Here is a 57671-nt window from a genome sequence, read left to right as displayed (position 1 = left end):
TCTGGAAAAAGTGATTACGGCTGATCCTTATATCTACATTGCCAGCGGTGCTCAGGATCCCGGTGAGAAAGGTGAAGGTATCCAGATGGGTGCTCAGACTTCTCCAGAAACTGCCCTCGCTGGTTTGAAAGCGATGACAGAGCGCAGAGGTATCAATACCCTGACAGCGGTGAAAGAAGGCCGTACTCATGCTATTTGGCATCATTACTACAATTCACCTTATAACGTTGTAGTCACACAAGTTTTTGCTAAGTGGTTTTATCCTGAACAATTTGCTGATTTAGATCCACAGCAGACATTAAAAGACCTTCACACTAAGTTCCTGGCAATAGAACCAGCAGGCACATATTGGGTCAGTGAAAAATAAGCAGTAACAGGTAATAGAAATGAGTGTCACTACCGAGCCTATGCCAATGATGAAACAACAGAACGAGTGTGATATCAAAGCACACTATCGTCATATCCTGCATCGACGTATTGCATGGATGTTGTTGCTAATTTTGGTTATCGGCGTCTCTTTAGTATTAGATTTTACAATGGGGCCATCAGGGTTATCTTTATCAGCTCTCTGGCAGACTCTGGTTTCACCGGAGAGTGTGGATGCAGGAACCCGGGTAATTGTCTGGGATATCCGATTACCTTATGCCTTGATGGCGGTAGTGGTTGGTTTATCATTGGGCCTGGCGGGTGCAGAAATGCAAACTATTTTGAATAACCCGCTGGCCAGCCCGTTTACTCTGGGTGTTTCCAATGCCGCCTCTTTTGGTGCGGCATTGGCAATCGTACTGGGTATTGGTATTCCGGGCATACCTGATCAGTGGCTTATTTCTGCAAATGCTTTTATTTTTGCGTTGTTAGCTGCTTTGATGCTTGATGGCATTACGCGCTGGACAAAAGTTGCAACATCTGGCGTGGTGCTCTTTGGTATTGCTATGGTCTTTACCTTCAATGCGCTGGTTTCCATGATGCAGTTTATTGCAACGGAAGATACGTTGCAGGGTCTGGTTTTCTGGACGATGGGCAGCCTTTCAAAAGCAACGTGGTTAAAACTGGGTGTTATGTTGCTGGTGCTCTTGACCCTTATGCCAGTTTCTATGATGAACTCCTGGAAACTGACTGCATTACGTTTAGGAGAAGATAGGGCGACCAGCTTTGGTATCAATATCCGCCGTCTTCGTCTGGGAACGCTTTTGCGTATCAGTATCCTGACTGCATTGGCGGTGGCATTTGTCGGGCCGATTGCTTTTATTGGTCTGATTGCTCCTCATATTGCCAGATTGATGTTTGGTGAAGATCACCGCTTTTATTTACCTGCAAGTGCATTAATTGGTGCACTGGTATTATCGATGGCATCGATTGCATCCAAGAATTTAATCCCCGGGGTCATCATACCTGTGGGCATTGTGACATCTTTGGTGGGTGTGCCTTTCTTCCTGAGCATCGTTTTACGCCATAGGGGAAGTGTATGAGCCAAGGGTTAAAAATAAGCCGGTTTACGGCTGGTTATCCAAAACATCCAGTTATTGAAAATCTGGATGCTAACCCATTGCCTCGGGGTAAAATCACCGTATTACTCGGGCCGAATGGTAGCGGCAAGTCAACATTACTGCGTTCATTGGCTGGTTTAAATAAGGCTAATGGTGCTTTGTTGCTGGATGGGCAGGATTTGATGCAGATGAATTTTGCTCAACGTGCGCAGAATGTCGTTTATTTGCCTCAGTCGTTACCTGCGGGTGTCCATCTACATGTACTGGAATCTGTTATTGTTGCCCAGCGCGCATCAGGTGGGACAAGTGGTGACCAATGCGAACAGGAAGTTATGGCGCTGTTACGCCAGCTTGGTATTGAACATTTAGCTTTAAGCTATTTAGATCAATTATCAGGTGGACAAAAACAATTGGTCGGTTTGGCACAATCATTAATCAGAAAGCCGACATTATTATTATTAGATGAACCATTAAGTGCACTGGATTTAAATTACCAGTATCACGTTATGGATTTGGTCGCACGTGAAACACGTCGCCGGAATATTATTACCGTGGTTGTTGTACACGATATTAATATTGCGCTGCGTCATGGTGACCATATATTAATGTTAAAAAAGGGTGAATTAATTTCTGAGGGTTTACCAGAACAGGTCATTACACCTGATAGTCTGGCTCAGGTATATGGTGTCAAGGGGCGGATAGAGCATTGTTCTCAGGGAGTGCCTCAAGTATTAATTGATGGCCTTGTAACGGACTTGGCCAGCTAAAATAATAAAAAGCATAAACTGTTTTATTAAAACTGTAGAGTAAATAAAAATAACACTGGTGGGGATAAGAGTACTTATCCCTGCACTTTGAGTTTATGTCGATTATCCAGATTAATTAAATTGTTCTATTCTACCTTTTGGAGAATCGGGAATGGTCGTTTTTGCAAAGAAAAAAGTCGTCTTAGGTATTATTGCTGCTATTTCATCTAGTGCTGTTTTAGCTGCTAATGCAGCGAATAATGGTGAAGATAAAATTATTGTTACTACTGCTTCAGGCTTCCAACAAAAAATTGAAGATGCGCCAGCCTCTATTTCAGTGGTCAGCCGTGAACAATTGGAAACTAAAGCCTACCGTGATGTAACGGATGCACTGAAAGATGTGCCGGGAGTTATGGTTACTGGTGGTGGAAGTGGCAGTGATATCAGCATTCGTGGTATGTCATCAAAATATACTATGATTCTGGTGGATGGTAAGCGTGTTGATACTCGCCGTACTCGGCCAAACAGTGATGGTGCAGGTATTGAGCAGGGTTGGTTGCCGCCATTAGCATCCATTGAGCGCGTTGAAGTTGTCCGTGGGCCAATGTCTTCCCTTTATGGTTCTGATGCCATGGGTGGTGTTATCAATATCATTACCCGTAAAGTGCATAAAGAATGGAACGGTAGCTTACGTGCAGATACCACTCTGACCGAGCGCAAAAAATCAGGTAATAGCTATCAAACCAGTGCGTATGTAGCAGGGCCGTTGATTGATGGCTTACTGGGCGTTAAGGCGACGGGCTTATTCTCTCATCGTAATGAAGATAAGTTTATCAGCGGTTATAAAAAGCAAGAGATGCGTAATGGCACGGTAGCACTGTCTTTAACACCGGATGAACAAAATAGCTTTGAGTTTGAAGCCGGTCGTTATGAGCAGGATCGTGATTCTACGATTGGTAAGACTCGTACTTGTAGAAAAAATGGTTGTGAAGATGATATCAGCCGTTATAAACGCAATAATTATTCGATAACACATAATGGTGTTTATGACTTTGGTACAATGACGTCTTATATTCAGCGGGATGAGTCGAAAAACCCTGAACGTATGATGAAATTCGCGGATACAATGTTTAGCAATCAGACTACATTTAATTTAGGTGATAATACATTAAGTGTCGGTGGGCAATATCGTTACGAAAATCTGCACGATCGTGAAAATGATACGATGGCTGCAAAAGGGATAGATAATATCACTCGCTGGAGTTGGGCATTATTTGCTGAAGATGAATGGCAAATCACCAACGATTTTTCCCTGACAGCAGGAGCGCGTCTGGATAAAGATCAGCTTTTTGGTGCTCATGTCACTCCTCGTTTGTACGGTGTCTGGCATGCTGATGAACAATGGACTATTAAAGGTGGTGTTACAACGGGTTATCGTTCACCTGAATTGCGCCAGGTTGCACCTAATTGGCTGCATGGAACAGGAGGAGGATATTCGAATGGAGTGATTGAAAGCAATCCATCCCTGAAACCAGAGAAAAGCATTAATGAAGAAATTGGTGTTATCTGGAATAACCAAGATGGTCTCAATATCGGCGTTACCGTCTTTAATACAGACTTCAAAGATAAAATCACAGAGTTCCGCCTTTGTAACGATACAGCCACATGTAATTCAATTGGTAAGGACTATGATTTTGTCAGCCAGAACATAAACGTCGATAAAGCCAACATTCGTGGTGTAGAAACCACTTTGAACTGGGATATCGTAGAGAATTTATCATTGGCAGCAAACTACACCTACTCTCACTCTAAGCAGAAGACAGGGAATTTTAAGGGCCAGCCACTGAACAAGATACCTACACATATGGCTAATGCAACGTTAAGCTGGCAGACCTTACCAGAAATGGAAACGTGGACACGCCTCAATTTCCGTGGAAAAACGAAGAATTATCTGGCTCGAGCCTCAATGCGAAACGGTACACCTTCTTATGCCTTTGTTGATATGGGGGTGACTTATAGCATAATGAAGAACTTACGTGTATTGGGTGGCGTTTACAACGTATTTGATAAACAAGTGACTGATAAAGTACACGGTGCAACCCTTGATGGCCGCCGTTACCAAGTCGGCATTAATTATGACTTCTAATTAACATTTAATTTATTATTAATTAAAGTCATTATAATTAACGCTTAAATCAATATTAAATCTGCTCTTTATCAGAATTATGATTAAGAGCAGATTTTTCATTTCATACCATTCATAATTAAATAGCCAATAATTTACTTTTATGCTACAAGTTTATCAAATCTCTATCAGTGGGTAGGCTAGCATTACCTTCATGAATTCTTCCGGTAAGAAGCAGTTTATGTAGGCTCTTTAGTATTGTAAAAAATAATGAATTTTTAGTGTGATGGGTCTTGCTATTTCTGAACTTGAAGTGCAAAATGCCGCCCACTAAAAATAACTGATGTGTAATTATGCATCAGTTATTTTTTTTGCATTGAGTTATTTTTTACAACACCGAGAGGCCGGATATTTTCCGGATCGATACTGACCATAAGCAGCGACTATTAAAAAGGCTGCTGTACTGAGGAACGCAATTATGGAGCAATTATTCGCTTTTGCACTTGTGCCAATCGGCGCTAGCTGCTGCAACGATGACTATGGGGCATGGTCCTCAGTTAATTCGTTATCTCCCACCTTTTCTTTCTTTTCTGTTTATAGACAGATGCGAAGTCTACCCAGTAACTATCGATTAAGTAGTTGTAGTAATGCCCAGATCGAAGTTATGGGAGGTTTCGCTCATGTCGCATAATCCTACTGCTACTCTCGGTACTGTTCAGGCAAGTGCCAGCAATCGTGTTCAACTGAGAAGAACACTGACCTTATTTCAGGTAGTCATGATGGGCCTTGCTTATATGCAGCCGATGACTATTTTTGACACCTTCGGTATTGTTTCCAAATTGACGGATGGGCATGTTGCAACATCTTATGCTATTGCGTTGATTGCTATTTTATTTACAGCTTTGAGCTATGGGAAACTGGTAAAAAGATTCCCGTCAGCAGGTTCTGCCTACACTTACGTACAAAAATCAATGAATCCCCATCTTGGGTTTATGGTAGGTTGGTCATCTTTGTTGGATTATCTGCTTATGCCGATGATCAACATCCTGCTGGCAAAAATTTACCTTCAGGCTATTTTCCCCGGCATTGATCCGTGGGTTTTCGTAGTGGGTCTGGCGGTGTTAATGACCGTTTTCAACCTGAGTGGTATTAATGTTGTTGCCAATCTTAACGGTCTTATCGTTGTAGTACAGATTGCTGTTATGGTGGTGTTCGTCGGTTTGTTAATGCACGGCATACATAACGGTGAAGGTGCAGGCACATTATGGAGTGCCCGACCATTTACATCAGAAGAAGCACAATTAATTCCAATGATTACAGGAGCAACGATACTCTGCTTCTCATTCCTTGGTTTTGATGGCATTACGTCTTTGTCTGAAGAAACGCCTAACGCGGGCAAGGTGATCCCAAAAGCGATTTTCCTGACTGCATTAATCGGTGGTGTTATCTTTATTGCGGTATCTTATTTCCTACAGCTCTATTTCCCTGATGTATCCCGGTTTCAAAACCCGGATGAATCTCAGCCAGAAATTATGCTGTTTGTCGCTGGGGCATTATTCCAGGCTATTATCCTGGTATTCTCCTGCGTCACGGTAATGGCTTCCGGTATGGCTGCGCATGCAGGTGTGGCTCGGTTGCTCTATGTGATGGGACGTGATGGTGTACTGCCAGAGAAAGTTTTTGCTTATGTCCATCCCAAATGGCGTACACCTTCAATCAACGTTATTCTGGTCGGAATTGTTGCACTTTCAAGCGGATTTTTAGACTTAGTCACGGCAACAGCGCTGATCAATTTTGGAGCATTGGTGGCATTTACTTTCGTGAATTTGTCGGTAATTGCTCAATTCTATGTTCGTGAACGCCGTAACTCGACGTTGAAAGATACTATCAATTTCCTGCTTCTGCCTCTGTTTGGTGCAGGAACAGTGGGTGTACTGTGGATGAATCTGGAAGCCAGCTCTATGGAGTTAGGTTTGATTTGGGGGGGAGTCGGTCTGCTTTATATGTTCTTCCTGACCCGTAGTTTCCGTCAACCTATGCCACAATTCAGTGAGCCTGTATAAGATACACTGCTATATAACTCTTCCGAAACAGCACCCGTCAGGTGCTGTTTTTTTGTATATAGAAAACCCCCTGCTAGGCAGGGGGTTCCGTAGAGCTTTCAGCGATGAGGCAGCTATAAAAACCCCTTTTGATTTGTTAAAACACCTTGCGGTCTGGCAACTGCAAAAGTCAATCAAGAAATCGAAAGGGGGTCCCACCATGAGGGATGAGAAAAGCTTAGCGCATACCCGATGGAACTGTAAATATCACATTGTCTTTGCCCCAAAATACCGAAGGCAGGTGTTCTACGGAGAAAAACGTAGAGCGATAGGAAGTATATTAAGAAAACTCTGTGAATGGAAAAACGTGAACATACTGGAGGCAGAATGTTGTGCGGACCACATCCACATGCTTTTGGAAATTCCGCCCAAGATGAGCGTGTCGAGTTTTATGGGGTATCTGAAGGGTAAAAGTAGTCTGATGCTTTATGAACAATTTGGAGATCTAAAATTCAAATATCGGAACCGAGAGTTTTGGTGTAGAGGGTATTACGTTGATACAGTTGGGAAAAATACAGTAAGGATACAGGAATATATAAAGCACCAACTGGAAGTGGACAAATTGGGAGAGCAGTTATCGATTCCATACCCAGGTAGCCCGTTTACGGGCCGTAAGTAATCACTAGAATGCAAATGTCAGATTGCGATGCGCCTGTTAGGGCGCGGCAGGTAAGAGAGCCTTATAGGCGCATATGAAAAACCCCCGGCTATGCCGGGGGATACTTATTTATGGATAATAAATTAAAAAGTCACAATAATAGATTGAGCTTCATCCTTTGCTAATTTCGTCACCAATATATCCATCTGGCTCTGTATAAGGTAAGAAAACCATTATGAATGATGCTAATACCCCACAAAATCAGCAACTCATAGCAACTCTTACTCACATTGTGGGTAGTGCTCATATTCTCACCGAGCCACAGAAAACAGAGCGTTATCGCACAGGCTTTCGCTCTGGGCAGGGAAGTGCTCTTGCTGTTGTCTCTCCCGGCTCATTACTGGAGCAATGGAAAATTTTCAAGGCATGTGTAGATGCAGACAAAATTGTTTTAATGCAGGCGGCGAATACAGGGCTAACCGAAGGTTCTACTCCCAATGGTGATGATTATGATCGCGATATTATCATTATCAGCACACTGAGGATGGATAAGATACAGTTTCTTGAATCTGCCAATCAAGTTGTTGCTTTTCCGGGCAGTACATTATGGCATTTAGAAAAAGTGCTAAAACCTCTGGCGCGTGAACCGCATTCAGTCATTGGTTCCTCCTGCATTGGCGCATCGGTTATAGGGGGAATTTGTAATAATTCTGGTGGCTCTCTGGTGCAGCGTGGCCCTGCTTATACAGAAATGGCTTTATATGGGCGAGTGAATGAGAAAGGCGAAGCTGAACTTATTAATCACTTAGGCATAGCTCTGGGTGACTCACCGGAAGATATTCTGACCTGTCTGGAAGAGCGGCGCTATCGTGCGGAAGATATTCAACAAAATGGCAGAGTGGCTTCTGATCATGAATATGCTCATCGTGTACGTGATATTGAGGCGGATACTCCATCGCGCTTTAATGCTGATGAGCGCAGATTATTTGAGACTTCCGGGTGTGCCGGGAAACTCGTTGTTTTTGCCGTGCGATTAGATACCTTTCCGGCAGAGACTCTTAATCAGGTATTCTATATCGGTACTAATCAGCCAGAAGTTTTGACCGAATTACGCAGACATATTTTATCGAATTTTAAACACTTGCCGGTTGCTGGTGAGTATATACATCGGGATATTTTTGATATTGCTGAAGTTTATGGTAAAGACACTTTTGTGATGATTGATAAACTCGGTACAGATAAAATGCCGATGTTTTTCAGTATAAAAGGACGGCTGGATGCCATATTCGGAAAAATTCCTTTTTTGCCTCCCCATTTAATAGATCGCGTAATGCAGTGGTTAAGTGGTTTACTGCCTTCACATTTACCAACGCGACTTAAAACTTATCGTGATCGTTATGAACACCACTTGATGCTGAAAATGTCTGGTGAAGGAATAAAAGAAGCCAGTGAATGGTTGGGAAATTATTTCAAACAGGCTGACGGAGATTATTTTTCTTGTACGCCGGAAGAAGGAGCTAAAGCGTTTTTACATCGCTTTGCGGCAGCAGGAGCAGCAATCCGATATCAGGCAGTACACAGTGACGAAGTGGAGGATATCCTGGCGTTAGATATTGCTCTGCGGCGTAATGATCAGGAGTGGTTTGAGCATCTGCCACCAGAAATTAGTGAAGCACTGGTTCATCGTTTATATTATGGGCACTTTATGTGTCATGTATTTCATCAGGACTATATTGTCAAAAAAGGTAAGGATATTAAGGCACTAAAAGAGAAAATGCTGGAAATCCTAAATCAGAGAGGAGCCGAATATCCTGCTGAACATAATGTTGGTCATCTGTATAAAGCTAAACCCCAACTTAAGCAGTTTTATCAAATGAATGATCCTACTAACAGTTTGAATCCGGGTATTGGTAAAACATCTAAATTAAAAAATTGGGGGGAGATGCGGGGAGAAGAATGTCCTGATAAATGTTCTGTTCACCAACATGGTCAGAATAATGGATAATGGGCGGATAAAGACAGAAAAAGACAAAATTTTGTCTTTTTCTGTACTGATTTAAATTTACTCAGCCAGTTGAACTGCATAGTCTATTAATGCTTTTAACTGACGGCACTTTTCTTCATCAGATTGATGTTCAATAAAGAGCCGCTCAATAGTTGCAAAATATTGAGTGATATTTTCCTGAGTGAATATTTCCCGGCGATGCTGTAACCAACGCTGCTGTTCACCATAATCCAATGTTGCCGGATAATTTCTGGCACGATAACGGAACAGGAGATCTTTAACACGAGAGTCCTGAAATGTTAAATCCAGCGCAGGCAGATTTTGAGGTGTGGTTTCACGAATAATTTCCATTGCGGTTTTATCGGCATCGCTGAAGAAGCCACTATATAGTTTGGCATCAACATTATCGGATTCAGGAAATTCTTCTGGTTGGGAAAATAATTCGACTATTTTTTCACGGATTTGTGGGTTGTTACGTAAGATAGTCAGGTTTTGTGCGCACTGATTACGATCCAGCCCAACTCGCTCCGCATCCTGTGGGCGCAGAGTATTTTCAGGCGCAATGATCGGACATTTATTGATGTGCACTAGTTTGATGGGAACAGGAGACTGATCCGGCTGCAATTTATCCCGGCGGGTATACAGGCGCTCACGTAATTCATTGGCATCCAGCTCCAATAAAGGCGAAATATCTCCAGCCAAATCGCACATAATAACAGCATTTCTGTTTGTCGGGTGCCATGCTAAAGGTGCTATCAGGCTAATATTGCTGCGTAAAGATCCGAACATGCCTGATACATGCACCAGAGGCTTCATTTGTGGAATATCAATCTGGTTGCTGACTTTCTGCTTATTTCTTAGCTGGAAAAAATAATCAAACAATTTAGGTTGAGCTGTTTTAACCAGTTTTGCCATAGCAATAGTCGCGTAAACGTCTGACATAGCATCGTGCGCATGAACATGCTCGATTCCATTCGCTTTTGTCAGTTGTTCCAGTTTGAAACTGGGTAGCCCGTCATCATTTTCCGGCCAGATAATGCCTTCCGGACGCAGGGCATAGCAGGCGCGTAACACATCAAGTAGATCCCAGCGAGAATTACCTTTTTGCCAGCTGTAGGCGTAAGGGTCATAAAAATTGCGATAAAAAATATTGCGGCTGACTTCATCATCAAAACGGATATTATTATATCCGAGGATGCAGGTATTGGGTTTGCTGAATTCAGTATGGATCAGGCGTGTAAACTCTGCCTCATTCACACCTTTTTTCAGAGCCAGCTGGGGAGTAATTCCTGTGATCATGACAGCTTCAGGCTCAGGCAGATAATCATCAGCCGGAGCGCAGTACACCACTAGAGGTTCTTCAATGATATTAAAATCACTATCAGTCCGAACTCCCGCAAACTGTGCAGGGCGATCTAAGGCAGGATGTATGCCAAAGGTTTCATAATCATGAAAGTAAAAAGTGGGGTTTTTATCGTTACTCAAGGCAATTCTGCATCTGTTGTCTATTGGTTGGAAGATATGGTAAACCATATCTGAAACAATCTGAATACTCGAATCATATGGAGAATGAAAGTAATGATAGAAGTTACCGAAGTGCTTCCAATGGCGCAGGAATATATCATGCTGCGTGAACGGGCAGGGTTATCGGCGAAATCCATTGAAGCAGCAGAAAAAGGATTACCCAATTCATTGTTTTCTATTTGTTTACGTGATGAAGATAAATTGATCGGTATGGGAAGAGTTATTGGTGATGGGGCCTGCTTCTTTGAAATAGTAGATATTATGATTGACCCTGACTATCAGAGCAAAGGGTTAGGGAAGACAGTAATGAATCGGATTGATGCCTGGCTGGAAACTCAGGCTTTGCCGGACTCTTATGTTTCTTTGATTGCCGATAAACCCGAATTTTATGAAAGAATGGGGTATGAACTGACATCGCCGCAAGTACAAGGAATGTATCGTCGGTTAAAGTAGGTGAAATAAATTAAAAAATATTTAAATATCATCGAAACTAGCTTGTTTATATATTGCCTGAGATTGTATTGTGTAATCAGCATAAAAAATTATCATTCTGATTAAGTAAAGGTGTGAAAAATGGACAACGCGAATAAACCAACATTCCATAATGTCTTAGAGTTTGTACGTATCTTCCGTCGAAAAAATAAATTACAGCGTGAGATTGTAGACAACGAGAAAAAGGTCCGTGACAACCAAAAACGTGTATTGTTGCTGGATAATCTCAGTGATTACATTAAACCGGGAATGTCAGTTGAAGATATTCAGGGAATAATTGCCCATATGCGCAGTGACTATGAAGAACGGGTTGATGAATATATCATCAAAAATGCTGAATTATCCAAAGAACGCCGGGAATTATCTAAAAAGCTCAAAGCAATGGATGGCGGAGTAAAATAAGATATTTGCTAACCACGCCATCAGGCGTGGTTACTTTATCAGTTCCAGTTAGGCTTTAATTCAGGGTCAACCAGAGCATAAATCTGAGAGTAAGTCTCTTTATCTTCAGTCATTTGATTTAATTGCTGAGCAACATCTTTGCGGCTTACCATACCGTGAACTTCTCCTTGATAACGCTGACAATGACCTGTGCCAGCCTGATCAGTCAGCCCTCCCGGACGAATAATAGTGAAATCTAATCTACTGGTTTGCAGATAGCTTTCTGCCAGCGATTTAAGTCTGACAGACTGGCCGAATAATGATTTGGCACGTGGTGATAAAGTATGCCAGCTATCTCCACATCCGATGGATGTAACCAAAAGCATTCGTGAAATCTGAGCCTTTTCCAGTGCATCTATAATGGCCATATTACCAAGGTGGTCTGAATTACCGCCCCCAATAGTTGAAAAAACAATCGGGTTTTCTCCGGCATGCTCAATCACTTTTTCTATGCTTCTGCTGTCACAGGCATCACCCTGTATTACGTTTACGCCTATTGAACTCAGTATTGCTGCCTGCTCTTCATTACGGATTAGTGCGGTAACAGGACGATTTTGTTCTAGTGCGATATTAACCAAATGGCGTCCGATACCTTTACCGGCACCAAAAATTAACCAGGGCCTCACAGATGTGACTTCACTCATAATAATTCACCGTTTTAAATGATAATTATCTGAGTTTATTGGAATTAAGGAGCAAAGGAAATGAGACAGACTGGCTTTTGTGAAATGTTTGTGGAGTGAGAGAGAAAAATGGCTCCTGAGTGCAGGAGCCATTTGATTTTTATAAGAAATTACAATATGTAATTACTCAAATATTTGTGGTTTTGACATCCCGGATGTTGCGACACTTGTTGCAGAGTGACCACCCGCACCACCTTTCCCTTTAAATGGATGAGCAGGGCGCTCCCATTCACTAATAATGACTGGCTGTGCAGCCATATCCGGTGCCGGAGCCTTAGTCATTGGGGAGTAAGAGTGATGATTTTTTGCCACGATAACCTGAGACTCAGTAGCTTTTGTCTCTTTCGCTTTAACTTCTGCTGTCTGAGAGCATACTTCCGTTGCGACAGTCGGCTGTTCTTCATGATTTTCCTGTTCAGCGATAGAGTCCACAATGATAGGTTCTACTACGTGAGCAACTTTTTCCTCAGAATCATATTGCATTGTGTTAGGTGCAGTTTCAGCCTGATTTGAAACCTCATGGCTGACAACAGACTTGGTAGCTTCTTGAACAGGCTCATCAGTCTGCCCAGAAACTGACTCAACAACTGATTCTGTAGATTGGGTCACTGATTCAGGTGTCGCATCTTCATAAGCAACTGCGGTTTGTTCTGTAGCTTTAGCTTCTGCAAAAATAGGTGCTGGTTCAGCAGATTTTGCAGCAACAGGTACTGGCATAATTTCAACAGCTTGTTCCGATGCAGCTTCTTCAATTACAGAAAATTCTGGCTCAGAAGTCGTGGCCACTGGTGTGACCGGGTAACGAACCCAGACTTTACCGGATGCTAACTCAGGTGAGGCTACCGCAACTGCCAGAGGTACCGGTGACTGAGTCAGATTGCGCTCATCGCGATAACGACGACGGCGTTGCCCACTGACACGCAAATGACGTGGCGAACGGCGGGAACGACGTGGCATGATATTATCTTGCTGTTCGCTATTTTGCTGAGAACCGTTTTGTTGTGAGCCAGGCACAGCAGCGTTTTGTTCAGCAGTATCCTGAGCAATAGATTCATTTGCCGCGATAGGTTGAGTTGTTGCTTCAGTTTCTGTATTGATAACAGCTGGAACAGAAGCTTTTTTCTCTTTTTCCGCGATTACAGGTGCAGAATCAGATGTAACTACCGGCAGTGCCGTAATAGTTGTTTCTTCTTTCACGCTATCTGTAATACGAATCTTTTGCTCAAGCTGGCGACGCTGGCGCCGTGGCATAACAGGTTGACGTTCCTCAATTTCTTCTTCCGGAACTTCAGGTTTAATTGCCTGTTGAGCCTTACTTTCCAACTGTTGCTGGCGTTTCTCTTCCTGACGGCGACGTTGGCGCTCTGCACGTTGCTCGCGACGCTGTTGCTGCTGAGCCTCACGCGCTTCATTATCTACCGCAGTATTATCCTGAACGTTATTTTTCGCCTGAGTATTACGACCTTTACGCTGTTCATCACGCTCGCGATTGTTACGATTTTCATTCTCGTTACGCTCACGACGTTGGTTTTGGCGGCGTGGATTACGGCGATCTGATGAACGACGACCATCATTGCCAGAAGGTCTCTTGGCTTTTTCCTGAGGCTGCTTCTCTTCTTCACCACTGAATACTTTTTTCAGGGCATTTAAGAAGCGACTGAATAGGCCAGGTTTTTCTGCTTTTTGATGACTATTTGCTTTGGCTGCGATTTTTTTCTCTTTTGCTTTTGCTGCGGCAGGAGCTGGCGCTTCAGCAGGCAAATCAAAAGTGGAAATAGCGGGTTGTTCAGGACGTTTGCGTTCATGCTGTACATCTTCCTGAATATTTGCCATTTCTGTTTCATGAACCTGTGGCAACTGATAGCTTAGGGCCGAGATTTCTTCGCCTTTACGAACTCGTAAAACGGAGAAATGCGGTGTCTGCATTTGATCGTTTGGCACGATAACAATACCAACGCCACCCTGACGGTGTTCAATCGCACTGACAGCTTTACGTTTTTCATTCAACAGATAGGAAGCAATCTGTACAGGAACAATAGCATGAACCTGATGAGTATTTTCTTTCAGGGCTTCTTCTTCTATCAGGCGAAGAATGGACAGAGAAAGTGACTCATTATCACGAATGGTTCCTGTGCCGCTACAACGAGGGCAAACATGGTGGCTGGATTCACCCAGAGATGGGCTTAAACGCTGGCGTGACATTTCCAGTAAGCCAAAACGGGAAATGCGGCCAATCTGAATACGGGCGCGATCCTGACGTACTGCATCACGCAGGCGGTTTTCAACCTCGCGCTGATGACGTACTGGTGTCATATCGATAAAGTCGATAACAATCAGACCACCAAGGTCACGCAGGCGTAATTGACGGGCAATTTCATCTGCTGCTTCCAGATTCGTATTAAAGGCAGTTTCTTCAATATCGCCGCCACGGGTTGCACGGGATGAGTTGATATCAATTGCAGTCAGGGCTTCAGTAGTATCAATGACAACTGAGCCACCGGAAGGCAATCTTACTTCGCGCTGGAAAGCAGATTCAATCTGCGATTCTATCTGGTAGTGGCTGAACAGCGGGACTTCACCGCTATACAGTTTAATTTTGCTGGCAAAATCAGGACGACCGAGGGCAGTAATGTGCTGGCGTGCTAAATCAAGAATCTTCGGATTATCGATGAGAATCTCACCAATATCGGGACGCAGGTAATCACGAAAAGCGCGTACAATAACGTTACTTTCCTGATGAATTAAAAAAGGAGCCGGATGGCTGTTGGCCGCTTTTTTGATAGCTTCCCAGTGTTTCAGACGAAAATTCAGATCCCCCTGGAGGGCTTCTGCGGATTTGCCGACACCAGCGGTACGAACGATAAGCCCCATACCTTCGGGTACATCAAGGGATGAGAGAGCTTCTTTTAATTCGATACGATCATCACCTTCGATACGGCGTGAAATACCGCCAGCTCGTGGATTATTCGGCATCAGAACCAGATAACTACCTGCCAGACTGATAAAGGTCGTCAAAGCAGCACCTTTATTGCCTCGTTCTTCTTTATCTACCTGAACGATGACTTCCTGACCTTCTTTAAGGATATCCTTAATGTTAGGACGGCCATGGGCATGGTAATTATTTGGGAAATATTCACGTGCAATTTCTTTTATAGGCAGGAAGCCATGTCGCTCTGCACCATAATCAACAAATGCGGCTTCAAGGCTGGGTTCAATCCGTGTAATTTTACCTTTATAGATATTGGCCTTTTTTTGCTCGTGTCCAGGACTCTCAATATCCAGATCATAAAGACGTTGCCCGTCAACAAGGGCAACACGCAACTCTTCCTGCTGGGTTGCGTTGATTAACATTCTTTTCATTCTAACTTACTCATTATTTTTTACATTAGTATAGAGCTATGAGTAAAAAGAGGAGCATTTACTGGAAACCGATGGCCTCGTGTCTTTTACAAAACCGTCAGCCTCACGGCTATCGGTTGTATAGAGGCGCCTAAATGTCGGCGAGCCTGAATTTCATTTCTTTCATTGGAAGAAACGCAGCGCTCTTTGTTGGGAGATACTGTAATAAATTAGTACAGGTTTTACCCAATCCAGTAAGTAGCAACTCACAGCCCATAAATTGTTTGATTAAACATTACGTCTTACGCCATTGCTGCGTTTTTGTTCAAACAAACAGATAACAAACAATTTCAATCTGCCATTCATAGTTTAGTAAATCGTGGCCGGAAAGCATTATTCCATTGCTATTGGGGTGATAGCAAGGTGACTTTATCTCTTTAAGAGTTTTTTATCATGAAATAGTGATAAGTTGTTAATCTTTAGCCTTTATTCTAAGGCAATTTAATAATAAAGAATAAAAATATGGATATTATTTATACATGATTTAAAAATGAGTGGCACTCTGTTTGCGGGATAATTAAAATTGCGCCCATGAAAACAAATAATCAAGTTGTACAGTTTGTCACTATTGATGACGATGAGGCCGGCCAGAGAATTGATAATTTTTTGCTGGCTCGATTAAAAGGTGTACCTAAAAGCATGATCTACCGGATCTTGCGTAAAGGTGAAGTTAGAGTCAATAAAGGAAGAATCAAGCCTGAATATAAATTGACAGCAAACGATGTTGTCAGAATTCCGCCTGTCAGAGTGGCGGAAAAACAGGAGGTTCCTGTTTCTGCCAAGTTGGGTAAAGTTGCCGCGTTGGCAGAATGTATTCTTTATGAAGATGATTATATATTGGTCATTAATAAGCCTTCAGGAACAGCTGTGCATGGTGGGAGCGGGTTAAGTTTCGGTGTTATTGAAGGATTACGGGCATTACGTCCCGAAGCTCGCTTTCTTGAGCTGGTACACCGTCTTGACCGTGATACTTCCGGGGTTTTGCTGGTTGCGAAAAAACGTTCTGCTCTACGTTCATTGCATGAACAATTACGCCTTAAGCAAATGCAGAAAGATTATCTAGCTTTGGTGCGTGGGCAGTGGCAATCTCACTGCAAAGTCGTACAGGCACCTTTGTTAAAGAATCTTCTGCAAAGTGGTGAAAGAGTCGTGAAGGTCAGCAGCGAAGGTAAACCTTCTGAAACGCGTTTTAAGGTGGAAGAACGTTACGCGTTTGCTACATTAGTGCGGGCCAGTCCTGTAACCGGGCGTACCCATCAAATCCGTGTTCATACTCTGTATGCGGGGCACCCGATAGCATTTGATGATCGTTATGGTGACAAAGCGTTTGACGGGCAGCTTGCAGAAACAGGGATCAACCGGCTGTTTCTGCATGCCAGTTCACTGAAGTTTACGCATCCATCAACCGGTGAAACGATGCGTTTCGAAGCACCAATGGATGCGGCATTACGACAATGCTTAAAAAAATTGCGACAAATGTAATGCAATAATCATTTGTTTAATAATGTGCCGTCAGGGGGTTTACCCCTTGACGGGTAAGCATTTCAGTCAGTGTGATTAATGGCAGACCAACTAATGTATTGGGGTCTTTGCCATCTAGCTTTTCAAATAATGTGATCCCTAAGCCTTCACTTTTAAAACTGCCGGCACAATTAAACGGTTGTTCTTTTTCCAAGTAGCCGATGATTTCAGTATCAGTAAGCTCTCTAAAATGGACATGAAATAGTTCACAGCGAGTATCAGTACTTCCGGTTTTGCTATTGAATAATGTAATACCGGTATAAAAAGTGACACACTGACCACTGGATCTTTTTAACTGTGCGAAAGCATTCTCAAAATTATGCGGCTTTCCTGTTAATTCTCCATTTAAAATACAAACCTGATCTGAACCTATAATAAGATGGCTGGAATAATCCTGTTGTAATGCTGTAGCCTTTTCTTGTGAAAGCCGCATCACTAATTGTTCAGGATTTTCATTCTCCTGTGGGCTTTCATCAATATTTGGTGCTGCACAGGTAAAAGGCAGGCCAATTTTTTCCAGTAATAAGCGGCGATATATCGAAGTTGATGATAAAACAATCGGAAGCATCATTTTTCCATAAAATACGTAGAGAAATATTTGCAGGCATTTTAAACTATGCACCGCTTATTAAGCGAATATTTGGTGGAAAGGTGCAGATGTGTGGCCTTTTTCTTTGACTATATCCCGTTACAAAGATAATATGCGCGCCTTATGCAGAAGGTAAAATTACCCCTGACCATTGATGCACTTCGTGCAGCCCAGAAAAGATTAGACTACACTGGCAGTTATTCTGCTGAACAGGTGTCTCGTCTTATAGAATCAGTGGTCAGTGTGGATAGTGATGTAGATAACTCATTATCATTTCAGATTGATAATCAGCGTCTGGCAGTTGTAAAAGGGCATTCAGATGTGGATGTTACGCTTGCCTGTCAGCGTTGTGGTGGTAAATTCAGTCATCATGTTCACACAACGTATTGTTTTAGCCCGGTCGTCAATGATGAGCGGGCCGAAGCATTACCGGAAGAGTATGAGCCAATTGAGGTTAATGAATTTGGCGAAATAGATTTACTGGCAATGATAGAAGATGAAATAATTCTTTCTCTGCCGGTAGTTCCGGTACATGATTCTGAACACTGTGAAGTGTCCGACGCGGATATGGTGTTTGGTGTACTGCCTCCTGAAGCAGAAAAACCAAACCCATTTGCCGTATTAGCCAGTTTAAAGAAAAGTACTTAAGGAGTAAGGTCGATGGCCGTACAACAGAATAAACCAACTCGTTCTAAACGTGGTATGCGTCGCTCTCATGACGCACTGACTGCAACAAAAGTCTCTGTAGACAAAACTTCTGGTGAAACTCACCTGCGTCACCATGTGACTGCTGATGGCTACTACCGTGGCCGCAAGGTAATCAACAAGTAATTCAGCTAGTTATTAGCAAGTTGATATCTTGGCTAATCTAACCTTAGCGTTAGATGCTATGGGCGGGGATTTTGGTCCTCGCGTCACGGTGCCTGCTGCATTGCAGGCACTGGCATCTAATCCGCGATTAAAACTACTGTTGGTCGGTGACCCCGAAGCCATTTCTCCTTTGCTTGCAAACAAAAATGCCGAGCTGCTCAGCCGTTTGCAAATTATTCCTGCGGAACATGTTGTTGCCAATGATGTTAAACCGTCTCAGGCAATTCGTTCCAGTCACGGTACTTCGATGCGTATTACACTAAATCTGGTGAAATCAGGTGAAGCGCAGGCGTGTGTCAGTGCAGGAAATACAGGAGTATTGATGGGGCTGGCTAAACTGATGTTGAAATCGATAGAAGGAATTGAACGGCCAGCCTTGGTGACGGTCATACCAAATCTGAAACAACAAAAAACAGTAGTATTAGATTTGGGCGCTAATATTAATTGTAATAGTCGTATGTTAGTGCAATTTGCCATTATGGGCGCTGTAATGGCAGAAGATGTTGCGGGTGTAAAAAATCCACGTGTAGCATTACTTAATATCGGGGAAGAGGAATCCAAAGGGCTGGATAATATCCGCGAAGCCGCCATAACCTTGCGGAATAGTGAGTTAATCAACTATATAGGCTATGTGGAAGGAAATGAGCTGTTAACGGGGAAAACAGATGTCCTCGTGTGTGACGGCTTCGCAGGTAATGTTACGCTGAAAACAATGGAAGGCGCGATCAGAGTGATTCTGTCTCTGCTTAAGTCACCGGAAGGGCAAAAGAAAAAATCGTCATGGTTGATGAAAATATTTAGGAAGTTTTTGCTTAAACTAATAGCAAAACGCTTCGGTCATCTAAACCCTGATCAGCATAACGGCGCAACACTATTAGGATTGCGTGGTATTGTCATAAAAAGTCATGGTGCCGCGAATGAAAATGCTTTCAAAGCTGCAATTGAGCAAGCTGTTCAGGCAGTAGAAAAGCAGGTTCCTGAAAAGATTGCAGCCCGACTGAATGCAGTATTACCCAAGAGTGAATAAGCATAAATGTATACAAAGATCTTAGGCACAGGCAGTTACTTGCCGTCTCAGGTGCGTACTAACGCAGATTTAGAAAAAATGGTGGATACGACTGATGAGTGGATTGTCACTCGAACTGGTATCCGTGAACGTCGTATCGCCGATGAAGGTGAAACGGTGGCAACCATGGGATTCAGGGCTGCTGAACAAGCCATAGAAATGGCAGGCATCGATAAAACGCAAATTGATTTAATAGTTGTTGCAACAACAACGGGAACGCATGCTTTTCCCAGCAGTGCCTGCCAGATCCAAAAACTGCTAGGCATTAACGGTATTCCGGCTTTTGATGTTGCGGCGGCTTGTGCCGGGTTTACATATGCATTGAGCGTAGTTGATCAGTTTATAAAAACGGGTGCAGCTAAATGCGCACTGGTTATTGGTTCTGATACGCTTTCCAAAACGGTGAATCCAGAAGATCGTGGTACCGTTATCCTTTTTGGTGATGCAGCAGGAGCGATGGTGGTAGGAGCTTCGGAAGAGCCTGGTGTTCTATCGACCCATCTACATGCTGACGGTCATTATGGCGAATTATTATCAGTGCCACATCATGATCGCCAAAAAATGGATACACCAGCATACCTTACGATGGTTGGCAATGAAGTATTTAAGGTTGCTGTGCGAGAATTAGCGAATATTGTTGATGAGACATTGGAAGCTAATGGTTTGGCTCATTCCCAGCTTGATTGGCTGGTTCCCCATCAGGCGAACTTACGTATTATTTCAGCGACAGCTAAAAAACTGAATATGACGATGGATAAAGTTGTCGTGACACTGGATCGTCATGGTAATACCTCAGCTGCATCTGTCCCGACTGCATTTGACGAAGCGATCCGTGATGGAAGAATTCAGCGTGGCCAACTTGTTTTACTTGAAGCATTTGGCGGTGGCTTTACCTGGGGCTCAGCGCTAGTACGTTTTTAACTTAACAGGAAGATAAACATGTCTGATTTTGCAATGGTATTTCCCGGCCAAGGTTCTCAATCTCTTGGCATGCTAGCTGACTTAGCCTCGGAATTCCCGCTTGTAGAGCAAACTTTTGCAGAGGCTTCTGCGGTTTTGGGATACGATTTATGGGAGTTAGTCCAGCAGGGCCCAGCAGAAGAACTAAATAAAACGTGGAAAACACAACCTGCATTGCTGGCCGCTTCTGTTGCTATTTGGCGGGTTTGGCAGCAACAGGGAGGGAAAAACCCTTCCGTGATGGCAGGCCATAGTCTTGGCGAGTATTCAGCACTGGTTTGTGCTGGCGTCATTGAATTCCAACAGGCAATTAAACTGGTTGAATTACGTGGAAAGCTGATGCAGGAAGCCGTGCCTGAAGGGCTGGGTGCTATGTATGCCATTATTGGTCTGGATAACGAATCCATTGCAAAAGCATGTGAAGAATCAGCACAAGGGCAAATTGTTTCACCTGTGAACTTCAATTCCCCGGGGCAGGTTGTTATTGCGGGGGAAAAAGAAGCTGTAGAACGTGCGGGTGCTGCATGTAAAGCAGCGGGAGCTAAACGTGCTCTGCCGTTAGCAGTCAGTGTTCCTTCACACTGTGCATTAATGAAATCCGCCGCAGACCAGTTAGCTAATGCATTACAGTCTGTTGAGTTTAAGCAGCCGCAATTCCCTGTTATCAATAATGTTGATGTAAAAACAGAAGAATCTGCTGATACAATCCGAGCGGCGCTGGTGCGTCAGTTGTATAATCCGGTACGCTGGACAGAATCTGTTGAGTATATTGCCGCTCAGGGTATTGATAACCTGCTGGAAATAGGGCCGGGCAAGGTACTGACTGGCTTAACAAAACGAATTGTTGGTACTCTGAGTGCTGTAGCAGTGAATGATGTATCATCACTTACAATTGCTCTGAATAAATGACTGAGGAAAACATGGGCTTTGATGGAAAAATTGCACTAGTTACTGGTGCCAGCCGTGGCATAGGTCGAGCGATTGCAGAATTATTGGCTGAACGTGGCGCGCGCGTCATTGGTACCGCGACCAGCGAAAATGGAGCCGAGGCAATCAGCGCCTATCTGGGCGATAAAGGCAAAGGTTTTGTACTGAATGTCACAGATTCAGAATCCATTGAACAGGCACTATCGAATATTCGTGCTGAATTTGGTGAAATAGACATTCTGGTTAATAATGCGGGCATCACACGTGACAACTTGTTGATGCGCATGAAAGATGATGAGTGGCAAGGTATTGTTGACACTAATCTTTCTTCGATTTTTCGTCTGTCAAAAGCAGTAATGCGCTCTATGATGAAAAAGCGTTATGGGCGTATTATCTCCATTGGGTCTGTTGTTGGAACAATGGGAAATGCAGGGCAGGCGAATTACGCGGCAGCGAAAGCAGGAGTTATTGGTTTTAGTAAATCACTGGCTCGTGAAGTCGCTTCTCGTGGCATTACCGTCAATGTTATTGCTCCTGGTTTTATCGAAACCGATATGACCAGAGCGTTGACAGACGAACAACGAGCGGGCATTTTATCTGATGTTCCTGCTAATCGTCTCGGTAATGCAAAGGAAATTGCCAGTGCTGTAGCGTTTCTTGCTTCTGATGAGGCCGCTTACATTACGGGTGAAACATTACATGTCAATGGTGGCATGTACATGATCTAAAAAATGAGCGAACCTGCTGCTTTTTTATGTATTTATTATATAAAATAAGCAGTTAGTGGTTCGACCAGCCGGGATTTGGTTGCATCTTTTCCTGTATTTTATAAACTACGAAAACCATCGCGAAAGCGAGTTTTGATAGGAAATTTAATAGTATGAGCACTATCGAAGAACGCGTTAAGAAAATCATCGTTGAACAACTGGGTGTTAAAGAGGAAGAAGTTGTAACCACAGCTTCATTTGTTGATGACTTGGGCGCTGATTCTCTTGACACAGTTGAACTGGTAATGGCTCTGGAAGAAGAGTTCGATATTGAGATCCCAGACGAAGAAGCTGAAAAAATCACTACAGTTCAGGCTGCTATTGACTACGTTGAAAACGCAAGTAAATAAGCACATATACCTAGGCGGTCGTTCGACCGCCTATGTTTTTTGTCTTACATTTTTTCCCTCCCTGGAGGATAACCGTGTCTAAGCGTCGAGTAGTCGTGACCGGACTAGGCATGGTATCTCCTGTCGGCAATACAGTAGAGTCTTCTTGGAACGCTGTTTGTACCGGACAGAGTGGTATCGGCCTTATCGAACATTTCGACACCGCTAACCATGCAACTAAGTTTGCTGGTTTGGTGAAGAATTTTAATCATGAAGATTTCAATATTTCGCGCAAAGATGCACGAAAAATGGATTTGTTCATTCAGTATGGTATTGCTGCAGGTGTTCAAGCTTTTGAAGATGCAGGAATCGAAGTAACAGAAGCCAATGCTGGCCGCTTTGGTGCTGCTATTGGTTCTGGTATTGGTGGTTTGGGCCTGATTGAAGAGAACCACAGAACATTGCTTTCTGCTGGTCCTCGTAAAGTCAGTCCGTTCTTTGTACCTTCAACCATTATTAATATGGTGGCTGGCCATCTGAGCATACTATACGGCCTTCGTGGTCCTAGTATCTCTATTGCAACAGCCTGTACTTCTGGTGTGCACAACATTGGTCATGCAGCGCGTATAATTGCTTATAATGATGCTGATATCATGTTGGCAGGTGGTGCTGAAAAAGCAAGTACAGAATTTGGTGTTGCCGGGTTTGGTGCTGCCCGTGCACTGTCGACCCGTAATGATGATCCTAAAACCGCGAGCCGTCCTTGGGACAAAGATCGTGATGGATTTGTTCTGGGGGATGGTGCTGGTGTTGTTGTTCTTGAAGAATATGAACATGCCAAAAAACGCAGCGCAAAAATTTATGCTGAAGTCGTTGGCTTTGGTATGAGTAGTGATGCGTATCACATGACATCTCCGCCTGAAGATGGAGCAGGGGCTGCACTTGCTATGGAAAATGCTCTGAAAGATGCAGGCATTTCTTCAGAACAAGTGGGCTACATTAATGCTCATGGGACTTCAACACAGGCGGGAGATCTTGCTGAGGCTCTGGCTGTGGAATCTGTCTTTGGTAAAGACACTAAAGTATTAGTGAGTTCAACCAAGTCAATGACAGGTCACCTGCTGGGTGCAGCTGGTGCTGTGGAATCCATTTTCACAGTTCTTTCTTTGCAGGATCAGATTGTTCCTCCAACTATTAACCTGGTTAATCAGGACGAAAATTGCCGCCTGGATTTTGTGCCTGGCGAAGCACGTAAAGTTGAGGGAATGGAATATGCGTTGTGTAACTCTTTCGGCTTCGGTGGAACTAACGGTTCACTGATTTTCCGTAAGATCTAAAACACCCTATTTCTATAAAAAGCCTCAACTTACGTTGGGGCTTTTTTTATACTACGAATGTACATTTTTGCACTGCTACCGCTCATATACTATGATAGCGCCCCTTATAACCTGAGGTTTTCACACCTTTTTATTTAAGAATCAGAAAGTAAGATGAAGTATTGGATTAACGGCAAACCGCAAGATCAAATCTCGGTTAATGATCGCTCGGTACAATATGGTGATGGCTGCTTTACCACAATCAGAGTAGAGCAGGGTCAGGCAGCTTTTTTGCCTTTTCATGTGAAACGATTACAAAAAGGCGTTGAAAGGCTGTTTATGCCATTACCGGATTGGGCAAAACTGGAAAACCACATTAAACAAGTTGTTACAGGATGTGAGTCTGGTGTTTTGAAAGTACTCTTATCCAGAGGTTCGGGCGGACGCGGTTACAGCAGTGATGGTATTAATGGGCCAAACCAGATCCTTTTACTAAGCCCCTATCCAGAGCAATATTACAGGCAACGGAAAACGGGTGTTGTATTGGGGCTTAGTCCTGTTGCTATGGGAATTAACCCTCATTTGGCGGGAATTAAGCATCTGAACCGTTTGGAACAAGTTCTGATAAAGCGGTTTATTGATCAGGAAAAGATCGATGAAGCACTGGTGCTTGATAGTGATGGTTTATTAGTTGAATGTTGTAGCGCTAATATATTCTGGCGGAGAGGTAAAAATATCTATACGCCGGATTTGAGCCAGTGTGGTGTGGAAGGGGTTATGCGACAGAAAATTATCCAGCTATTGGAAGGTAGCGATTACCATTTGTCGTGTGTCATGCGTTATCCTGAAGCATTAGCGCACGCTGATGAGGTAATTATTTGTAATTCACTGATGCCTGTTATGGCAGTTAATCAGATTCAGGCACATAAAAATCAGCCTGCATGGAAATACCAATCCAGAGAGTTATATGAGTATTTATTACCTGAATGTTTAAGCCTGTAATTCTGCGGATTATTAAACGGTAGTGATTCAGCCAGCCCTTGAAAGGCAGATAAAAGTGGTAACCGAATGAAACTTAAAAAGCGCATTCTTATTCTACCTGGATTAATTATTTTTGTTGCAGCAATAGCATTTTTCTTTTTTATCAAAAAAGTAGAAAACTTTTCTGCTCAGAAGGTGAATCTGGCTCAGGATCTGATATTTACCTTACCGGCTGGGACGGGGCGTATCGGCTTAGAAATGTTGTTGATTCAGCATAATTTAATCAAAGATAACGGGTTATTACCGTGGCTTTTCCGGTTAGAACCGGAGCTAATCAAATTTAAGGCAGGAACTTACCGATTACAGAAAAATATGTCAGTAAGAGAAATTCTGCAATTGTTTGCCAATGGTAAAGAGGTCCAGTTTACTATTCGTTTTGTTGAAGGCAGCCGTCTTTCTGATTGGTCAAAAATATTACAGAATGCGCCATACTTAAAACATGTGGCTGAAAATAAGACGCCACAAGAACTGGCAGAATCGCTGGGTATGAAAATAGAGAGTCCATTGGAAGGATGGTTCTATCCTGATACTTACCTCTATACCGCAGGTACAAGCGATATAGACTTACTCAAGCGGGCCCACCAAAAAATGGTTATGGCTGTCGATCAGGAATGGAAAAACCGGGCTGAAAATCTACCGTATAAGAGTTCTTATGAGATGCTAATTATGGCCTCCATCATCGAAAAGGAAACTGCTGTAGATGCTGAACGCGCTAAAGTGGCTTCTGTATTTATCAATCGACTGCGTTTAAAGATGCGGTTGCAGACCGATCCGACAGTGATATACGGGCTAGGGGATAAATACACCGGAACTATTTTCCGTAGCAGCCTGAGCACCTTTACGCCATACAACACTTATATGATTGAAGGGCTACCACCGACGCCGATTGCTATGCCGGGTCTTGCATCAATTAAAGCAGCGGCTCATCCGGCGGTAACAAACTATTTATATTTTGTCGCAGATGGTAATGGCGGCCATACTTTTACCACAAATTTAATAGAGCATAATAGAGCGGTAAGCCTTTATCGCCAGAGATTGAAGCAGGATAAATGAACAGCAAATTTATTGTTATTGAAGGGCTTGAAGGAGCAGGAAAAACCACGGCTATCCAGACAGTGTCTGATACACTGAAACAATCCGGGATTTCTGATCTTGTTTTTACCCGTGAGCCGGGTGGAACACCATTAGCGGAAAAATTACGCCAGATGATCAAGCAAGGGATCGAAGGTGAAATATTAACGGATAAAGCAGAAGTTCTGATGCTTTATGCTGCCCGGGTTCAGTTGGTGGAGAATGTCATCAAGCCTGCACTGGCAAAAGGTTGCTGGGTTGTTGGGGATCGCCATGATATGTCATCTCAGGCATATCAGGGAGGCGGACGTAACATTGACCAACATTTATTGGCTTCACTACGTGAAGCAGCGTTCGGTGATTTTTCACCTGATCTGACTATTTATCTTGATTTACCGCCAGAGGTTGGCTTACAGCGTGCCCGCGAACGCGGTGAACTGGATCGTATTGAAAAAGAATCATTAGATTTTTTCCATCGTACCCGCAAAAGATACCTTGAATTGGTCGCACAGGATAAATCCATCATAAAAATAGATGCAACGCAGCCATTGGAAAAAGTACAGGATGACATTCGTCAGGCTCTGCAATATTGGCTGGAAAAACAGGAAATACATGCATGAATTGGTATCCGTGGCTTAACCATGCATATCGTCAGCTGATTGAATCCCACCAACAGGGGCGTGGTCACCACGCTCTTTTGCTCCATGCTCATGAAGGAATGGGTGCAGATGCACTGCTTTATGGATTAAGCCGTTGGCTAATGTGTCAGAATAAACAGGGAATAAAAAGTTGCGGTAAATGCCACGGCTGTCATTTGATGTTGGCAGAAACACATTCTGATTGGCATGTACTCGCCCCGGAAAAAGGGAAAAGCACAATTGGTGTAGATGCAGTCCGTCAGCTCAGCGAAAAGCTTTATGAGTATTCTCAACAGGGGGGTGCCAAGATTGCGTGGGTACCTTCAACAGAATCACTGACTGATGCAGCCTCAAATGCGTTGTTAAAAACTCTGGAAGAGCCGCCCGGTAATACCTATTTTCTATTGAGATGTCAGCGTCCTGCCAGTTTACTGGCAACACTGCGAAGCCGTTGTTTTTACTATCATCTTCCGGTTCCTGAAACTAAGGCCGGTTTGCATTGGCTGCAAAAAAAGCTCCCGACGATACCATCACAGGATATTCAGACAGCACTGAAACTGTCTCAGGGAGCACCTTTGGCGGCAAAACAGTTACTCCAGACTGAAAAATGGCAACAGAGAAATGTATTTTGTCAGGCTATCACGCAGGCACTACATAAATATGATACCTTGTCACTTTTGCCATTGTTGAATCGTGATGATGTACAACAGTCTTTGTACTGGCTAATCAGCCTGTTGTCTGATGCGGTAAAATGGCGTCAGAAGGCGCAAAATTACTGTATCAATCAGGATCAGCAGATGTTGATTCACCATCTGGCCTCCAGCCAAAGTGTGGAAAAATTGTTAAATACAGTTGATGATTGGATACGCTGCCGTCATCAATTAATATCCGTAGCGGGCATCAATCGGGAATTGTTATTAACTGAACAATTACTCAATTGGGAAGGGCAGCTTTGCTCCACTCGGTAATACATTTAAATATGGGCATATTATGTTTTTAGTTGATTCACATTGTCATCTCGATTGTTTAGATTATGAAACACTGCATAAAAGTGTAGATGATGTAGTGGCGAAAGCCGCAGAAAGGGATGTGAAGTATATGCTGGCAGTTGCGACCACATTACCCGGCTTCCTGCATATGAAAAACCTGATTGGTAAACGTGACAACGTTGCGTATTCCTGCGGTATTCATCCGTTAAATCTGGATGAAGGATATGATTTTGATGAGCTTGCCCGTTTAGCCGCAGATAATGATGTTATCGCAATGGGTGAAACAGGGCTGGATTATTATTATCAGAAAGATAACGCAGAATTACAGAGAACTTCATTTCGCCAGCATATCCGCATTGGTCGCGAATTAAATAAGCCGGTGATTGTTCATACCCGTGATGCAAAAGATGACACCCTGATGGTACTGCGGGAAGAGAAAGTGCAGGATTGTGGCGGAGTTTTGCATTGTTTTACTGAAGATAAAGAGACAGCCAGGGATTTACTGGATCTTGGCTTTTATATTTCGTTTTCGGGTATTGTGACATTCCGCAATGCCGAACAAATTCGTGAGGCAGCGAGGTTTGTTCCCCTTGATCGTATTCTTGTAGAGACTGATTCACCTTATCTGGCGCCGGTTCCTCATCGTGGTAAGCAAAATCAGCCTGCTTATGTACGTGATGTTGCTGAGTATATGGCAGTATTGAAAGGCGTCAGTCTTGAAGAATTAGCCGAAGTGACAACAAGGAACTTTTGTAATTTGTTTCATATCGACATTTAAGAACATTAAATGATAATAAAGGAGAAATGAGATGGCAGAAGAAACTATTTTTAGCAAAATCATCCGTCGTGAAATCCCATCTGATATCGTATATCAAGATGAGTTAGTCACCGCATTCAGAGATATTACACCTCAGGCACCAACTCACATTCTGATTATTCCTAATGTGCTGATCCCAACGGTTAATGATGTTATGCCGGAGCATGAGGCTGCATTAGGTCGCCTATTCACGGTTGCTGCAAAAATCGCAAAACAGGAAGGGATTGCTGAAGACGGCTATCGCCTCATCATGAACTGTAACCGTCATTCAGGACAGGTTGTTTTTCATATCCATATGCATCTGGTTGGTGGGCATCCACTAGGCCCGTTACTGGCAGAATAAGATTACTCACTGCCGTTTTTTAATGCGGTCACTTGTAAGACGAAAGATATCCTGACAGCTGTAACCGGAGTAGATTAATGAAAAGAATTTTCTTGGTTGTATTATCAGCACTGTTGCTGGCGAGTTGTACATTAACATCCACACAACCGCCTGCTCCTGTTACACCTGCTGAACCAGAGCAAAAAACGGAACCCACTGAGCCGCCGTTACAGAAAGTACCTCAGCCGCCGAAGATACAATCAATTAACTGGAATAATATTGTTCAGCCATTAGTTGACCAGATGGCTAAAGCACATGGAGTAGAAGCGGGAAAAATACTGCTCGTTGATAATGTCAAAAATAATACGAGTGGTTCACTGAGAACACTTAAGGCAACTGACGCAATTACTGATGTGGTCAGCAAGACGCATGTTTTTCAGGTCGTGCCGAAAAATCAGGTTTATTACGCCCGACAGGCTCTGGGGCTGTCATCAGAAGATAGTCTGGCATCACGTAGCAAATCTATCGGTTTGGCTCGTTATTTGAATGCCGATTATGTCATCTATTCCGTGGCTTCTGGTGATACCCAACAGCGTAAGATAAACATGCAGCTTATGCTGGTCAAAACGGGTGAAATACTCTGGTCTGGTAGCAGTGATATCAACTAATAGTGAAGTTCTATCTGGAATGTTGCGTCAGAAGTGGCCTGACATTCCAGCAGAAAACTGGGAGATCAGGCCATTAACAGGGCTGACTCAGGGAAGCCACTATATCACGGATGGTGTACGCCAGATGGTAGGGCGTAAACACACATGGCACAGTGGTGCTTTGGGTGTTAATCGCCAACGGGAACAGCGGATATTACGTAAATTATCTTTGACCGGCATCGCGCCTGATGTAATCGCAATGCACGATGATTGGCTGTTACTGGAGTGGCTGAAAGGCACAAAGATCACAGCAGAAGAATTCGGTTTACCCACATTTCAACAGTCATTGGCAAATACCATCGCCATTCTCCATAACCAAACGCCATTGGGGTATGCCTTCCAACTCAAAGAACAATTAGCTTCCCAATGGCAATATATTGATAATTCGCGGCTTTCTTCCAGATGGTTGCGGCTGCATAAATTCTTTATATCAGCGAAAATGCCCGCGCCTTTGAAAATAGCACCTGCTCATATGGATATTCACCCTGATAATCTGATTGTGACATCGGAAGGTTTGAAACTGATTGACTGGGAATATGCGGCGGATGTTGATATTGGTTTTTCATTAGCGGGGTTGTTTGAAGGGAATCAATGGAATGAGATGCAGCAGAAATTTTTTTTGAATTATTATTGTACTGACGCATCAGGATATAGTGATATCGTCTTATTACAGCAAAAAATTAGGCAATGGAAACCGTGGGTCAGATACATGATGCTGATGTGGTATGAAGTTCGCTGGCAGCAGACAAAAGATCCGCAATTTTTAGCTCTGGCTTATCCTTTGCGTCTGGATTTTAAGCTGACGTTTTAACACGAAGGTCGGCAATTGATAAGATGGTAACCAATAAATAGATAACTAATAAGAAGTGAGGAATATTATGGGGCCGGTAATGTTAGATGTTGTTGGTCATGAGCTGGATAGTGAAGAGCGTGAAATTCTGCAACATCCATTAGTGGGCGGTTTGATCCTGTTCACCCGCAATTTCCATGATACTCAGCAGTTGCGTGATTTGGTGCGCCAAATCCGCGAAGCTTCCCGTCATCGTTTAGTCATTGCCGTTGATCAGGAAGGAGGACGGGTACAGCGTTTTCATGAAGGATTTACACGATTACCTGCGGCTCAGTCTTTTGCCTGTTTGCATGACGAACTGATGGGTGGGCATTTGGCCGAAGAATCGGGTTGGCTGATGGCATCAGAGATGATTTCAATGGACATTGATATCAGTTTTGCTCCTGTACTGGATTTAGGCCATAAATGTACCGCGATTGGTGAACGCTCATTTCATGAAGAGCCTGAACCTGCGATGGTGATGGCAGAGCGATTTATCAGGGGAATGCATTCGGCTGGCATGAAATCGACGGGTAAACACTTTCCCGGCCATGGTGCAGTCATAGCGGATTCCCACAAAGAAACGCCAATAGATAATCGCTCAATGGATGCAATTAGCTGTCACGATATGCTGATCTTCCGCGATTTTATCCAGCGTAACTTACTTGATGCAATTATGCCTGCACATGTTATCTATCCTCAGATTGATGATCGTCCGGCAAGCGCTTCCCCTTACTGGCTGAAAAACGTCTTACGCCAGCAGTTGGGATTTAATGGTGTTATTTTTTCAGATGACTTATCTATGGAAGGGGCTGCTGTTATGGGTGGCTATGCTGATCGGGCAAAAGCCTCACTGGATGCGGGCTGCGATATGATTCTGGTGTGTAATAACCGTCAGGGTGCGACTAACGTATTAGATAATTTACCGATAGTTAACTCAGATAAGGTGGCACGGTTATATCATCAGGGAAGGTCGTTTAGTCTGGAAGAACTGAAAAAATCAGAGCGCTGGCAGCGGGCGAATTTGCAATTAAATAATTTATGTGAGCACTGGTTAAGTTGTGGCTAATCACTTCTGATTTATCGCGTCAAACGAAAGGCAGGATTGTTACATTATGATCCTGTCTTTTTGTATTCCCTTTTTATTTATTACTTTTTGCTGTCCATTTCAGAACAATATTCTTCATGTATTTCATTAAATAACACTGCTAATCACATAATGTTAACATTGTAAATTATAAGTATTAATAAACTAGATTTAAGTCTGATTAATTAGAGTTGAGTACGTAAATTTTGTGATTGGCGTCTAATTAATCAAAAGAATTTAGCAGGGGCCATTTTTGGTATGACCGACTGACCAGCCGTGATATTCTGGCAATATTTTCAGTATGAAATTTATCATTAGTGATGTCATTTAAGAACGTTATTCAAAAGATCGTTTAGCGCTTTACATAACATTAGTTGTATTTTCAGTGGGGTAGTCATGACAACGCCAAAGACAAGAATTGTCATCATTGGTGGGGGTGCTGGCGGTTTAGAACTGGCAACACGTTTGGGACATAAATTAGGGCGTAAGCAAAAAGCCGAAATAACTTTGGTGGATCGCAACAACAGCCATTTATGGAAACCGTTATTACATGAAGTAGCAACAGGTTCTCTTGATGATGGCGTTGATGCACTGAGTTATCTTGCTCATGCAAGTAACCATTACTTCAACTTCCAATTAGGCACACTCACAAATATCAATCGTGAAGAAAAGAAAATCACACTGGCAGCAATTCGTGATGAAAGTAGTGATTTGTTAGTACCAGAGCGTGAGTTGACTTACGACATTCTTGTTATGGCATTAGGCAGCCAATCGAATGATTTTGGTACAGCTGGTGTAAGAGAAAACTGCATTTTCCTTGATAATCCGCAGCAGGCACATCGTTTCCATAATGAAATGCTGAACCTGTTCCTGAAATATTCTGCGAATCAATGCCCGGAAGAGAAAGTTAATATAGCGATTGTTGGTGGTGGTGCAACAGGTGTTGAGCTTTCCGCTGAGCTATACAATGCAGTTAAACAGCTAAATAGTTACGGTTTTGAAAGCCTGAATACAGATGCCCTGAATGTGACTTTGGTCGAGGCTGGCGAACGTATTTTGCCAGCTTTGCCACCACGTATTTCTGGTGCTGCACACCAAGAGCTGACTAAACTGGGTGTTAAAGTCTTAACTAAGACAATGGTAACCAGTGCAGATGAAAATGGCCTGAATACCAAAGATGGCGAGCAGATCAAAGCTTCTTTGATGGTCTGGGCTGCCGGAATTAAAGCGCCAGATTTTATGAAAGAGATTGGTGGTCTGGAAACAAACCGTATCAATCAGCTGGTGGTGAAGCCTACTTTGCAGACAACACTGGATGAGACTATTTTTGCTATCGGTGACTGTGCATCCTGTCCAAAAAAAGAGGGAGGTTTCGTTCCTCCACGCGCTCAGTCTGCTCACCAAATGGCGAGCCGCTGCTATGACAACATTCTGGCTTTACTGAATGAAAAACCGCTGAAAGATTATGAATATAAAGATCATGGTTCTTTGGTTTCTTTATCTAAATTCAGTACCGTTGGTAGCCTGATGGGTAACCTGATGCGTGGCTCAATGATGGTAGAAGGCCGTATTGCCCGTATCGTTTATATCTCTTTATACCGTATGCATCAGGTAGCATTGCATGGGTATATTAAAACAGGCCTAATGATGTTGGTTGGTGGAATAAATCGTGTGATCCGTCCACGATTGAAATTGCACTAATTCAACCAGAGTGGTTCATCTGAATTTGATTATTGATATATTCAATAAATTTCAGATGAACCGCTAAATTTTCATTATTTTTATTCAATACTACGCTATTTTTTCATTCTATTTATCATAACTCGTTTTCTTCCCATTTTTTAATCAGGTTAATCGTTGTAATAAAACTCATTTTAGCTAGGTAACCATGACATAAAAATGTATGTTTATCTGTTAGGATTGGAAAAATTTAGTTTAGTAATGATAAAGATATTTAATGTAATGAAAGCATGAAATTAATTTAAGATCTAAATTTGCTTAATTTTAAATTTCCATAAATACAGTGAATTAAGATTTCTTTAATCACGAGTTGAGTGCGTTTTTATTTTCCGAAAATAACTAAGGGATATTTTTAAGTAAGGAGTATGGAAAATTATAAATATAATAACGTGTTATGCAAGTAAGCTAAAGGTAAGGCAGTACAGATTCTACTCTCTGATTGTTATTATTACTGTTGGTATCGCTATAATATTTTTCTCTAAAAAACCACAGCCTAAATATGCTCAGGTACTTTCTTCAGAACCTATCATAACAATAGGTTATGCACAAAAATATTATTGTAATGGGGCATTGGTGCCATTTATTAAAATATTTGGCAATACTGAAAGCAACCGCTTATCTACATGTAAAAATAGTCTGTTTTCTTTCATAGAAAGATTAAATATAACAAGAGAATCTTATGCACTGAGTTATTATGAGTTAAAACATTGCATTGCATTTAAAATCCGGGAGCCGCGTATTATTGGGTATGATGTCATTTATGCTATTGATAATAAGCCGGGAAAGGTAAGAGTGATACATAAACCAGATCAATCGATCCCGTTGAATGAAAAAGGGAAGCTGATCCTTGCACCGTATTTGTAGAGGTGCTCCAGAAATGAAATATCTCCGGTCACATAGTTATTATATTCCCGGAGATAAGTATATAAGATGAAATTTGTTTATATTTTAACGATATTTAAAAGCAACAGTATTGATGCTATACCTGATGTTGCTCAAATGCTTCCAATAATGACTGAATAAACGATAAGCGTGCGGTTCTTTCAGTTAACTCGTTAATAAATTTCAGTTTAGAAGGTCCATCCAGCCGATAGATATTAGGCTGAGTCTGCAATAAGTTGATCAGATAGTGGGGATCTACTTTATTATTTTGACTAAATTCAATAAAGCCGCCTTTTTCATGGGCTTCAATACGTTTTATCCCCAGCTTCTGAGCTGTAAGGCGGATAGAGGCTGATTGTAGTAAATGCCTGCCCGGATCGGGTAACATACCGAACCTGTCAATGAGCTCAACTTTTAATTCTGTCAGTTCATTGTCATTCTGAGCGCTGGCAATACGCTTGTAGAAAGACAGACGCGTATTTACATCCGGGATATAATCATCGGGTAAAAGCACTGGAATGCGCAGTTCTATCTCGGTTTGATTGTTAGTTAAATCCTCAAGTGAGGGTTCCCGTCCGTTTTTGAGTGCATCAACGGCACTTTCCAGCAGCTCCATATAGAGTGTGAAACCGATACTGGCCATTTGACCACTTTGATCTTCACCCAGAAGTTCACCAGCTCCTCGGATTTCCAAATCATGAGTTGCCAGAGCAAACCCTGCTCCCAGATCTTCAAGTGAAGCAATCGCTTCCAGCCGCTTTTGTGCATCCGTGGTCATAGCTTTCGGGTGCGGAGTTAACAAATACGCATATGCCTGATGATGAGATCGACCGACACGCCCGCGTAATTGATGTAACTGAGCCAGACCGAAGTGATCAGCCCGTTCAATAATAATGGTATTCGCTGTCGGAATATCGATCCCGGTTTCAATAATTGTAGTGCATATCAATACATTAAAGCGCTGATGATGGAAATCCGTCATGACACGCTCCAAGTCACGTTCACGCATTTGCCCGTGACCGATAACCATTCTGGCTTCAGGCACTAATTCTTCCAGCCGGCTTTTTGCTTTTTCAATATTTTCGACATCGTTATAGAGATAATAAACCTGACCACCACGTAAGATTTCACGCAGAATAGATTCACGAACGACTAAGCTGTCATATTCACGTACAAAGGTTTTTACTGCCAGCCGACGAGCAGGGGGAGTCGCAATAATCGACAGATCGCGCATTCCGCTCATTGCCATATTAAGCGTTCGGGGAATAGGAGTTGCTGTCATGGTCAGGACATCAACATCGGCACGGATAGCTTTGATTCGCTCTTTATGGCGGACACCGAAACGGTGTTCTTCATCCACAACTAATAAACCCAAATCCTTCCAGCGCAGATCACTTTGCAACAGCTTATGCGTACCGATGATGATATCGACTTTCCCTTCTGCTGCCATATCTATAACTTGCTGTTGCTCTTTGGCACTGCGGAACCGTGACATCACCTCAATGTGTACAGGCCAGTTCGCAAAACGATCGCGGAAATTATCATAGTGTTGTTGGGCTAACAGAGTCGTTGGGACTAAAACAGCGACTTGCTTATTATTGTTGATAGCAGTAAAAGCAGCTCGCATTGCGACTTCCGTCTTACCGAAGCCGACATCACCACATACCAGTCTGTCCATCGCAATTGGCTGGCACATATCGCTCAGTACCGCATTAATGGCCTGTTCCTGATCGGGTGTTGTATCGAATGGGAAATTTTGGCAGAACAATTGATATTGTTCCCGATCGTGCTTAAACGCAAAACCCGGTTTAATGGCTCGCTGGGCGTAGATATCCAGTAATTCAGCGGCAATATCACGGACTTTTTCTGCCGCTTTCTGACGAGCTTTATTCCATGCTTCACCACCCAGTTTGTGCAGTGGTGCGCTTTCCTCTGCTCCTCCGGCGTAGCGGCTGATTAAATGCAGAGATGAAACCGGTACATACAGCTTGTCCTCTCCGGCATAAGTCAGAATGAGATATTCAGCCTTAATGCCCCCTGCCTCCAGTGTTGTTAGCCCCTGATAGCGTCCAACACCATGTTCAAGATGTACGACGGGCTGACCGGGGCGGATTTCGGCGAGGTTACGGATCAGGGTATCGGTATTAATTGTGCGTCGGTTATCCTGACGGCGGCGGCTGACACGTTCACCAAGCATGTCGCTTTCACAAATGAAGGCGAGTTTTTTCTCTTCATCTATAAAACCCTGTTCTGCGCTGCCCACCATTAAAAAGCATCCTGCCTCTTTAGCATCTTCCAGCTGATGTATTGTGACCGGATGAATTTTTATCCGAGACAATAACTCATTGACTGATTCCCGACGTCCTTCACTTTCCACTGAAAAAATGACCTTGCCACTGAACTGCTCGATAAAGCGGCGTACTTTATCTAAAGGCGCTTTATGATGGGCGGCAACGGAGATATCCGGTAAAGGCTGATAAGCAAGATTGATATTTCCGGCTTTCTTGGGTAACTCTTCATTTTTAATTTGGACGCGGGGCCATTTTTTCAGCTCAGCGAAAAGACTGTCAACGGGAAGCCAAATTTGGTCGGGAGGAAGTAATGGCCGCATCGGGTCAACTTTACGGCTCTCAAAACGCTGATCGGTATCTTGCCAGAAACGTTCTGCCGTGTTCATCAAATCCTGTACAATAATCAGCGTATTTTCAGGCAGATAATCAAATAGTGTGGATAAAGGCTGTTCAAAGAATAATGGCTGCCAGTACTCAATGCCTGCGGGTAACATTTTTTTACTGACCTGCTGATAAATGTGTTCAGCATCCCGCCGGACATCAAACTTTTCACGCCATTGGCTGCGGAATAATTCAATGGCTTCTTTATCTGTCGGAAACTCATGGGCCGGCAGTAAACTGATTTTCTCCACTTCCTCCAGCGTTCGTTGGCTATCCACATCAAAAGTACGCAGGCTGTCGATTTCATCATCAAAAAAATCGATGCGGTAAGGGTGTTCGCTTCCCATAGGAAATAGATCGAATAAGGCACCGCGTGTGGCAAATTCACCATGTTCAAGCACTTGCTCAACACTACGATAACCGGCCTGTTCCAGATTTGCCCGTAATTTATCACGCGAAATACGTTGCCCTTTATGCATGATTAGAGCATGCCCCTGAAGGTACTCGTGAGGGCAAACACGCTGCATCAATGTATTAACAGGCAGAATAAGTGCCCCTTCTGTCATAAAAGGTAGCTGATACAGGGTAGATAAACGATTTGAAATGATTTCCTGATGAGGGGAAAAACTATCGTAAGGTAGAGTTTCCCAATCTGACAACATGTTTATTGAAGTACGGGTAAATTGTGGAATTTCATCACGCAGCCGTAAAGTGTTCTGCATATCTTTTGTGACTAATAATACAGGGCCGGAGTGACGTTCAATGATTTCAGCACATTCAATGGCACAAGCAGCACCGATCAGATGGCCTAACTGGCGGATATCACCGCGACGTTCAGGAAGTTGATAACGATATTTTGCGGACATAAGCGTTTGATGTGTTCTCTAAGATTCAGTCCATTCCCAACACATATTTAACCCAGTAACCTTTACAATAAATACGCTGGCAGGTTGAGAGAAGTAAAAACAGAACCGGAATGTGAATGGCTCCATCATATAGTACAGCTGCTCTTTATTATCCCTGAACACATTGCTTTGGCAACAGCTGAGTAACAGATTTGCTGTCTGGCCTGAGGTGGTATATTAGCTCGTGTTAACAACAGGGCTTTTTTATCTTCAATTTCGAAGGTGCTAATCAAAACTTAATTAAACAGTGATAATATGTAATAAGTGAACGATATAGATTGAATTTTTTATAAAATACATATGCAAAAACAGAGATAAAATATGATCTTTTTCATTAATTTAATGCATTCAAATAACCCCCTTTGATACGGCGGATCCTATGTTTCAGTCTGTTTCATTATTTATCGGATTGCGCTATATGCGCGGGCGGGCGGTTGATAAATTTGGCCGCTTTGTTTCCTGGCTTTCAGCCATTGGTATTACATTAGGGGTGGCTGCATTAATTACTGTGTTATCAGTCATGAACGGTTTTGAACGTTCACTGGAGGCCAGTATTCTGGGCTTTATGCCTCATGTCATTATTACTTCAGAAAAGGGGTCAATTAATCCTGCCGAGCATCCGAAAAGTCAGCTTTCTGGTTTAAAAGATGTCACCCGTATTGAGCCGGTTGTTCAGGGAGATGTTGTACTGCAAAGTGCCCATAATGTGGGAGTCGGAGTTATGTTGGGTATTAAGCCGGATGAATATACACCGTTGGCGGAATATACCGTCAATGTTGATCAGAGCCAATTGCAGCCCGGTCGCTATTTTGTGATTTTAGGTGAAAAACTGGCAGCAAGACTGGGTGTCAGGCGAGGCGATCAGATCCGCATTATCGTTCCGAGTGCCAGCCAGCTTACCCCAATGGGCAGGATACCCAGCCAGCGTTTATTTACAGTAGCCGGGACATTTTTTGCCAACAGTGAAGTTGATGACACTGAAATGCTGGTTAATCAGCAAGATGCCGCCCGACTTTTACGCTATCCCATTAACAATATTACTGGCTGGCGTTTATTTCTCACTGAACCATTAAAAGTAGATGAATTAAGTCAGCAGCCGCTGCCAAAAGGCTTGGTCTGGAAAGACTGGCGTGAACGTAAGGGGGAGTTTTTTCAGGCAGTACGTATGGAAAAAAATATGATGGGGTTATTGCTTAGCCTAATCATCGCAGTTGCTGCTTTCAATATTATCACTTCTCTTTCTTTATTAGTGATGGAAAAACAGGGTGAGATTGCTATTTTGCAGACACAAGGGTTAACCCGTCGGCAAGTGATGACCATTTTCATGATTCAGGGAGCCGGAGCAGGCATCATTGGTGCTTTATTGGGAACGGGGTTAGGAATACTGCTTTCTAGTCAACTGAATAAATTAATGCCTGTTATCGGCCTGCTGACAGAAGGTATTCAATTACCTGTTGCCATTGAGCCTGCTCAGGTGGCGATTATTGCCGTCAGTGCCATGTTAATCTCTCTATTATCCACTTTGTATCCTTCCTGGCGCGCTGCTGCCACTCAACCTGCTGAGGCTTTACGTTATGAGTAATCAACCTTTATTGCTATGCCATCATTTGTATAAAAAATATCAGGAAGGGCAGGTTTCCACTGAGGTATTAAAAAATGTCACATTTTCCATGCAGCAAGGAGAAATGATGGCGATTGTCGGTAGTTCCGGTTCAGGTAAAAGTACTCTGTTGCACTTATTAGGAGGGTTGGATTCACCGACCTCCGGTGAAGTGATTTTCAAGGGGGAATCACTTAATAATATGTCTGCTTCCGGGCGGGCAGAATTACGAAACAGAGAAATTGGTTTTATTTACCAGTTTCACCATCTGCTGCCTGATTTTAATGCATTAGAAAATGTTGCTATGCCACTATTGATCGGCAGTAAAAGGTTGCTTGGGGGGAAGAAGCAGGCTGAACAAAAAGCACGGGATATGTTGGCGGCAGTCGGGTTGGAAAAGCGGGCACACCATCGGCCTTCTGAATTATCAGGAGGTGAACGCCAACGGGTTGCTATTGCTCGTGCACTGGTGAACGAACCTTCACTGGTATTGGCAGATGAGCCGACAGGTAATCTTGACCAACGTAACGCTGACAGCATTTTTGAGCTGTTGAAGAACCTGAATCAACAGCAAGGCACGGCATTTTTGGTTGTGACTCATGATCTTAAACTGGCTGACAGGCTGGCGCGTCAGGTGGAAATGCGTGATGGGTATTTACAGGATGAATTAACCCTGACGGGGGGAGTGTAATGGCAAATCTGCCTCTTGCATTACTCACTGCAATACGCTTCAGTCAAGGGCGCCGCCGCGCGGGAATGGTTTCTTTAGTTTCAGTCATTTCAACACTGGGGATCATGCTGGGTGTTGCTGTGCTGATCATCGGCTTGAGTGCAATGAATGGCTTTGAGCGCGAACTTAAAAACCGGATACTTTCTGTTGTTCCTCATGGTCAGATTTATACGGTAGAACAGCCTTTCCAGCATTGGAAATCAGCGCTTAAACAAATCAGACATACCCCCGGCATTGCAGGGGCTTCTCCTTATATTGAATTTACAGGTCTGATGGAGCGAGGAGATAAACTTCATGCTGTCCAGGTTCGTGGTGTTGATCCTGAGACTGAAGCCGAAGTCAGCACCTTATATAAGTTTGTCCGTGACGGTGCATGGCAGACATTTCAGGCAGGAAAAAATCAGGTCATTCTGGGGCAGGGAGTTGCAAATTCACTGAATGTGAAACAGGGTGATTGGCTGACAGTGATGATCCCAAACAGCGATCCAAGCCTGAAATTATTACAGCCTAAACGAATACGTTTACAAGTTACCGGTATTTTTCAGTTAAGTGGCATGTTGGATCATCGTCTGGCTTTGGTTCCGTTATCTGATGCACAACAGTATCTGGATTATGGCGATGCTATTACCGGCGTTGCTATTAAAGCAGACGATGTTTTTGCAGCAGAGAAGCGGGTTATAGCCGCCGGTAATGCAACAGGCAGGTATGTCTATATCAGTACATGGCTGAAAGACTACGGTTATATGTACAATGATATCCAGATGATACGGGGTATCATGTACTTAGCCATGATTTTAGTCATTGGGGTTGCCTGTTTTAATATCGTTTCAACACTGATTATGGCGGTCAAAGATAAGAGCAGTGATATTGCTATTTTGCGTACACTGGGGGCTAAAGATGGTCATATCAGGTCAATTTTCTTGTGGTATGGATTATTGACCGGAATGGTTGGCAGTATTATTGGCGCTATTGTCGGAATTTTCATGGCGCTTAATTTGACAGCTATTATTAAATGGATAGAGAAGCTGTCCGGGCATCAATTTCTCTCCGGTGATATCTATTTCATTGATTTTCTGCCGTCAGAATTACATACCATGGATATTTTCTATGTTTTATTAACGGCACTGATCCTGAGCTTATTAGCCAGTTGGTATCCAGCTCGTCGGGCCAGTAAACTTGATCCAGCGCGGATTTTGAGTGGTCAATGATATTCCAGAGTATTCACTATATCACTTAAGCGCGCTATCTTACGGAGTGAACTGAGTAGAAGCGATGAGCTGAACACACCATGAATAAAGTCGTGGTAATTGAACAGAAACTGAGGAAATAGTTCTATACCCTATGAATTTCAAGTTACCTCGTGGTGACTAGTGAGTAATCCCCCGAGAACATAGACAACAGTGTGGCCGGGGGAAAGAACGCAGCCAACAAAGAGGCAACTTGAAAGACGAAGTGTATGAAAGGATTATTTTGCGGAGACGTATAAATGCGTGTTATTCATCGGCTCAGTAAATTCCGTAAGAGTAGGCGACTACGAAATCAGAGGTTTCATCAGCAAATTTTTTACAGGGATATCCGTGTGGCAAATAAAATAAAGAAACCCCATGTGGTAGTACTGACCGGAGCGGGTATTTCCGCTGAATCGGGAATTAGAACGTTTCGTTCTTCTGATGGGCTATGGGAAGAACATCGTGTTGAAGATATTGCGACACCGGAAGGATTCAAACGTGACCCTGAATTAGTTCAGGCATTCTATAATGCGCGAAGAGAGCATCTACAGCAGGCGGAAATAAAGCCCAACGCCGCACACTATGCTTTAGCCGAACTTGAACAACAAATTGGCGATAATTTTCTGCTGGTCACACAGAATATTGATAATCTGCATGAGCGTGCGGGGAGCAAGCGTGTTCTCCATATGCATGGCGAACTACTGAAGGTGCGCTGCTGCCAGTCCGGTCAGGTTATTGAATGGACATCTCACCTGACAATAGATGATCGCTGTCACTGTTGTCAGTTTCCTTCGTTACTGCGCCCTCACGTTGTGTGGTTTGGCGAAATGCCTTTGGGGATGGAACAAATTTATTCTGCTTTATCTGAGGCGGATATTTTTATTGCCATTGGCACTTCCGGTCATGTGTATCCTGCAGCGGGGTTTGTACATGAAGCGAAATTATCGGGTGCTCATACTGTGGAGCTTAATCTGGAACCCAGCCAGGTTGAGAGCATGTTTGATGAAAAGCATTATGGCAACGCTAGCCAAATAGTTAATCAATATGTTCAGTCATTGCTTCATCAGATGTCTGAATGAGAGATTTGCCCCAGCTACGTTGTCAGTTATATAACTGGGGCAAACATTCAGGTTTTCCGGAATAGGGTTTAAAACCTGTCGTATTCAGCTGTGCGGTGGTTAATCATTAAAATACCAATAACCACTGTTCACCAGAGCAGTAAGCAGACTGATAAACCGCACATCATCAAGAGCATCACCCAAAATATCAGCATTGACAGTATCATACTGGCAAAGTGCATCAGCTGCCTGCAAATGAGATGTATCCATTAATTCGCCATTGACGAAGCAATTATCCCCCACACGCAATACACGTAGTCCATTCAAACGATTCAGGCTTTCACCCTGTTTGAGCAGATCATAAATCTCATCACTTTCATATGGCGGTTCTGGTGGCGCGATATCCAGCTCATGACGTGACTGAGAGATAAATTCCCCAAACCAGTTCTGGAACGTTTCCGGCTGTTCCAGTAAATCCTGCATCATGGTACGCAGAGTCGCCAGCTCGTTTGTCTGGATCAGTGCAGGATTATCACGGAATGCCAAATCAGGATCACTGTAACGATGGCTACCCAATTCATTTGCCAGAACATAATCAGCAAAACCACTGAACAGCTCACGGGCATTCGGCGCACGGAAACCGACTGAATAATTCAGTGATGGTTCAATGGCATATCCTTCATGTGGAAAACCGGGTGGAATATAGAGAATGTCTCCGGGTAGCATCTCTTCATCAATAATGGCTTCGAAGGGCTCAACCTGTAATAAGTCAGGATGAGGACAATGCTGTTTCATTGGGATCTTGTCCCCTACACGCCAGCGTCTGCGTCCTTCTCCTTGAATAATAAAGACATCATATTGATCAAGATGCGGACCGACACCACCCCCCGGAACGGAGAAAGAAACCATCAAATCATCCATTCTCCAGTCTGAAAGCACACGGAATGGCTTCATAAGGGCAGAAGAGGGGTGATGCCAGTGGTTAACAGCTTGTACGAGTAATGACCAGTTTTGGTCGCCTAAATGATCGTAACTTTCAAATGGCCCATGAGAAACTTCCCAGCGTTCTTTTTTATGGCTGACTAAACGACTGTCAATTTCATTTTCCATTGCCAGTCCCGCCAGCTCATCGGGAGAAAGTGGGTCGGTAAATTGCTGGAAACCCTGTTTGATTAGCAATGGACGTTTTTGCCAGTGATTCTGCAAGAACGCCTGCCAATCCAGATTCAGCTGATAATTCATGGTGATATCCTGAGTGACAAGAAAATTTCAGGTCATTATAACGGATAGTCAATAGAGTTATCAGATTCGGGTGAAATATTTCGAGGCCGCTCGCATTCTGTATTTATTGCGAGTATTCCTGTTGCCGATTAAGTGATAGCTATTTTGTATTCAGAAGAGAGGGTAAGCTGTTGATACAGATTTTAGGTGATTTGTTGGTTGCGGAAAGTCACACTGACTTTTGCGCCTCCCAGATGGCTATTATCGATGCTGATATTACCGTCATATTGTTCTACAATTTCAGAGGCGATCGACAATCCCAAACCTTGCCCCGGACGCAGTGTATCGGCTCTTAACCCGCGTTCGAAAACGATATGGCGTTTATTGGGGGGAACACCGGGGCCGTCATCATCAACAATGATGGTGAGGAAATTCTCACCCATCATGGCAGTAACATGAACAAACTCCAGACAGTATTTACAGGCATTCTCCAGAATATTCCCCATTACTTCCAGAAAATCATTCTTTTCACCCAGCCAGGTTAATTCAGGCGAAATATCTAAGGTAACATTGATCCCTTTGTGTTGATAAACTTTTATCAGTGCATTGGTCAGGCTATCAAGCAGAATTGGGACGGAAAATATTTTTTTCAGAATGAGGTTATGATCGTTGTATATATTGGCCCGATGTAAATAATAACCGATTTGTTGAGAAATTCTGTCAATTTGTTCAAGCATGACGGGTTCAGCCTGCTTAATGGTCATTTGCTTATTTGAGCGTAGAGAGCGCAGCGTAGATTGAAGCACGGCCAGAGGAGTTTTCAGGCTATGTGTCAGATCTGATAATGTTGTTCGATATTTTTTATAGCGTTGGCGCTCATTATCCAGTAAGGCATTCAGGTTCTTAATCAGGCCTTTTAATTCAGCTGGTGGATTTTCATCTAATTCTTGCCGTTCACCTTTTTCCAGGGAGCGTATCTGAGTGATGAGTGATTTAATCGGGCGCAAACTCCAGTCCGCAGCAAGCCAGATTAATGGAATAATTAAAATCAGATTGGCTATTAATACATACCCGAACCATTCCCAAATTTTTTCTGACGGTTGAATATTTTGAGGTATGGTATTGATAACTACAATGGTTAATGCAGGAAGTTTATCCTTTGCCGGATAAATCTTGACGGCTACAGAGTAAATCAGTAGTACTTTATCAGCATTGAGATTAGTGTCAGTTTTATTATTAGCCGGATATTGCCCCTGTGACTCAGAATATAGCTGAGAATGCATATGGGGATAATAAGTTTCTAATTCATATAAGCCGTTTTTTTTCAGCCAATTAGGATGAATTTTTTCTTCAAGTTCTGGTACATTATTCTGACGCCAGAGGATATCGTTTTTATCGTTATAAATCAGAGTTAATGAGCGATTTCCCATGTGAAAATTATCGGGAAGATGAACTGATAATTTATTTTCTTTCCAACTAGCAAGTGAGTAAAATAAATTACTCTGAGTACTAAGTATTGCATAAGTATCATTATCAAGGCGCATCAAATAGCCAACAATTGCGACTACGCCATAGGGTAGAGTCAAAGCAAGAATAATGACAGTCGCCGCCATGAGAAATCGTGCTCTCAGGGAGAAGAGATGAGTTCTCAGGAAGTTAAACATGATATTATTTCACATCAAAGCGATAACCCTGACCACGGACTGTAACAATCACTTCGTCAGGCCATTCATTCAATATCTTTTTTCTCAAACGTCCCATTAACACATCAATTGTATGACTTTCACGTAATTCAGCATCAGGGTATAACTGCCTCATTAATAATTCCTTACTGACAACTTTACCGTTATTACGCATCAAAGTTTCAATAATCGTATATTCGAAGGCAGTTAATTTTATCTTCTTACCATTAACAGAAAATTCCTTACGTGAAAGATCAATCAGAAAAGGTGGTAATTCCGCAACTTGCGATGCCAGACCACTATTACGACGCATTAATGCCTGTATACGTGCATTAATTTCTTCCAATTGGAAAGGCTTAGTCACGTAGTCATCTGCACCGGCATTTAATACGGTAACTTTTTCCTGCCAGCTTTCACGGGCAGTGAGAATGAGAATGGGTATATTAATATGATCGCTGCGCCAGCGTTTTATTAAGCTTAAACCATCTTCCCCCGGTAACCCCAAATCAATGATGGCAACATCAGGATGATTTTCTTTCAGGTAATAATCAGCCTCTTTTGAGTCTTCAGCAGCATCAACCTGATGACCAATATCCCGAAGCTGTACTTTTAAATGATGACGAAGCAACGCATTATCTTCAACTATTAATATTCGCATAATGGTTCCTTATGCTAACCAGTAAAATTTATCAAATAAATCTTAAATAGCTAGATAGTCAACTATATGGATGGATTGAAATAAATTATAGATATGTTGTTATGATTAAACCAAGTATAGTAACTATTTAGTCTATTGTTGGTATGTTAATGAATGGATTGCTAAAAACAATAAGGTAAATCGAAAATAGTATATAACTTTGCGACTTATTTATACTTCATATAAGGTTACGCATTTTTTTAAAATGTGGACGGGAATTCCTATCCACATTTTATAAATAAAATCGTTTTATTTTAATTCATCAACCAGTAATTCAGCATAGCCGATATAATTGGCAGGAGTCATCGACTTAAGACGAGTTTTTTCTTCTTCCGGTAGTTCGAGACCATCAATGAAGTTTTTCATTCCTTCTGCATCAACACGTTTACCACGTGTAAGCTCTTTTAATTTTTCATATGGCTTCTCAATACCATAACGGCGCATAACCGTCTGAATCGGCTCAGCCAATACTTCCCAGTTCTGATCCAACTCGCCTAATAAATGTTTCTCGTTGACTTCCAGTTTATTCAGGCCTTTCATTGTGGATTGATATGCAATTAACGCATATCCCAGACCAACACCCAGATTACGTAATACTGTTGAGTCAGTCAGGTCACGCTGCCAGCGGGAAACAGGCAATTTACTGGCAAGATGACCAAACACTGCGTTTGCCAGACCCAGATTACCCTCTGAATTTTCAAAATCAATCGGGTTAACTTTATGTGGCATGGTTGATGAGCCAATCTCACCGGCAACAGTTTTCTGTTTGAAATGATTAAGAGCGATATAACCCCAGATATCACGGTCAAAATCAATCAGGATAGTATTGAAACGTGCAATACAATCAAACAGTTCTGCAATGTAATCATGAGGTTCAATCTGAGTAGTATATGGGTTCCATTGAACACCCAGAGAAGTAACAAATGATTCGCTGAACTGATGCCAGTTAATATGAGGATAGGCTGACAAATGGGCATTATAGTTACCAACTGCACCATTGATCTTGCCCAAAATTTCAATTTGACCAAGTTGGCGGAACTGGCGCTCCATGCGGTAGGCAACATTTGCGAACTCTTTACCTACAGTTGAAGGCGTTGCTGGTTGCCCGTGGGTACGTGACAGCAAAGGCAGATCACGGTATTCATGAGCCATACGCTTAATGGTGTCGATTAACTGACGCCATTGTGGTTGCAGCACTTCCTCACGGGCAGTTTTAAGCATCAATGCATGTGACAGGTTATTGATGTCTTCGGAGGTGCAGGCAAAATGTATAAACTCAGCAACCTGATGTAAAGCAGGAATATGAGCGACTTTTTCTTTCAGAAAGTACTCAACGGCTTTAACGTCATGGTTAGTTGTACGCTCAATTTCTTTAATGCGTAATGCATCCTGTTCGTTGAAATTTGTAATAATTTCATCCAGGTAAGCGTTTGCCTTTTCATCAAAAGCAGGAACTTCTGTGATTTCTGCTGTGGCGGCCAGTTTTTGTAGCCAACGTACTTCAACCTGCACGCGGAATTTCAGTAAGCCGAACTCACTAAAAATAGCGCGCAGTGCGCTAACTTTATCGCCGTAACGGCCATCAATCGGAGAAACAGCGGTCAGTGAGGATAATTCCATTGGTAGAAACTCCCGGATTTTATTTAACGATTTATTTAACAATTAATTCAATTAACAACGCGCAAGAATGTCTTTTGCCTGTCGGACTAGTCGTTGTCTGGAAAACATAAATTGCAGACGGCTACCGCCAACCTGCTGCCATAATACGGTGCTGCGAATACCTGCCAGTAATGCCGCCCGGACTTTTGCCTGCACCAATGTGTTGCGCAGAATATCCGGCGAGCCTGTGACTTGGATGCGAGGCCCCAATGGGCTAATTACATCGACATAAATACCAGCAAGAGAATTGAGCATTCCCTCAGACATAGGTTCAAAATAAGCCTGCTGACGTTCCAGCTGGCTTATGCGTTTAGCTAATTCATCTGCTGCTGATGGATTTTTACTGAGACGTCGCTCCAGTGCCATCAGACTTAAAGTATAGCGGGTCAGCTCTGCTGAGAGCCCGCTATTTGTACCATTCAGCATTCCCATCACAGCATCAAGGCCGGTACGCAGGTTACCTGCTTCATTGCCAAAGACATCCAGAGTAGATGTCGGATTCATATTCAGAACACTGTTAAGAGTTACTTCAAAAGCACCGGCATCACATTGCCCTTCATGGGCCAGTTGCTGTACCAGACGAGCTGACTGGCAGATACCTGCCAGCGCCAATGTAATGTCGTAATAATTTTTAGCCACGATTACTCCTGTATACGTTGTTCGATCACACCACCGCCGAGACAAATTTCGCCCTGATAAAACACAGCTGATTGACCGGGAGTGACAGCGGCAACGGGGCTGTCAAAACGAACCTCAATTTTATCTTCACTCAAAGGAATGACTGTGCAGGGAATATCCTGCTGACGGTAGCGCGTTTTTACCACGCAACGGATTTCTGTTTCCAGTGACTGGCGATCAACCCAATGCAGTTGTTGTGCAATTAAACCGACAGACATCAGGCGGGGATGTTCATGGCCTTGTGCAACAACCAGTATGTTATTTGCAACATCTTTATCAACAACATACCAGGGTTCTTCATTACCGGATTTAGTTCCTCCGATACCTAACCCTTTTCGCTGACCAAGTGTGTGGTACATCAGGCCGGTATGTTGCCCGATAGTCTGCCCGTCAACGGTAACAATTGGGCCCGGCTGAGCTGGCAGATAGCGGCCCAGAAAATCGCGGAACTTACGTTCACCAATAAAGCAGATACCTGTAGAATCTTTTTTCTTCGCCGTAACTAACCCAATTTCTTCGGCAATGCGGCGAACTTCAGGTTTTTCAAGCTCCCCGACCGGGAATAAACTTTTGGCAACCTGCTCATGACTCAGGGTATATAAAAAGTAGCTTTGATCTTTATTACCATCAAGGCCCCGAAGTAACTGACTAACGCCATCCACATCCCGACGGCGGACATAATGGCCGGTTGCAATGTAATCAGCACCTAAGTCTTCGGCAGCAAATTCTAAAAATGCTTTGAATTTAATTTCTTTGTTACAGAGAATATCCGGATTCGGTGTACGGCCTGCTTTATATTCAGCAAGGAAGAGTTCAAATACATTATCCCAATATTCAGCTGCGAAATTGATGGTATACAGTTCAATACCCAGCTTGTCACACACCGCCTGAGCATCCTTAAGATCATCGGCGGCAGAGCAGTATTCTTCATCGTCATCTTCTTCCCAGTTTTTCATAAACAGGCCAGCTACCTGATAGCCCTGTTGTTGTAGCAGGTAAGCGGAGACGGATGAATCAACACCACCGGACATTCCGACGATGACTTTTTTCTGGCTGTTATCTGACATGGGCATATCTCACTGCGGAAAAAAATAAACGCGGTACTTTAGCATGTTGACAGGCAAGGTGCATCAAACGTCTTCGTGCTCTTGTGATTTGCGTTTCATTTAATGGGAAATTATTTTGTGAAAGGAGAACCATAGCTATCCAGTATTGATAAGGGGTGAGCCTGATTTTCCAAATAATTACGGATACTTTCAGCAACTAATGGGGAACGCAGTTGTGGGCTGTTAATAATTTCTTCTGCGCTCAGCCAGTGACAGCAGTGGATATCACTATCCTGAGGATCGGTATCCACCGTTTTCTCTAGTTCAACCAGAAACAAAAAACGGATGAAGGGAGTTCCATCCGGGGCGACCCACTGATGTAATTTCAATAATGCCTGTGGCTTAGCTCGAATGCCTGTCTCTTCCCATAATTCGCGTTCAGCCGCTTCCAGTAATGTTTCATCAGCTTCAAGATGACCCGCAGGCTGGTTCCAGCGAGGCTTGCCATCAATAAGTTCTTCAACAACCAAAAATTGATTTTTGGCATGTACTATGCAAGCAACGGTGATATGTGGACTAAACAAAATCTATTTCTCTCCATTCTCCGGGGGACAAATCCCCTAGTTGTAATGAACCCATACTAAACCGGATAAGGCGTAATGTTGGAAAACCAACATGGGCTGTCATTCTGCGTACCTGACGGTTACGGCCTTCAAAAAGCGTGATTTTCAGCCAGCTGACAGGGATATTTTTTCGTTCCCTAATTGGCGGAGTTCGCTCCCAAAGCCATACAGGTTCTTCGACTAATTCTGCTCCGGCGGGAAGTGTAGGGCCGTCTTTCAGGGTAATACCGTTGCGGAGTTTACTCAGTGCAACTTCATCCGGTATTCCTTCTACCTGAACATAATAAATTTTGGCCGTTTTTTTGTTGGGCTGCGTTAATTTGGCTTGCAACTTTCCATCATTAGTCAGAACCAGTAACCCTTCACTATCTCTATCCAGCCGTCCTGCGGCATAAACATCACTAAAAGGAATAAAATTCTTTAAGGTTGTTCTTCCCATTTCGTCAGTGAACTGGGGCAGAACATCATAAGGCTTATTAAATATCAGCACCTGACGTGGGCCCGCTATTCTTTTTTTGGTGTTGTCATTTTTTCTTTGACTGAATCGATTAAGTTTACGTTTTTTAAAAGAGAAATTTGTCATGATAAGTTATTGCACAAAGTGAAGGGCAATATTATACCTGAAATCTGCGCCATTGGCGTTTGCAGAATATTCAAGTAATATTGACACGTCCCTTACAAAAAATTAACAAGGCATTGCGCTTACTTGAAAGGAGAGGTTAATGGAAAGCAAAGTAGTTGTTCCGGCGGAAGGTAAAAAAATTACTATTGATACCAAAGGTAAATTAAATGTTCCGAATAACCCGGTAATCCCTTATATCGAAGGGGATGGCATTGGTGTGGATGTAACGCCGGTCATGCTGAAAGTTGTTGATGCTGCGGTTCAGAAAGCATATAGCGGTGAGCGCAAAATTTCCTGGATGGAGATTTATACGGGTGAAAAATCTACACAGGTTTATGGTAAAGATGTCTGGCTGCCGGAAGAAACACTTGATTTGATCCGTGAATATCGGGTTGCTATTAAAGGCCCTCTGACAACGCCTGTTGGTGGCGGCATCCGTTCTCTGAATGTGGCACTTCGTCAACAGCTGGATTTATATGTCTGCCTGCGTCCGGTTCGCTATTATCAAGGAACTCCAAGCCCTGTAAAACACCCTGAATTAACTGATATGGTGATTTTCCGTGAAAATGCGGAAGACATTTATGCGGGTATTGAGTGGAAAGCCGGGTCTGCGGAAGCGGATAAAGTGATTAAATTCCTGCAGGATGAAATGGGCGTTTCTAAAATCCGTTTCCCTCAACAGTGTGGTATCGGTGTGAAACCATGCTCGGAAGAAGGCACTAAGCGTCTGGTACGTTCTGCGATTGAATATGCAATTGATAACGACCGTGAATCAGTGACTCTGGTTCATAAAGGCAACATCATGAAGTTTACTGAAGGTGCCTTTAAAGACTGGGGTTATGAATTAGCGCGTACAGAATTTGGCGGTGAACTGTTGGATGGTGGTCCATGGGTGAAGATTAAGAACCCTAAAACCGGCAAAGATATCATCATCAAAGATGTAATTGCCGATGCATTCCTGCAACAAATTCTGCTGCGTCCGGCTGAATATGATGTTATCGCCTGTATGAACCTGAATGGTGATTACATTTCTGATGCGCTGGCAGCACAAGTTGGTGGTATTGGTATTGCCCCGGGTGCGAACATTGGTGATGAGTGTGCCCTGTTTGAAGCAACACACGGTACAGCACCTAAGTATGCCGGTCAGGATAAGGTAAACCCAGGTTCAGTCATCCTATCCGCTGAAATGATGTTGCGCCACATGGGATGGTTCGAAGCTGCTGATCTAATCGTTAAAGGTATGGAAGGTTCGATTGCTGCCAAGACTGTCACATACGATTTTGAACGCCTGATGGAAGACGCTAAGCTGCTGAAATGTAGCGAATTTGGTGATGCTATTATTTATCATATGTAATAGTCATTAGCCAAAATAGATAACGGGGGCTTAATGGTTCCCGTTGTTTTTAACGGTATGAAAATTCTTCTGCAAAACTCCTGCAAAACTGGTTATAAATTGACCGCTATTTCACTGCCAAAATAATCCAATCTTTACCTCTATCATCATGGTATTTATCAGTCATTGACTGGCTTTTATGACCGAGTAATGTTTTTGTATCGACGCCCTGTTCGCGGTACAAACGTTCCGATAGTGACCTTTGCTCATGGAAACTGGGAGGTGTGCCTTTTTCCCACTTGAGATCTGTATCATCACGGATCTTTTGAAAGCCGGCAGTGATTGCATTGGCAGACACTTGACCACCGCGTTTAGCCTGTGCGGTAGTATGATGGTAGTGGAGCATGTAAGGGCTTAATATTCTATCTCTACAACGTGTTATTACATCTCGTAATGTAAAGTCTATTTTTTCACATTTGATATTTAGAGGAATCGCTAGTTTAGTGCCTGTTTTTTCCTGAATAATATGCAAGTGATCATCCCACACATCGTCGAACCGTAACTTGGCAATGTCTCCTAGACGTTGCCCAGTAACTAGGGCTAACAACATTGCATTCTGTAAATAGCGTTGTGTTTTTCCTGCATGGTCGAATATTACTTTCCATTCTTCCAAGCTTAACCTCTGCCGTTTGATTTTATTAATAGGCATTTTGGTTGCTTTAGCAGGATTATATCCCGGAGGAACTTCTCCGGCATGCTGGGCTTCTTTGAAGACATCAATTAAAACCATGCGAACAATTTGGGCCATCCTTTTTTGCCCACGTTCTTTATATTCGTCAACTAAAATTGCAATATCTTTGGTTTGGATATTATCGATAATCTCGTTACCACAATGTTTCCTGAATGCTTCGACAATGGTAATAATCAGCCAACGATTTGTTTTTGCGTCACGGTCAGTCATGCCAACTTTGTCACGGTCGAATTTGATCGCGCCGGAGTGAATGCTGATATTATTACCGCTCAGACCCCCCACGAAGAACGGAAGATTATTATTCACCGTTTCGAGCAGGGCGCAACGAAAGTCATCGTGAATGTTGGCACCTTAATTGCCGGGTTTGATAGTGATGTGCGCTGCATCATTTATGCAAGGCCCACCAAGTCAGAGATCCGTTGGACTCAATGTCTCGGCAGAGGCTTACGTACCGCGCCGGGTAAAGAAACCTGCCTTATCTTCGATCACTCCGGCACCGTCCACCGTCTCGGCTATCCCGACGATATCGAATATGACGAGCTGCCCAGTAAAAACGATGGCATGAAGACCCATTCCAGCCACCGGGAGCAGGAAAAGCGGGAGAAGCTGCCGAAAGAATGTCCCAGCTGTCACTACATGAAGCCTGCCGGAGTCTATGTCTGCCCGAAGTGTGATTTTAAGCCCCTGACCGGGGAAGACATTGATGTCGATAGCATGGCATCCGTTAGCACCAAACTTCAAATATACACCTCACTGAATCACGCACTCGACTAACAGATAAACTTTATCATGCGCTGCCTTATTTTAAGGCGTATTGATTCTGTTACAGGCTATTCAATTGAGATAAGAGCCTGACCTCAGTAATATTAACCGGCTAGTTAGCAGTAGGATGAAATGACCTTTAACGAATAATAAAGTGAGGTGTTTATGTCTGATGTTAATAAGCTGGAGAGTGAATCCAAAATAGAAAATATGTTGGTTATGGATATTATGATAGGAACTGGACGGGCAAATATGGGGGGGGAGTATCTTAGGTCTATATGGGGCTATTCAAATAAACCAGTCGGTAGCACCTACAGGCCTCCTGATGGTGCTATAGGAACTATAGCTATAATCGAAAATAATACACGTATTGATGTCTCGAAAAGCAATACTTTTCTTTGGTTACAATTAGGAGCTGATTATATTGGTTGGGACACTTACTCGTTTAAAGATGAAGATAGCTATTCACAATCTATTGAGTTATTAGAAAACAAAGTTCTTTATGTAACAGTTAATGGAGTAATTTATAATCTTGGTAAGAGTTCTTTCGATATTCGTAGGTATCTAAAAAAATATCAGCTTTTTGCTCAATATTTCAATATTGGGGCTAAAGAATTAGGGGTAATAATGAAGCAAAATATAGGTAACACACTTCGCTTCTGCCTCAACTGGAAATAAATCTACATATTGAATTCAAGGCTGCTTAATGCGGCCTTTTTGTTTTTGGTCGCCAACTACCGAGAAAGTGTTGGGTGTGTTGCGGATTTACATGTTCCAGCCGACCGCAAACGCTCAATTGGCAGGACCACAATTTAACATTTGAAAACAGGCAGGCTAGACCTGCTACAAGCTACGCACCATGCGTATCTATGCCCTAAATTTTTAGGGCAACCTATTCACAACAACTCACAGGGGCGACCATAGACTCACCCCACGGACGCCCATTGTTCTGATGGGGGGGAAATATGAAGATGAAAGAAGATCCTAATATCTGGGTACACCTCAGTGACTGGCTTGTGTCGGTCAGAGAGCAAGGTATCTTGGCGACGCTTGCTGGAACGATGGCCTTTCTTCGCGGTCGCTATCATGGCGGAGGCTGGTTAAAGGTCTCCATCGATGCCTTTATGTGTGCCATGTTCGCTTGGTTCATTCGTGACGTATTAAATCTGTTTGGTCTGAATCCTGATTTGGCCTACATCGGTAGTGTGGTAATTGGTTATTTGGGGACAGACTTCATTGGTCAATTACTGCGTAAAGCGGCGGAGAAGAAAGCGGGAGGCGCTTCTGATGGAAATCAGCAATAAAGGTCTGGAGTGCATTAAACAATATGAAGGCCTGAAACTGAAAGCCTATCCCGATCCGGCTACAGGTGGTATTCCGTGGACGATTGGTTACGGTCACACAAAAGACGTCAAGCCAGGGCAAGTTATTACCGAACAGCAGGCCGAAGCATTCCTGCATGATGACCTTAAACCTATCTACATTACCCTTGAATCCACCGTGAAGGTATCACTGACTCAGGGACAGTTTGATGCCCTGTGCTCGTTCATCTTCAATTGTGGCGCGGGTAACTTTGCTCGTTCTACCTTACTTAAGAAGCTCAATGCAGGTGACTACCAAGGTGCAGCCGATGAATTCCAGAGATGGAATAAAGCAGCAGGTAAAGTGATGAACGGTCTGACTAAGCGCAGGGCATCTGAACGCCAGATGTTTTTGTCATGAGATCCTACGTGATATTCGAAAAAATCTACTTTGAATTCTGAGCCTCGCTTTTGCGGGGCTTCTTTTTATCGGCGTACTGACGTGCGCTAAACCCAATCATGAGCTTATAGAAATAGAGCCTGAGAAGTATCGCTAGGTGGCGACCTCTCATGGGCGATATTTCTACGTCAGCAGGCTCTTATTTCTATAGGAATACGCAAGATGCATACAATTACAGTCCCTTTTTATGACGATGAACTTTATGTTGTGGAATACAACAATGAGCCTTACGTGCCAATGAGACCCATTGTTGAAGGGATGGGGATGGACTGGGCAGGGCAATATACCAAGTTAAAACAACGCTTTAAAAAAGGGGTTGAGGAAATCCCAACACCTACAAAAGGTGGCTTACAGTTAATGACTTGCCTTGCTCTCCGTAAGCTAGCAGGTTGGTTAGCAACTATCAGCCCTAACAAAGTTAAGCCTGAAATTAGGGACAAAGTGATCCGCTATCAGGGCGAATGCGACGATGTGCTTTATGAATACTGGACAAAAGGTATCGCTGTTAATCCCCGTAAACGTAACGTGATGGAAGAACTGAATCAGGCTTGTGCTGAGTTAAAAAGAGACAAGCAGCTCGCTAGTGTGTTTGGTACGGGACTCAATGAATGGAAGAAGGTCAGACCTGAACATGAAAGCAAGATAAGAGGCTTAATCGGACAGGCTACCGACTTAGTTCTTGATCTTGTTCTGGCTGAAACAGGCAAGGGCAAAACAACACGAACCCAATAAGGCGGTGAGATGAAACTCAACAGCCAGTACTTCACCCTGATTGCTTTGGTGATTGTCTCTGGCTTGTTCTGGTTCTACTACAGTGAGTATCAGGACAAGGCCGAAGAATACCGTAGATTAAAGCGACAGTATGACAGTCAGATTATCGCGATAAATAAGCAGCAAGAGCGTCTTGAACAACTTGCAAAATTAGACGAAATCTACATAGAGAAACTCGCCAATGCTAAGACTGAAATCGATACTCTTCGGGCTGATGTTGCCGCTGGTCGTCGCAAGCTGCGCATCAAGGCCACCTGTCCTGTGCGTGAGGCCACTCCCTCCGTCAGCGTGGGCGATGCAACCACCATCGAACTCCCTAGAGAAACTGGACAAGCTGTTCTCGATATCCGAGAAGGCATCATCAACGACCGGGCAAAACTGAGATATTTGCAGGATTATGTTAGGGCGCAGTGTAAATGAGGAGTGGAACAATGAAAGAACCAATACTGGCATCAATAAAATTTGATACCAGTAAATTAGATAAAAAAATAGATGAATTAAAGTCCGTGTTTCCTGAAGGCATCCCTGATCATGTTAGCGGCATAATCGCTAGCTTGAGCAGTAATATCTTCTTTGCTGATAGCTCTACCACACGAAGTACACTTGGTTCCGTTGAGGTCATCTATTTCCTTGATTTCGACGCTGGAGCTTACAACAAGGTCACTATGGCAATCAGGGCACTTAAACGAAATCTCACTCATAAGTAGTATTCCTCTTTTGACTGCGGAATAACCAACTTATCGGTTTTTCTTGACTGTGGAAAGCAGGAAGCCACCTTGCCTGATGTGGTTAAAAGCAGGCCTTTATTCCCATACCCATTCCCTGAGTGGTTAAAGGAATACCGATAACTCATGCTGCCACTTCGTTCTCACCGCGTATTTGCTTCATTTTGCACCATACTTTGATTAAGATTTATGTAGCTAACTCAGGTGGAGATGAAAATGAAGAAGTTAATTGCTGGTTTTGTTGTTGCGCTGACTTTGAATGGGTGCTCTGCTCAATCCAAAGAGAAAGAACCATTACCTAAAGTGACCGCAGAAAACCAGCACTGCACTGGTGATTCAGAATGTAGTGCTGTGTGGGCGAATGTGCCTGAAAAGCTAGAGCGAATCACAGGAATACGTATTAATACAGTATCTGATACTTATATCTCAACATACTCTCCATCAGATGATAGGTTTTTAGGTGGTTCAGCTACCTTGGTTCCTGTAAATGGTAAAGAAAAAGAGATCAGGCCATCTTTCCATTGTTTGAGATATATGGATGATTACAACTGCCAAAAGTTAACTATATTAGCTACTGATGCTTTCAATGAAGGCATGAAGGGAATTAAAAAGCATACAATAATCACAATAAATAACAGCTTGGCACTGGCGTTAATCTAAGTTTAATTACACAAACTCTCTTAAGTATGGATTATTGAGCTATGCCTCCTCATTAGTTAGTATTGTATATAAAATTAACAATGAGGAATTGTAGTGAAAAAGCGCGTTACGTGGTTAATTACAGTATGTTTTTTATCCTTTAATGTAATGGCAAGCGATATGCCAAAGCTTGGAAAATGGGATATCACAAAAGAAGTAAATAAGCTCACTGACAAGATAGATTATTTTGCAGTGTTGTCATCAGAGAACGGGGAAGAGGCTTTGGTATTGCGTTGTGAAAACAATACAACAGAAGCCTAGGTAATCCCCCCTAAAAGCCGGAGTGTCCATAAGTAGAATTTTCTCATACGCTTAATGTAGCAGAGGAGATCGAAATCTTATGAAAAAGTCACGTTTTACTGACAGCCAGATCTTAG

55 protein-coding genes and 2 pseudogenes (1 of these 57 running past the window's edge) are annotated in these 57671 nt (G+C 43.1%); 42 read left to right on the top strand and 15 right to left on the bottom strand.

The window, feature by feature from the left end; genetic code table 11:
• The 7 genes from Xsto_RS02435 to dld all read left to right on the top strand — a co-directional run.
• On the top strand, positions 1-367 hold the final stretch of the coding sequence (locus Xsto_RS02435; protein ID WP_099110974.1) for an ABC transporter substrate-binding protein. 764 nt of this gene lie to the left of the window's left edge; only the last 367 of its 1131 coding nucleotides appear in the window; its start codon lies beyond the left edge, outside the window; its stop codon occupies positions 365-367.
• A gap of 19 nt (positions 368-386) precedes the next feature.
• Positions 387-1469, top strand: a complete 1083-nt coding sequence (locus tag Xsto_RS02430; protein WP_099122976.1) for a FecCD family ABC transporter permease — start codon at positions 387-389, stop codon at positions 1467-1469.
• Positions 1466-2254 (top strand): ABC transporter ATP-binding protein, encoded by a 789-nt coding sequence (locus Xsto_RS02425; RefSeq protein ID WP_099110972.1) that lies wholly within the window; start codon positions 1466-1468, stop codon positions 2252-2254. Before Xsto_RS02430 ends, Xsto_RS02425 begins: the two co-directional genes overlap by 4 nt.
• Before the next feature lie 151 nt (positions 2255-2405).
• A complete protein-coding gene (locus Xsto_RS02420; RefSeq protein WP_099110971.1) occupies positions 2406-4379 on the top strand; it encodes a ligand-gated channel protein in 1974 nt (657 codons plus the stop codon).
• A 659-nt stretch (positions 4380-5038) separates the two neighbouring features.
• Positions 5039-6421: an APC family permease gene (locus Xsto_RS02410; protein ID WP_099110969.1), complete on the top strand. Its 1383-nt coding sequence runs from the start codon at positions 5039-5041 to the stop codon at positions 6419-6421.
• Between the two features lie 199 nt (positions 6422-6620).
• A complete protein-coding gene (gene tnpA / locus Xsto_RS02400) occupies positions 6621-7079 on the top strand; it encodes an IS200/IS605 family transposase (protein ID WP_099123675.1) in 459 nt (152 codons plus the stop codon).
• Positions 7080-7293: 214 nt separating this feature from the next.
• The gene (dld, locus tag Xsto_RS02395) at positions 7294-9063 is read left to right on the top strand and encodes a D-lactate dehydrogenase (RefSeq protein ID WP_099123991.1); all 1770 of its coding nucleotides are present in this window, start codon (positions 7294-7296) and stop codon (positions 9061-9063) included.
• Positions 9064-9120: 57 nt separating this feature from the next.
• Here dld and sbcB read toward each other — a convergent pair whose 3' ends face one another.
• Complete coding sequence (sbcB, locus tag Xsto_RS02390; RefSeq protein WP_244590327.1) at positions 9121-10548, bottom strand: exodeoxyribonuclease I; 1428 nt, start codon at positions 10546-10548, stop codon at positions 9121-9123.
• A 93-nt stretch (positions 10549-10641) separates the two neighbouring features.
• On the opposite strand from sbcB, the gene Xsto_RS02385 reads away from it, so the two are divergent.
• Both Xsto_RS02385 and tmaR read left to right on the top strand, forming a co-directional pair.
• Complete coding sequence (locus tag Xsto_RS02385) at positions 10642-11040, top strand: GNAT family N-acetyltransferase (protein WP_099123989.1); 399 nt, start codon at positions 10642-10644, stop codon at positions 11038-11040.
• A 120-nt stretch (positions 11041-11160) separates the two neighbouring features.
• The gene (gene tmaR, locus Xsto_RS02380) at positions 11161-11481 is read left to right on the top strand and encodes a PTS system regulator TmaR (protein ID WP_012989266.1); all 321 of its coding nucleotides are present in this window, start codon (positions 11161-11163) and stop codon (positions 11479-11481) included.
• Positions 11482-11519: 38 nt separating this feature from the next.
• On the opposite strand, the gene Xsto_RS02375 is transcribed toward tmaR, so the two are convergent.
• Together Xsto_RS02375 and rne are read right to left on the bottom strand one after the other, a co-directional pair.
• Complete coding sequence (locus Xsto_RS02375; protein ID WP_099110994.1) at positions 11520-12146, bottom strand: SDR family oxidoreductase; 627 nt, start codon at positions 12144-12146, stop codon at positions 11520-11522.
• Between the two features lie 180 nt (positions 12147-12326).
• On the bottom strand, positions 12327-15563 hold the full coding sequence (rne, locus tag Xsto_RS02370; RefSeq protein ID WP_099123988.1) for a ribonuclease E: 3237 nt from the start codon (positions 15561-15563) through the stop codon (positions 12327-12329).
• A 570-nt stretch (positions 15564-16133) separates the two neighbouring features.
• Here rne and rluC point away from each other — a divergent pair.
• Entirely contained in the window at positions 16134-17084 is a 951-nt protein-coding gene (rluC, locus tag Xsto_RS02365; RefSeq protein ID WP_099110964.1) for a 23S rRNA pseudouridine(955/2504/2580) synthase RluC, read from the top strand.
• Between the two features lie 16 nt (positions 17085-17100).
• Here rluC and Xsto_RS02360 read toward each other — a convergent pair whose 3' ends face one another.
• On the bottom strand, positions 17101-17691 hold the full coding sequence (locus Xsto_RS02360; RefSeq protein WP_099123987.1) for a Maf family protein: 591 nt from the start codon (positions 17689-17691) through the stop codon (positions 17101-17103).
• A 144-nt stretch (positions 17692-17835) separates the two neighbouring features.
• On the opposite strand from Xsto_RS02360, the gene yceD reads away from it, so the two are divergent.
• The 19 genes from yceD to umoD all read left to right on the top strand — a co-directional run bounded on the left by yceD (position 17836) and on the right by umoD (position 34052).
• The gene (yceD, locus tag Xsto_RS02355; protein WP_099110962.1) at positions 17836-18360 is read left to right on the top strand and encodes a 23S rRNA accumulation protein YceD; all 525 of its coding nucleotides are present in this window, start codon (positions 17836-17838) and stop codon (positions 18358-18360) included.
• A gap of 12 nt (positions 18361-18372) precedes the next feature.
• A complete protein-coding gene (gene rpmF, locus Xsto_RS02350) occupies positions 18373-18543 on the top strand; it encodes a 50S ribosomal protein L32 (RefSeq protein WP_099110961.1) in 171 nt (56 codons plus the stop codon).
• 28 nt (positions 18544-18571) lie between these two features.
• Positions 18572-19609: a phosphate acyltransferase PlsX gene (gene plsX / locus Xsto_RS02345; RefSeq protein ID WP_099123986.1), complete on the top strand. Its 1038-nt coding sequence runs from the start codon at positions 18572-18574 to the stop codon at positions 19607-19609.
• 6 nt (positions 19610-19615) lie between these two features.
• Positions 19616-20569, top strand: coding sequence for a beta-ketoacyl-ACP synthase III (locus tag Xsto_RS02340; RefSeq protein ID WP_099110959.1), 954 nt, complete (start codon positions 19616-19618; stop codon positions 20567-20569).
• Positions 20570-20587: 18 nt separating this feature from the next.
• Entirely contained in the window at positions 20588-21517 is a 930-nt protein-coding gene (fabD, locus tag Xsto_RS02335; RefSeq protein ID WP_099123985.1) for an ACP S-malonyltransferase, read from the top strand.
• 11 nt (positions 21518-21528) lie between these two features.
• Complete coding sequence (gene fabG / locus Xsto_RS02330; RefSeq protein WP_099110957.1) at positions 21529-22263, top strand: 3-oxoacyl-ACP reductase FabG; 735 nt, start codon at positions 21529-21531, stop codon at positions 22261-22263.
• Between the two features lie 152 nt (positions 22264-22415).
• Positions 22416-22652 (top strand): acyl carrier protein, encoded by a 237-nt coding sequence (acpP, locus tag Xsto_RS02325; RefSeq protein ID WP_099110956.1) that lies wholly within the window; start codon positions 22416-22418, stop codon positions 22650-22652.
• 74 nt (positions 22653-22726) lie between these two features.
• A complete protein-coding gene (fabF, locus tag Xsto_RS02320) occupies positions 22727-23968 on the top strand; it encodes a beta-ketoacyl-ACP synthase II (protein ID WP_099123984.1) in 1242 nt (413 codons plus the stop codon).
• A gap of 153 nt (positions 23969-24121) precedes the next feature.
• On the top strand, positions 24122-24949 hold the full coding sequence (gene pabC / locus Xsto_RS02315; protein ID WP_099110954.1) for an aminodeoxychorismate lyase: 828 nt from the start codon (positions 24122-24124) through the stop codon (positions 24947-24949).
• 66 nt (positions 24950-25015) lie between these two features.
• Positions 25016-26041 (top strand): endolytic transglycosylase MltG, encoded by a 1026-nt coding sequence (mltG, locus tag Xsto_RS02310; RefSeq protein ID WP_099123983.1) that lies wholly within the window; start codon positions 25016-25018, stop codon positions 26039-26041.
• Entirely contained in the window at positions 26038-26679 is a 642-nt protein-coding gene (gene tmk / locus Xsto_RS02305) for a dTMP kinase (protein ID WP_099123982.1), read from the top strand. The genes mltG and tmk overlap by 4 nt, the downstream gene beginning before the upstream one ends.
• Positions 26676-27665: a DNA polymerase III subunit delta' gene (gene holB / locus Xsto_RS02300; RefSeq protein WP_099110951.1), complete on the top strand. Its 990-nt coding sequence runs from the start codon at positions 26676-26678 to the stop codon at positions 27663-27665. The genes tmk and holB overlap by 4 nt, the downstream gene beginning before the upstream one ends.
• A 22-nt stretch (positions 27666-27687) precedes the next feature.
• Positions 27688-28464: a metal-dependent hydrolase gene (locus tag Xsto_RS02295; protein ID WP_099110950.1), complete on the top strand. Its 777-nt coding sequence runs from the start codon at positions 27688-27690 to the stop codon at positions 28462-28464.
• A 31-nt stretch (positions 28465-28495) separates the two neighbouring features.
• The gene (gene hinT, locus Xsto_RS02290) at positions 28496-28846 is read left to right on the top strand and encodes a purine nucleoside phosphoramidase (RefSeq protein ID WP_099110949.1); all 351 of its coding nucleotides are present in this window, start codon (positions 28496-28498) and stop codon (positions 28844-28846) included.
• Between the two features lie 77 nt (positions 28847-28923).
• The gene (lpoB, locus tag Xsto_RS02285) at positions 28924-29493 is read left to right on the top strand and encodes a penicillin-binding protein activator LpoB (RefSeq protein ID WP_099123981.1); all 570 of its coding nucleotides are present in this window, start codon (positions 28924-28926) and stop codon (positions 29491-29493) included.
• A gap of 19 nt (positions 29494-29512) precedes the next feature.
• A complete protein-coding gene (locus tag Xsto_RS02280) occupies positions 29513-30343 on the top strand; it encodes a phosphotransferase (protein ID WP_099123980.1) in 831 nt (276 codons plus the stop codon).
• Between the two features lie 67 nt (positions 30344-30410).
• On the top strand, positions 30411-31430 hold the full coding sequence (gene nagZ, locus Xsto_RS02275; protein WP_099110946.1) for a beta-N-acetylhexosaminidase: 1020 nt from the start codon (positions 30411-30413) through the stop codon (positions 31428-31430).
• 414 nt (positions 31431-31844) lie between these two features.
• The gene (locus tag Xsto_RS02270) at positions 31845-33149 is read left to right on the top strand and encodes an NAD(P)/FAD-dependent oxidoreductase (RefSeq protein WP_099123979.1); all 1305 of its coding nucleotides are present in this window, start codon (positions 31845-31847) and stop codon (positions 33147-33149) included.
• Between the two features lie 411 nt (positions 33150-33560).
• Positions 33561-34052, top strand: coding sequence for a UmoD family flagellar biogenesis regulator (gene umoD / locus Xsto_RS22445; RefSeq protein ID WP_339955570.1), 492 nt, complete (start codon positions 33561-33563; stop codon positions 34050-34052).
• Positions 34053-34167: 115 nt separating this feature from the next.
• On the opposite strand, the gene mfd is transcribed toward umoD, so the two are convergent.
• Complete coding sequence (gene mfd, locus Xsto_RS02260; protein ID WP_099123978.1) at positions 34168-37608, bottom strand: transcription-repair coupling factor; 3441 nt, start codon at positions 37606-37608, stop codon at positions 34168-34170.
• Positions 37609-38026: 418 nt separating this feature from the next.
• Here mfd and lolC point away from each other — a divergent pair, with 418 nt between their 5' ends.
• The 4 genes from lolC to cobB all read left to right on the top strand — a co-directional run bounded on the left by lolC (position 38027) and on the right by cobB (position 42285).
• A complete protein-coding gene (gene lolC / locus Xsto_RS02255; protein WP_099123977.1) occupies positions 38027-39229 on the top strand; it encodes a lipoprotein-releasing ABC transporter permease subunit LolC in 1203 nt (400 codons plus the stop codon).
• On the top strand, positions 39222-39938 hold the full coding sequence (lolD, locus tag Xsto_RS02250) for a lipoprotein-releasing ABC transporter ATP-binding protein LolD (protein WP_099110941.1): 717 nt from the start codon (positions 39222-39224) through the stop codon (positions 39936-39938). Before lolC ends, lolD begins: the two co-directional genes overlap by 8 nt.
• Complete coding sequence (lolE, locus tag Xsto_RS02245; protein ID WP_099123976.1) at positions 39938-41185, top strand: lipoprotein-releasing ABC transporter permease subunit LolE; 1248 nt, start codon at positions 39938-39940, stop codon at positions 41183-41185. Before lolD ends, lolE begins: the two co-directional genes overlap by 1 nt.
• A 278-nt stretch (positions 41186-41463) precedes the next feature.
• Positions 41464-42285 carry a Sir2 family NAD+-dependent deacetylase gene (gene cobB / locus Xsto_RS02240; RefSeq protein ID WP_099110939.1) on the top strand — a complete coding sequence of 274 codons (822 nt, stop codon included), beginning with the start codon at positions 41464-41466 and terminating at the stop codon, positions 42283-42285.
• 99 nt (positions 42286-42384) lie between these two features.
• On the opposite strand, the gene Xsto_RS02235 is transcribed toward cobB, so the two are convergent.
• The 8 genes from Xsto_RS02235 to rluE all read right to left on the bottom strand — a co-directional run bounded on the left by Xsto_RS02235 (position 42385) and on the right by rluE (position 50453).
• Positions 42385-43506: a ribosomal protein uL16 3-hydroxylase gene (locus Xsto_RS02235; protein ID WP_099123975.1), complete on the bottom strand. Its 1122-nt coding sequence runs from the start codon at positions 43504-43506 to the stop codon at positions 42385-42387.
• 182 nt (positions 43507-43688) lie between these two features.
• Complete coding sequence (phoQ, locus tag Xsto_RS02230; protein WP_422646208.1) at positions 43689-45098, bottom strand: two-component system sensor histidine kinase PhoQ; 1410 nt, start codon at positions 45096-45098, stop codon at positions 43689-43691.
• Positions 45099-45153: 55 nt separating this feature from the next.
• Positions 45154-45825: a two-component system response regulator PhoP gene (gene phoP, locus Xsto_RS02225; protein ID WP_099110936.1), complete on the bottom strand. Its 672-nt coding sequence runs from the start codon at positions 45823-45825 to the stop codon at positions 45154-45156.
• A gap of 288 nt (positions 45826-46113) precedes the next feature.
• The gene (gene purB, locus Xsto_RS02220) at positions 46114-47484 is read right to left on the bottom strand and encodes an adenylosuccinate lyase (RefSeq protein ID WP_099123973.1); all 1371 of its coding nucleotides are present in this window, start codon (positions 47482-47484) and stop codon (positions 46114-46116) included.
• A 51-nt stretch (positions 47485-47535) separates the two neighbouring features.
• Positions 47536-48162: a high frequency lysogenization protein HflD gene (gene hflD, locus Xsto_RS02215; RefSeq protein WP_099123012.1), complete on the bottom strand. Its 627-nt coding sequence runs from the start codon at positions 48160-48162 to the stop codon at positions 47536-47538.
• Positions 48163-48164: 2 nt separating this feature from the next.
• On the bottom strand, positions 48165-49268 hold the full coding sequence (mnmA, locus tag Xsto_RS02210) for a tRNA 2-thiouridine(34) synthase MnmA (RefSeq protein ID WP_099110933.1): 1104 nt from the start codon (positions 49266-49268) through the stop codon (positions 48165-48167).
• A gap of 110 nt (positions 49269-49378) precedes the next feature.
• A complete protein-coding gene (locus Xsto_RS02205; RefSeq protein ID WP_099110932.1) occupies positions 49379-49831 on the bottom strand; it encodes an NUDIX hydrolase in 453 nt (150 codons plus the stop codon).
• Positions 49824-50453 (bottom strand): 23S rRNA pseudouridine(2457) synthase RluE, encoded by a 630-nt coding sequence (gene rluE, locus Xsto_RS02200; protein WP_099123972.1) that lies wholly within the window; start codon positions 50451-50453, stop codon positions 49824-49826. The genes Xsto_RS02205 and rluE overlap by 8 nt, the downstream gene beginning before the upstream one ends.
• A gap of 139 nt (positions 50454-50592) precedes the next feature.
• Between rluE and icd the strand changes: the two genes are divergently transcribed.
• Positions 50593-51846, top strand: coding sequence for an NADP-dependent isocitrate dehydrogenase (gene icd, locus Xsto_RS02195; RefSeq protein WP_099123971.1), 1254 nt, complete (start codon positions 50593-50595; stop codon positions 51844-51846).
• 106 nt (positions 51847-51952) lie between these two features.
• Here the strand turns inward: icd and Xsto_RS02190 are convergent.
• Positions 51953-52738, bottom strand: a pseudogene (locus Xsto_RS02190) (tyrosine-type recombinase/integrase); the annotation flags it as partial.
• Between Xsto_RS02190 and Xsto_RS02185 the strand changes: the two are divergent.
• The 6 genes and pseudogenes from Xsto_RS02185 to Xsto_RS02160 form a co-directional block, all read left to right on the top strand.
• Positions 52739-53302, top strand: a pseudogene (locus tag Xsto_RS02185) (DEAD/DEAH box helicase); the annotation flags it as partial. It abuts the pseudogene before it with no gap.
• 201 nt (positions 53303-53503) lie between these two features.
• The gene (locus tag Xsto_RS02180; protein ID WP_099123970.1) at positions 53504-54016 is read left to right on the top strand and encodes a DUF7823 domain-containing protein; all 513 of its coding nucleotides are present in this window, start codon (positions 53504-53506) and stop codon (positions 54014-54016) included.
• 293 nt (positions 54017-54309) lie between these two features.
• A complete protein-coding gene (locus Xsto_RS02175) occupies positions 54310-54642 on the top strand; it encodes a phage holin, lambda family (protein ID WP_211284280.1) in 333 nt (110 codons plus the stop codon).
• Positions 54626-55060 (top strand): lysozyme, encoded by a 435-nt coding sequence (locus Xsto_RS02170; RefSeq protein ID WP_099123968.1) that lies wholly within the window; start codon positions 54626-54628, stop codon positions 55058-55060. The genes Xsto_RS02175 and Xsto_RS02170 overlap by 17 nt, the downstream gene beginning before the upstream one ends.
• Positions 55061-55261: 201 nt before the next feature.
• The gene (locus Xsto_RS02165; RefSeq protein ID WP_099123967.1) at positions 55262-55831 is read left to right on the top strand and encodes a phage antirepressor N-terminal domain-containing protein; all 570 of its coding nucleotides are present in this window, start codon (positions 55262-55264) and stop codon (positions 55829-55831) included.
• Between the two features lie 9 nt (positions 55832-55840).
• Positions 55841-56290 (top strand): lysis protein, encoded by a 450-nt coding sequence (locus tag Xsto_RS02160; RefSeq protein WP_099123966.1) that lies wholly within the window; start codon positions 55841-55843, stop codon positions 56288-56290.
• Positions 56291-56367: 77 nt separating this feature from the next.
• Here the strand turns inward: Xsto_RS02160 and Xsto_RS22790 are convergent, their stop codons facing one another.
• A complete protein-coding gene (locus Xsto_RS22790; RefSeq protein ID WP_422646207.1) occupies positions 56368-56571 on the bottom strand; it encodes an ECs_2282 family putative zinc-binding protein in 204 nt (67 codons plus the stop codon).
• A 240-nt stretch (positions 56572-56811) separates the two neighbouring features.
• On the opposite strand from Xsto_RS22790, the gene Xsto_RS02150 reads away from it, so the two are divergent.
• Positions 56812-57255 carry a hypothetical protein gene (locus tag Xsto_RS02150; protein WP_099123964.1) on the top strand — a complete coding sequence of 148 codons (444 nt, stop codon included), beginning with the start codon at positions 56812-56814 and terminating at the stop codon, positions 57253-57255.
• A 93-nt stretch (positions 57256-57348) separates the two neighbouring features.
• Positions 57349-57555: a hypothetical protein gene (locus tag Xsto_RS02145; protein WP_099123963.1), complete on the top strand. Its 207-nt coding sequence runs from the start codon at positions 57349-57351 to the stop codon at positions 57553-57555.
• Positions 57556-57671 lie beyond the last annotated feature (116 nt).

It is taken from the genome of Xenorhabdus stockiae (genome assembly GCF_002632825.1).
Lineage (GTDB): Bacteria > Pseudomonadota > Gammaproteobacteria > Enterobacterales > Enterobacteriaceae > Xenorhabdus > Xenorhabdus stockiae.
This window is presented reverse-complemented; position numbering and strand designations above follow the sequence as displayed.

Bases quoted from the DNA above. Each gene is read 5' to 3' on its own strand.
- phoQ (WP_422646208.1), bottom strand. From the start codon at position 45,098: ATGGCGGCGACTGTCATTATTCTTGCTTTGACTCTACCCTATGGCGTA.
- tnpA (WP_099123675.1), top strand. From the start codon at position 6,621: ATGAGGGATGAGAAAAGCTTAGCGCATACCCGATGGAACTGTAAATAT.
- Xsto_RS02420 (WP_099110971.1), top strand. From the start codon at position 2,406: ATGGTCGTTTTTGCAAAGAAAAAAGTCGTCTTAGGTATTATTGCTGCT.
- tmaR (WP_012989266.1), top strand. From the start codon at position 11,161: ATGGACAACGCGAATAAACCAACATTCCATAATGTCTTAGAGTTTGTA.
- Xsto_RS02430 (WP_099122976.1), top strand. From the start codon at position 387: ATGAGTGTCACTACCGAGCCTATGCCAATGATGAAACAACAGAACGAG.
- lolD (WP_099110941.1), top strand. From the start codon at position 39,222: ATGAGTAATCAACCTTTATTGCTATGCCATCATTTGTATAAAAAATAT.
- Xsto_RS02270 (WP_099123979.1), top strand. From the start codon at position 31,845: ATGACAACGCCAAAGACAAGAATTGTCATCATTGGTGGGGGTGCTGGC.
- Xsto_RS02360 (WP_099123987.1), bottom strand. From the start codon at position 17,691: ATGCTTCCGATTGTTTTATCATCAACTTCGATATATCGCCGCTTATTA.
- nagZ (WP_099110946.1), top strand. From the start codon at position 30,411: ATGGGGCCGGTAATGTTAGATGTTGTTGGTCATGAGCTGGATAGTGAA.
- hinT (WP_099110949.1), top strand. From the start codon at position 28,496: ATGGCAGAAGAAACTATTTTTAGCAAAATCATCCGTCGTGAAATCCCA.
- mltG (WP_099123983.1), top strand. From the start codon at position 25,016: ATGAAACTTAAAAAGCGCATTCTTATTCTACCTGGATTAATTATTTTT.
- tmk (WP_099123982.1), top strand. From the start codon at position 26,038: ATGAACAGCAAATTTATTGTTATTGAAGGGCTTGAAGGAGCAGGAAAA.
- Xsto_RS02425 (WP_099110972.1), top strand. From the start codon at position 1,466: ATGAGCCAAGGGTTAAAAATAAGCCGGTTTACGGCTGGTTATCCAAAA.
- rluE (WP_099123972.1), bottom strand. From the start codon at position 50,453: ATGACAAATTTCTCTTTTAAAAAACGTAAACTTAATCGATTCAGTCAA.
- Xsto_RS02175 (WP_211284280.1), top strand. From the start codon at position 54,310: ATGAAAGAAGATCCTAATATCTGGGTACACCTCAGTGACTGGCTTGTG.
- Xsto_RS02385 (WP_099123989.1), top strand. From the start codon at position 10,642: ATGATAGAAGTTACCGAAGTGCTTCCAATGGCGCAGGAATATATCATG.
- Xsto_RS02235 (WP_099123975.1), bottom strand. From the start codon at position 43,506: ATGAATTATCAGCTGAATCTGGATTGGCAGGCGTTCTTGCAGAATCAC.
- Xsto_RS02280 (WP_099123980.1), top strand. From the start codon at position 29,513: ATGTTGCGTCAGAAGTGGCCTGACATTCCAGCAGAAAACTGGGAGATC.
- rluC (WP_099110964.1), top strand. From the start codon at position 16,134: ATGAAAACAAATAATCAAGTTGTACAGTTTGTCACTATTGATGACGAT.
- pabC (WP_099110954.1), top strand. From the start codon at position 24,122: ATGAAGTATTGGATTAACGGCAAACCGCAAGATCAAATCTCGGTTAAT.
- Xsto_RS02170 (WP_099123968.1), top strand. From the start codon at position 54,626: ATGGAAATCAGCAATAAAGGTCTGGAGTGCATTAAACAATATGAAGGC.
- fabD (WP_099123985.1), top strand. From the start codon at position 20,588: ATGTCTGATTTTGCAATGGTATTTCCCGGCCAAGGTTCTCAATCTCTT.
- Xsto_RS02340 (WP_099110959.1), top strand. From the start codon at position 19,616: ATGTATACAAAGATCTTAGGCACAGGCAGTTACTTGCCGTCTCAGGTG.
- mfd (WP_099123978.1), bottom strand. From the start codon at position 37,608: ATGTCCGCAAAATATCGTTATCAACTTCCTGAACGTCGCGGTGATATC.
- rne (WP_099123988.1), bottom strand. From the start codon at position 15,563: ATGAAAAGAATGTTAATCAACGCAACCCAGCAGGAAGAGTTGCGTGTT.
- Xsto_RS02165 (WP_099123967.1), top strand. From the start codon at position 55,262: ATGCATACAATTACAGTCCCTTTTTATGACGATGAACTTTATGTTGTG.
- acpP (WP_099110956.1), top strand. From the start codon at position 22,416: ATGAGCACTATCGAAGAACGCGTTAAGAAAATCATCGTTGAACAACTG.
- holB (WP_099110951.1), top strand. From the start codon at position 26,676: ATGAATTGGTATCCGTGGCTTAACCATGCATATCGTCAGCTGATTGAA.
- purB (WP_099123973.1), bottom strand. From the start codon at position 47,484: ATGGAATTATCCTCACTGACCGCTGTTTCTCCGATTGATGGCCGTTAC.
- Xsto_RS02180 (WP_099123970.1), top strand. From the start codon at position 53,504: ATGTCTGATGTTAATAAGCTGGAGAGTGAATCCAAAATAGAAAATATG.
- Xsto_RS02160 (WP_099123966.1), top strand. From the start codon at position 55,841: ATGAAACTCAACAGCCAGTACTTCACCCTGATTGCTTTGGTGATTGTC.
- Xsto_RS02150 (WP_099123964.1), top strand. From the start codon at position 56,812: ATGAAGAAGTTAATTGCTGGTTTTGTTGTTGCGCTGACTTTGAATGGG.
- rpmF (WP_099110961.1), top strand. From the start codon at position 18,373: ATGGCCGTACAACAGAATAAACCAACTCGTTCTAAACGTGGTATGCGT.
- yceD (WP_099110962.1), top strand. From the start codon at position 17,836: ATGCAGAAGGTAAAATTACCCCTGACCATTGATGCACTTCGTGCAGCC.
- phoP (WP_099110936.1), bottom strand. From the start codon at position 45,825: ATGCGAATATTAATAGTTGAAGATAATGCGTTGCTTCGTCATCATTTA.
- lolC (WP_099123977.1), top strand. From the start codon at position 38,027: ATGTTTCAGTCTGTTTCATTATTTATCGGATTGCGCTATATGCGCGGG.
- lolE (WP_099123976.1), top strand. From the start codon at position 39,938: ATGGCAAATCTGCCTCTTGCATTACTCACTGCAATACGCTTCAGTCAA.
- icd (WP_099123971.1), top strand. From the start codon at position 50,593: ATGGAAAGCAAAGTAGTTGTTCCGGCGGAAGGTAAAAAAATTACTATT.
- mnmA (WP_099110933.1), bottom strand. From the start codon at position 49,268: ATGTCAGATAACAGCCAGAAAAAAGTCATCGTCGGAATGTCCGGTGGT.
- dld (WP_099123991.1), top strand. From the start codon at position 7,294: ATGAATGATGCTAATACCCCACAAAATCAGCAACTCATAGCAACTCTT.
- Xsto_RS22790 (WP_422646207.1), bottom strand. From the start codon at position 56,571: ATGAGTGAGATTTCGTTTAAGTGCCCTGATTGCCATAGTGACCTTGTT.
- fabG (WP_099110957.1), top strand. From the start codon at position 21,529: ATGGGCTTTGATGGAAAAATTGCACTAGTTACTGGTGCCAGCCGTGGC.
- cobB (WP_099110939.1), top strand. From the start codon at position 41,464: ATGCGTGTTATTCATCGGCTCAGTAAATTCCGTAAGAGTAGGCGACTA.
- lpoB (WP_099123981.1), top strand. From the start codon at position 28,924: ATGAAAAGAATTTTCTTGGTTGTATTATCAGCACTGTTGCTGGCGAGT.
- Xsto_RS02295 (WP_099110950.1), top strand. From the start codon at position 27,688: ATGTTTTTAGTTGATTCACATTGTCATCTCGATTGTTTAGATTATGAA.
- Xsto_RS02410 (WP_099110969.1), top strand. From the start codon at position 5,039: ATGTCGCATAATCCTACTGCTACTCTCGGTACTGTTCAGGCAAGTGCC.